Annotated in this window: 54 protein-coding genes and 1 tRNA gene (1 of these 55 running past the window's edge); 24 read left to right on the forward strand and 31 right to left on the reverse strand. The window is 68.5% G+C overall.

The features are described from left to right. Nucleotides 1-161: 161 nt before the first annotated feature. Complete coding sequence (locus FHP25_RS26935) at nt 162-1,610, forward strand: sensor histidine kinase (RefSeq protein WP_147850079.1); 1,449 nt, start codon at nt 162-164, stop codon at nt 1,608-1,610. Here the strand turns inward: FHP25_RS26935 and FHP25_RS26940 are convergent. Together FHP25_RS26940 and FHP25_RS26945 are read right to left on the reverse strand one after the other, a co-directional pair. Then, nucleotides 1,607-2,818 carry an MFS transporter gene (locus FHP25_RS26940; protein ID WP_147850080.1) on the reverse strand — a complete coding sequence of 404 codons (1,212 nt, stop codon included), beginning with the start codon at nt 2,816-2,818 and terminating at the stop codon, nt 1,607-1,609. The genes FHP25_RS26935 and FHP25_RS26940 overlap by 4 nt on opposite strands. A 33-nt stretch (nt 2,819-2,851) precedes the next feature. Further along, the gene (locus tag FHP25_RS26945) at nt 2,852-4,042 is read right to left on the reverse strand and encodes a class I SAM-dependent rRNA methyltransferase (protein ID WP_147850081.1); all 1,191 of its coding nucleotides are present in this window, start codon (nt 4,040-4,042) and stop codon (nt 2,852-2,854) included. A 27-nt stretch (nt 4,043-4,069) separates the two neighbouring features. Here FHP25_RS26945 and FHP25_RS40940 point away from each other — a divergent pair, with 27 nt between their 5' ends. After that, a complete protein-coding gene (locus tag FHP25_RS40940) occupies nt 4,070-4,390 on the forward strand; it encodes a hypothetical protein (protein ID WP_178133805.1) in 321 nt (106 codons plus the stop codon). A gap of 3 nt (nt 4,391-4,393) precedes the next feature. Here the strand turns inward: FHP25_RS40940 and FHP25_RS26955 are convergent, their stop codons facing one another. Next, on the reverse strand, nt 4,394-6,184 hold the full coding sequence (locus FHP25_RS26955; RefSeq protein ID WP_147850083.1) for a gamma-glutamyltransferase family protein: 1,791 nt from the start codon (nt 6,182-6,184) through the stop codon (nt 4,394-4,396). A gap of 115 nt (nt 6,185-6,299) precedes the next feature. On the opposite strand from FHP25_RS26955, the gene FHP25_RS26960 reads away from it, so the two are divergent. From FHP25_RS26960 to FHP25_RS26975, 4 genes are all read left to right on the forward strand, one after another. Continuing rightward, nucleotides 6,300-7,325 carry a P1 family peptidase gene (locus tag FHP25_RS26960; protein ID WP_147850084.1) on the forward strand — a complete coding sequence of 342 codons (1,026 nt, stop codon included), beginning with the start codon at nt 6,300-6,302 and terminating at the stop codon, nt 7,323-7,325. Between the two features lie 89 nt (nt 7,326-7,414). Continuing rightward, the gene (locus FHP25_RS26965) at nt 7,415-8,935 is read left to right on the forward strand and encodes an ABC transporter substrate-binding protein (protein WP_147850085.1); all 1,521 of its coding nucleotides are present in this window, start codon (nt 7,415-7,417) and stop codon (nt 8,933-8,935) included. Between the two features lie 44 nt (nt 8,936-8,979). Then, nucleotides 8,980-9,927: an ABC transporter permease gene (locus FHP25_RS26970; protein ID WP_147850086.1), complete on the forward strand. Its 948-nt coding sequence runs from the start codon at nt 8,980-8,982 to the stop codon at nt 9,925-9,927. Next, nucleotides 9,924-10,766, forward strand: a complete 843-nt coding sequence (locus FHP25_RS26975) for an ABC transporter permease (RefSeq protein WP_147850087.1) — start codon at nt 9,924-9,926, stop codon at nt 10,764-10,766. The genes FHP25_RS26970 and FHP25_RS26975 overlap by 4 nt, the downstream gene beginning before the upstream one ends. A 4-nt stretch (nt 10,767-10,770) precedes the next feature. Here the strand turns inward: FHP25_RS26975 and FHP25_RS26980 are convergent, their stop codons facing one another. From FHP25_RS26980 to FHP25_RS26995, 4 genes are all read right to left on the reverse strand, one after another. After that, nucleotides 10,771-11,658: a DMT family transporter gene (locus FHP25_RS26980; RefSeq protein WP_147850088.1), complete on the reverse strand. Its 888-nt coding sequence runs from the start codon at nt 11,656-11,658 to the stop codon at nt 10,771-10,773. A gap of 3 nt (nt 11,659-11,661) precedes the next feature. Further along, nucleotides 11,662-12,561, reverse strand: a complete 900-nt coding sequence (locus tag FHP25_RS26985; RefSeq protein WP_178133806.1) for a DMT family transporter — start codon at nt 12,559-12,561, stop codon at nt 11,662-11,664. Nucleotides 12,562-12,712: 151 nt separating this feature from the next. Beyond that, entirely contained in the window at nt 12,713-13,150 is a 438-nt protein-coding gene (locus FHP25_RS26990; protein ID WP_218578622.1) for a DUF4864 domain-containing protein, read from the reverse strand. Nucleotides 13,151-13,250: 100 nt separating this feature from the next. Beyond that, complete coding sequence (locus tag FHP25_RS26995) at nt 13,251-13,805, reverse strand: hypothetical protein (RefSeq protein WP_147850091.1); 555 nt, start codon at nt 13,803-13,805, stop codon at nt 13,251-13,253. Nucleotides 13,806-14,036: 231 nt separating this feature from the next. Between FHP25_RS26995 and FHP25_RS27000 the strand changes: the two genes are divergently transcribed. After that, nucleotides 14,037-14,113 (forward strand) — tRNA-Arg (locus FHP25_RS27000). Between the two features lie 340 nt (nt 14,114-14,453). On the opposite strand, the gene FHP25_RS27005 is transcribed toward FHP25_RS27000, so the two are convergent. Next, on the reverse strand, nt 14,454-16,178 hold the full coding sequence (locus FHP25_RS27005) for a cation:proton antiporter domain-containing protein (RefSeq protein ID WP_147850092.1): 1,725 nt from the start codon (nt 16,176-16,178) through the stop codon (nt 14,454-14,456). Between the two features lie 135 nt (nt 16,179-16,313). On the opposite strand from FHP25_RS27005, the gene FHP25_RS27010 reads away from it, so the two are divergent. Then, on the forward strand, nt 16,314-16,502 hold the full coding sequence (locus tag FHP25_RS27010) for a hypothetical protein (RefSeq protein ID WP_147850093.1): 189 nt from the start codon (nt 16,314-16,316) through the stop codon (nt 16,500-16,502). A 182-nt stretch (nt 16,503-16,684) separates the two neighbouring features. On the opposite strand, the gene FHP25_RS27015 is transcribed toward FHP25_RS27010, so the two are convergent. Further along, a complete protein-coding gene (locus tag FHP25_RS27015) occupies nt 16,685-16,996 on the reverse strand; it encodes a DUF1272 domain-containing protein (protein ID WP_147850094.1) in 312 nt (103 codons plus the stop codon). A 69-nt stretch (nt 16,997-17,065) separates the two neighbouring features. Then, complete coding sequence (locus FHP25_RS27020; RefSeq protein ID WP_147850095.1) at nt 17,066-17,704, reverse strand: class I SAM-dependent methyltransferase; 639 nt, start codon at nt 17,702-17,704, stop codon at nt 17,066-17,068. Nucleotides 17,705-17,758: 54 nt separating this feature from the next. On the opposite strand from FHP25_RS27020, the gene poxB reads away from it, so the two are divergent. Further along, on the forward strand, nt 17,759-19,489 hold the full coding sequence (gene poxB, locus FHP25_RS27025; RefSeq protein ID WP_147850096.1) for a ubiquinone-dependent pyruvate dehydrogenase: 1,731 nt from the start codon (nt 17,759-17,761) through the stop codon (nt 19,487-19,489). Nucleotides 19,490-19,500: 11 nt separating this feature from the next. Here poxB and FHP25_RS27030 read toward each other — a convergent pair whose 3' ends face one another. The 7 genes from FHP25_RS27030 to FHP25_RS27060 form a co-directional block, all read right to left on the reverse strand. Beyond that, nucleotides 19,501-20,394, reverse strand: a complete 894-nt coding sequence (locus FHP25_RS27030) for a DUF72 domain-containing protein (RefSeq protein WP_147850097.1) — start codon at nt 20,392-20,394, stop codon at nt 19,501-19,503. Between the two features lie 77 nt (nt 20,395-20,471). After that, a complete protein-coding gene (locus tag FHP25_RS27035; protein WP_147850098.1) occupies nt 20,472-21,410 on the reverse strand; it encodes a phosphatidate cytidylyltransferase in 939 nt (312 codons plus the stop codon). Continuing rightward, a complete protein-coding gene (locus FHP25_RS27040) occupies nt 21,407-22,042 on the reverse strand; it encodes a lysophospholipid acyltransferase family protein (RefSeq protein ID WP_147850099.1) in 636 nt (211 codons plus the stop codon). The genes FHP25_RS27035 and FHP25_RS27040 overlap by 4 nt, the downstream gene beginning before the upstream one ends. 4 nt (nt 22,043-22,046) lie before the next feature. After that, the gene (locus FHP25_RS27045) at nt 22,047-22,511 is read right to left on the reverse strand and encodes a hypothetical protein (protein WP_147850100.1); all 465 of its coding nucleotides are present in this window, start codon (nt 22,509-22,511) and stop codon (nt 22,047-22,049) included. Further along, nucleotides 22,508-23,866, reverse strand: coding sequence for a phosphatase PAP2/dual specificity phosphatase family protein (locus FHP25_RS27050; protein ID WP_147850101.1), 1,359 nt, complete (start codon nt 23,864-23,866; stop codon nt 22,508-22,510). Before FHP25_RS27050 ends, FHP25_RS27045 begins: the two co-directional genes overlap by 4 nt. A gap of 8 nt (nt 23,867-23,874) precedes the next feature. After that, nucleotides 23,875-25,629, reverse strand: coding sequence for a bifunctional alpha/beta hydrolase/class I SAM-dependent methyltransferase (locus tag FHP25_RS27055; protein ID WP_147850102.1), 1,755 nt, complete (start codon nt 25,627-25,629; stop codon nt 23,875-23,877). A 24-nt stretch (nt 25,630-25,653) separates the two neighbouring features. Beyond that, nucleotides 25,654-26,259 (reverse strand): CDP-alcohol phosphatidyltransferase family protein, encoded by a 606-nt coding sequence (locus FHP25_RS27060; RefSeq protein ID WP_147850159.1) that lies wholly within the window; start codon nt 26,257-26,259, stop codon nt 25,654-25,656. A gap of 296 nt (nt 26,260-26,555) precedes the next feature. Between FHP25_RS27060 and FHP25_RS27065 the strand changes: the two genes are divergently transcribed. Then, complete coding sequence (locus FHP25_RS27065; RefSeq protein ID WP_147850103.1) at nt 26,556-27,314, forward strand: SDR family NAD(P)-dependent oxidoreductase; 759 nt, start codon at nt 26,556-26,558, stop codon at nt 27,312-27,314. A gap of 47 nt (nt 27,315-27,361) precedes the next feature. Here the strand turns inward: FHP25_RS27065 and FHP25_RS27070 are convergent, their stop codons facing one another. The 6 genes from FHP25_RS27070 to FHP25_RS27095 all read right to left on the reverse strand — a co-directional run bounded on the left by FHP25_RS27070 (nt 27,362) and on the right by FHP25_RS27095 (nt 33,192). Then, nucleotides 27,362-27,838 carry a tetratricopeptide repeat protein gene (locus tag FHP25_RS27070; protein WP_147850104.1) on the reverse strand — a complete coding sequence of 159 codons (477 nt, stop codon included), beginning with the start codon at nt 27,836-27,838 and terminating at the stop codon, nt 27,362-27,364. 25 nt (nt 27,839-27,863) lie between these two features. Beyond that, nucleotides 27,864-29,534: an adenylate/guanylate cyclase domain-containing protein gene (locus FHP25_RS27075; RefSeq protein WP_147850105.1), complete on the reverse strand. Its 1,671-nt coding sequence runs from the start codon at nt 29,532-29,534 to the stop codon at nt 27,864-27,866. Between the two features lie 172 nt (nt 29,535-29,706). After that, on the reverse strand, nt 29,707-30,081 hold the full coding sequence (arsC, locus tag FHP25_RS27080) for an arsenate reductase (glutaredoxin) (protein WP_147850106.1): 375 nt from the start codon (nt 30,079-30,081) through the stop codon (nt 29,707-29,709). A gap of 59 nt (nt 30,082-30,140) precedes the next feature. Then, a complete protein-coding gene (locus FHP25_RS27085; protein WP_147850107.1) occupies nt 30,141-31,853 on the reverse strand; it encodes an adenylate/guanylate cyclase domain-containing protein in 1,713 nt (570 codons plus the stop codon). Then, a complete protein-coding gene (locus FHP25_RS27090) occupies nt 31,850-32,458 on the reverse strand; it encodes a regulatory protein RecX (RefSeq protein WP_147850108.1) in 609 nt (202 codons plus the stop codon). The genes FHP25_RS27085 and FHP25_RS27090 overlap by 4 nt, the downstream gene beginning before the upstream one ends. Before the next feature lie 83 nt (nt 32,459-32,541). Further along, nucleotides 32,542-33,192: an HAD-IA family hydrolase gene (locus tag FHP25_RS27095; RefSeq protein WP_147850109.1), complete on the reverse strand. Its 651-nt coding sequence runs from the start codon at nt 33,190-33,192 to the stop codon at nt 32,542-32,544. A gap of 308 nt (nt 33,193-33,500) precedes the next feature. On the opposite strand from FHP25_RS27095, the gene FHP25_RS27100 reads away from it, so the two are divergent. From FHP25_RS27100 to FHP25_RS27120, 6 genes are all read left to right on the forward strand, one after another. Next, nucleotides 33,501-34,145, forward strand: a complete 645-nt coding sequence (locus FHP25_RS27100) for a TetR/AcrR family transcriptional regulator (RefSeq protein ID WP_178133807.1) — start codon at nt 33,501-33,503, stop codon at nt 34,143-34,145. A gap of 148 nt (nt 34,146-34,293) precedes the next feature. Further along, nucleotides 34,294-34,959 carry a TetR/AcrR family transcriptional regulator gene (locus FHP25_RS27105; protein ID WP_147850111.1) on the forward strand — a complete coding sequence of 222 codons (666 nt, stop codon included), beginning with the start codon at nt 34,294-34,296 and terminating at the stop codon, nt 34,957-34,959. 562 nt (nt 34,960-35,521) lie between these two features. Beyond that, nucleotides 35,522-35,956 carry a hypothetical protein gene (locus FHP25_RS27110; RefSeq protein WP_178133808.1) on the forward strand — a complete coding sequence of 145 codons (435 nt, stop codon included), beginning with the start codon at nt 35,522-35,524 and terminating at the stop codon, nt 35,954-35,956. A gap of 26 nt (nt 35,957-35,982) precedes the next feature. Continuing rightward, complete coding sequence (locus FHP25_RS40945; protein WP_178133809.1) at nt 35,983-36,129, forward strand: DUF5989 family protein; 147 nt, start codon at nt 35,983-35,985, stop codon at nt 36,127-36,129. A gap of 21 nt (nt 36,130-36,150) precedes the next feature. Next, the gene (locus tag FHP25_RS27115; RefSeq protein ID WP_147850113.1) at nt 36,151-38,001 is read left to right on the forward strand and encodes a carbamoyltransferase family protein; all 1,851 of its coding nucleotides are present in this window, start codon (nt 36,151-36,153) and stop codon (nt 37,999-38,001) included. 282 nt (nt 38,002-38,283) lie between these two features. Next, nucleotides 38,284-39,261, forward strand: a complete 978-nt coding sequence (locus FHP25_RS27120; protein ID WP_147850114.1) for an NADPH:quinone oxidoreductase family protein — start codon at nt 38,284-38,286, stop codon at nt 39,259-39,261. Nucleotides 39,262-39,275: 14 nt separating this feature from the next. Here the strand turns inward: FHP25_RS27120 and FHP25_RS27125 are convergent, their stop codons facing one another. Both FHP25_RS27125 and FHP25_RS27130 read right to left on the reverse strand, forming a co-directional pair. Continuing rightward, a complete protein-coding gene (locus FHP25_RS27125) occupies nt 39,276-39,698 on the reverse strand; it encodes a hypothetical protein (RefSeq protein ID WP_147850115.1) in 423 nt (140 codons plus the stop codon). A 154-nt stretch (nt 39,699-39,852) separates the two neighbouring features. Beyond that, nucleotides 39,853-40,347, reverse strand: a complete 495-nt coding sequence (locus FHP25_RS27130) for an RcnB family protein (RefSeq protein WP_147850116.1) — start codon at nt 40,345-40,347, stop codon at nt 39,853-39,855. Nucleotides 40,348-40,520: 173 nt separating this feature from the next. Between FHP25_RS27130 and FHP25_RS27135 the strand changes: the two genes are divergently transcribed. Then, nucleotides 40,521-41,279 carry a glucose 1-dehydrogenase gene (locus FHP25_RS27135; protein ID WP_231712491.1) on the forward strand — a complete coding sequence of 253 codons (759 nt, stop codon included), beginning with the start codon at nt 40,521-40,523 and terminating at the stop codon, nt 41,277-41,279. Between the two features lie 15 nt (nt 41,280-41,294). Here the strand turns inward: FHP25_RS27135 and FHP25_RS27140 are convergent, their stop codons facing one another. After that, a complete protein-coding gene (locus FHP25_RS27140) occupies nt 41,295-41,717 on the reverse strand; it encodes an OmpA family protein (protein ID WP_147850118.1) in 423 nt (140 codons plus the stop codon). Between the two features lie 124 nt (nt 41,718-41,841). Further along, entirely contained in the window at nt 41,842-42,615 is a 774-nt protein-coding gene (locus FHP25_RS27145; protein WP_147850119.1) for an SDR family NAD(P)-dependent oxidoreductase, read from the reverse strand. Nucleotides 42,616-42,847: 232 nt separating this feature from the next. Between FHP25_RS27145 and FHP25_RS27150 the strand changes: the two genes are divergently transcribed. From FHP25_RS27150 to FHP25_RS27165, 4 genes are all read left to right on the forward strand, one after another. Beyond that, complete coding sequence (locus tag FHP25_RS27150) at nt 42,848-44,182, forward strand: adenylate/guanylate cyclase domain-containing protein (protein ID WP_178133810.1); 1,335 nt, start codon at nt 42,848-42,850, stop codon at nt 44,180-44,182. 17 nt (nt 44,183-44,199) lie between these two features. Then, a complete protein-coding gene (locus tag FHP25_RS27155; RefSeq protein WP_178133811.1) occupies nt 44,200-46,032 on the forward strand; it encodes a serine/threonine-protein kinase in 1,833 nt (610 codons plus the stop codon). A gap of 377 nt (nt 46,033-46,409) precedes the next feature. Continuing rightward, nucleotides 46,410-47,609 carry an MFS transporter gene (locus FHP25_RS27160; protein ID WP_178133812.1) on the forward strand — a complete coding sequence of 400 codons (1,200 nt, stop codon included), beginning with the start codon at nt 46,410-46,412 and terminating at the stop codon, nt 47,607-47,609. 6 nt (nt 47,610-47,615) lie between these two features. Then, nucleotides 47,616-48,461 (forward strand): dienelactone hydrolase family protein, encoded by an 846-nt coding sequence (locus FHP25_RS27165; protein WP_147850123.1) that lies wholly within the window; start codon nt 47,616-47,618, stop codon nt 48,459-48,461. Nucleotides 48,462-48,485: 24 nt separating this feature from the next. Here the strand turns inward: FHP25_RS27165 and FHP25_RS27170 are convergent, their stop codons facing one another. The 3 genes from FHP25_RS27170 to fsa all read right to left on the reverse strand — a co-directional run bounded on the left by FHP25_RS27170 (nt 48,486) and on the right by fsa (nt 51,002). Beyond that, nucleotides 48,486-49,406 (reverse strand): tyrosine recombinase XerC, encoded by a 921-nt coding sequence (locus tag FHP25_RS27170; protein WP_147850160.1) that lies wholly within the window; start codon nt 49,404-49,406, stop codon nt 48,486-48,488. A 194-nt stretch (nt 49,407-49,600) separates the two neighbouring features. Continuing rightward, nucleotides 49,601-50,314, reverse strand: a complete 714-nt coding sequence (locus FHP25_RS27175) for a DUF484 family protein (protein WP_147850124.1) — start codon at nt 50,312-50,314, stop codon at nt 49,601-49,603. A gap of 19 nt (nt 50,315-50,333) precedes the next feature. After that, on the reverse strand, nt 50,334-51,002 hold the full coding sequence (gene fsa / locus FHP25_RS27180; RefSeq protein WP_147850125.1) for a fructose-6-phosphate aldolase: 669 nt from the start codon (nt 51,000-51,002) through the stop codon (nt 50,334-50,336). Between the two features lie 138 nt (nt 51,003-51,140). Here fsa and FHP25_RS27185 point away from each other — a divergent pair, with 138 nt between their 5' ends. Beyond that, complete coding sequence (locus FHP25_RS27185) at nt 51,141-53,330, forward strand: primosomal protein N' (RefSeq protein ID WP_231712492.1); 2,190 nt, start codon at nt 51,141-51,143, stop codon at nt 53,328-53,330. Between the two features lie 17 nt (nt 53,331-53,347). Here the strand turns inward: FHP25_RS27185 and FHP25_RS27190 are convergent, their stop codons facing one another. Then, the gene (locus tag FHP25_RS27190) at nt 53,348-54,139 is read right to left on the reverse strand and encodes a class I SAM-dependent methyltransferase (RefSeq protein ID WP_147850126.1); all 792 of its coding nucleotides are present in this window, start codon (nt 54,137-54,139) and stop codon (nt 53,348-53,350) included. 366 nt (nt 54,140-54,505) lie between these two features. On the opposite strand from FHP25_RS27190, the gene FHP25_RS27195 reads away from it, so the two are divergent. Then, complete coding sequence (locus tag FHP25_RS27195; RefSeq protein WP_147850127.1) at nt 54,506-55,066, forward strand: F0F1 ATP synthase subunit delta; 561 nt, start codon at nt 54,506-54,508, stop codon at nt 55,064-55,066. After that, a protein-coding gene (gene atpA / locus FHP25_RS27200; RefSeq protein ID WP_147850128.1) for a F0F1 ATP synthase subunit alpha crosses the window boundary here: on the forward strand, nt 55,066-55,844 show its 5' portion. Its footprint extends 751 nt past the window's final position; 779 of the gene's 1,530 nt are visible here — the first part of the coding sequence; it begins with the start codon at nt 55,066-55,068; the stop codon falls past the right edge of the window. The genes FHP25_RS27195 and atpA overlap by 1 nt, the downstream gene beginning before the upstream one ends.

The raw sequence follows: 55,844 nt of genomic DNA on the forward strand, positions 1-55,844 counted from the left end.
CAAAAAATCGGTCTGACGATCAACTTGGCGGAAATTACTCATCACAACCACGCTGGCTCGAGCCAATATCAACCCTCGATAATGAATCTCATTCCAGCTCTCGGCTCAAGTCCGACAGGCTGCTAGGCGCGGTGCCCCGGGTCGGCTACTGTCCATCGCGCATGGCGAGCACCGACACCGCCCGTCCGACGCCGACCACCGCGCCGCGCCGGCGCTGGGGTGGGCTGGGATTCGGCCTCTCGTCGCGGATCCTGGCGCTGGTCGTCCTGGCCGTCATGACGGCCGAGGTGGCGCTGTTCCTGCCCTCGATCGCGCGGTTCCGCCTGACCTGGCTGGAGGAGCGTATCGAGGCGGGGACGCTCGCGACCCTGGCCCTGGACGCCACGCCCGACAACATGATCGACGAGCGTCTGACACGCACGCTGCTCAACCATGCGCGGGTCGATGCGGTCACAGTCATCGAACCCGGCAAGCCCAAGCGTGCCCTGATGCCGCCGGGCCTGCCGCAGGCGGCGGGCACCGTCGAGCTGGTCGATGCCAGCGTCATGGAGCTGATCTGGGATGCGCTGGAGGCCATGGCGCGGTCGGGCAGCTACGAGCTGCGCGTCGGCGGCCGCTCGAATCGCATGCCGGCCTTCCATGTCTATGTCTATCTCGACGAGCTGCCGATGCGGATCGGGATGTATGACTATGCCAAGCGCATCCTGATCCTGTCGATCATGATCGCCGGCTTCACCGCCGGGCTGCTGTATATCGCGCTGCGGTGGCTGATCGTGCGGCCGCTGCAGCACGTGTCGGCGGAGATGATCGCCTTCCGCCGCAATCCCGAGGATGAGGCCACCGCGCGGCCGCCGGTGCAGCGCGACGACGAGATCGGCATCGTCGAGCGCGAGTTCGAGAGCATGCAGCGCGAGCTGCGGGCGGCGCTGCAGCAGAAGACCCGGCTGGCGGAGCTGGGCGCCGCCATGAGCAAGATCAATCATGACCTGCGCAACATGCTGGCGACGACGCAGCTGCTGACCGACAAGCTGGCGCGCAGCAACGATCCCAAGGTGCGCGCGCTGGCGCCCGTGATGTTCGCCTCGATCGATCGCGCGGTGAAGCTGTGCGCCGACACGCTGGAATATGCCCGCGGCCGGCCGACGCCGAAGCGAACCGCATTCGAGCTTGCCGACCTGGTCGACGAGGTCGGAGTACAGCTTCTGGAGCAGGGCGAATCGGCCGACCCCAACCTGTTGCGCGACTGGTGCAACGACGTCGATCCGTCCCTGTCCGTGACCGCCGACCGCACGCTGTTGTTTCGCGCCATCTTCAATCTGGGGCGCAATGCCTTCGAGGCCGGCGCGCGCGGCGTCACCATACGCACCGAGCAGCAGGACGGGCTCGTCGTCGTCGATATGGCCGATGACGGGCCGGGCGTGCCGGCACATATCGAGCCCAGCCTGTTCCGGCCTTTCGCCGCCGGCGGCCGGCCGGGCGGCTCCGGCCTCGGCCTGGCCATCGCCCGCGAGCTGATCCGCGCGCATGGCGGGGAGGTCACGCTGGTGGCCAACGGCACTGCCGGCGCCACGTTCCGCTTCACGCTGCCGCTGAACCCGACCCGAACCTAGGCTCGCCTCGATGAGGCCGCGGTGATCCAGAAAGCCACGGCGATCACCGCCAGGCCGAAGAGCGTCCATACCACCAGGCGGTAGTTGCCGGTCGCCGCCCAGAGCAGCGCCATCAGGAACGGCCCGGCGGCCCGCGCCAGGATGCTGGGTGTCGCCAGCGCGCCGCTGATCGCGCCATAGGCGGCGGCGCCGAACAGCTCGGGCACGATGGTGCCGCGCACGATGGTCACGATGCCGTTGGGCAGCCCGTAGAGGATCGCGAACGCGATCAGCGACGTGCCGCTGGCCGGCAGCATCAGCACCGCCAGGGCGATCGGGTAGAGCACGAACGAGGCCGTGCCGATGACCCGGGTCGACACATAGCGCGACAACCACACGACCAGAAGGCGTCCCGCCACCTGCATCGGGCCGATAATGGCGTAGCCGCCCACGATGGTGGCCATCGGCAGGCCGCCCTCCAGCATCATGGGCACCAGATGGAAGACGACGGCGGTGAAGACCAGGCTCAGGGCCGTGAAGCACACGGCCAGTCCCCAGAAGGCAGGGCGGCGCAGCGCGGCACGCAGCGCCGCGCGATCCTGCGGGGCGTTGCGGGTCCGCTCGGCGGCGGCCACTGGCGGAATCAGGAACCAATGCAGCGCGGCGCAGACCAGGTTGCAGGCCGCCATCACCAGCAGGGCCTGGCGCCAGCCGATATGGTCGACCATGAGCTGGGTGATGGGGACGAACACGGTGCTGGCGAACCCGCCGACCAGGGTCAGCGCCGTGATGGCGCGGCGGAAGTCGCGTGGAAAGGTACGGGTCATGGCCGCGAAGGCTGGCTCATAGAGCGTGCCGGCCATCGCGATGCCGATCAGGGCCCATGTCGCGTAGAAGGCGTGGAGCGCTCCGATCCAGGACCATGCTACCAGCAGCAGCGCGCCGGCCAGCGACGCCGCGGTCATCAGGCCGCGGGCGCCGTTGCGGTCGATCCATACGCCGGCGGCGAAGGCGCAAAGGCCCGACGTCAGCAGGCCGATCGACAATGCGGCGTTGAGATCGGTCCGCGACCAGCCGAGCTCGCGTTCCATCGGCACGACGAGCACGGTGAAGCCGTAGTAGAGCGTGCCCCAGGATATGAGCTGCGCCACCGACATGCCCCACACCAGGGTCCAGGCACGCCGGCCACGCAGCTCGAGGCCGGGAGCCGGTGTCGGTCGCTCGTTCATGCCGGGCGCTGGATTCGAGGACGGCAGCGGTGCCTAGTCCAGCGCCAGCAGCAGCCCCTTCAGGTAAGCCGTCTCCGGCAGGCTGGGGTGCACGGGGTGGTCCATGCCGGCACCGGTTGCGCGCAGCACCCGGGCCTCGCGCCCGGCATCGTGCAGGCCGCGCTTGACCTGCTCGGCGAACAGCGGCGGGTCGACCAGGTGCGAGCACGAGGCCACGAAGAGCAGGCCGCTCTTGACCACGAGCGGCGCCGCCAGCCGGGTCATCTTGCGATAGCCCTGGGCGCCGGGCTTGAGATCCTTGCGGCTCTTCACGAAGGCCGGCGGATCGCAGATCACGATATCGAAGCGTTCGCGCAGCTTGTCGAGACGTGCCAGCTCATCGAATACCTCGGTGCGCGTGACGTGGCAGCGCGCGGCGACGCCGTTCAGCTCGGCCGATTGCCGCGCCAGGTCCAGGGCCGGCTGCGAGCGGTCCACGAGATGCACCTCGGCGGCGCCATTGACGGCGGCGAGCACGCCGAAGCCGCCGGCATAGGCATAGGTGTCCAACACCCGCGCGCCTCCGGCGAAGGCGGCGACCATGGCGCGGTTGTCGCGCTGGTCGAAGAACCACCCGGTCTTCTGGCCACCCGCCGGATCACAGACGAAGCGCGCGCTGTTCTCGATCAGGTCGATCGGGCCCGGCACCTCGCCTTTCACGATGCGGGTCTCGAGCTGCAGGCCCTCCAGCTTACGTGCCGGCGAATCGTTCTTGAGCAGCACGGCCGATGGCGCCACCACCGCATCGAGCGCCGCGAGGATATCGTCCGTCAGGCGGTCCACGCCGGCGGTGTTGGCTTGCATGACGCACACGTCGCCGTAGCGATCGACGATCAGTCCAGGCAGGCCGTCCGCCTCAGCGTGCACGAGCCGATAGTGCGGCACGCCGGCGTAGAGACGCGTGCGCAGCTGCAGCGCCGTTGCCAGGCGATCTTCGATCAGGCTGCGGTCCAGGCGTGCATCGCCGTTGCTGCACACGAGGCGCGCGGCGATCAGCGAGTGCGGGTTGAATGTCGCGACGCCCAGCGCATCGCCACCGGCAGCGCGCAGCACCACGGCTGAGCCCGGAGGCAGCGCCTTGGTCGCCGGCTCCATCAGGATCTCGTTGGAGAAGGCCCATGGATGGCCCTGCCGCAACCGGCGGTCTTCGCCGGCCCGCATCAGGACGCTGGGGTATTTTGACATGAACGACTCCGGCCTGAGGCCGCTCTATTGGCGCGCAGCAAACGCATCGAGGTTCTACTAGCGTGCCCTCATGCGGTTGTCGAAGGCGAAACAGTGCACATCACTGCGCCCTGTCGGCATGCCCGGCGCAGGAGATCGGATGACAGTGAAGATGTCGGCGTGATGATCTGGGGTGATGTCGAAGGTGCATGCAGCCGAGCATCAGTGGTTCCGCGCAGAAGCGCGATGGTTGCTCCTCGGCGCAGCAGCGGCGACGCTTACGGACTGATCGATATGGAACTCGCCGATCAGCGCGCCTGCGACCTGATGTGGAAGGGCAACGCCGGCGGCGCGGCGGTGGGTGCCTGATCCTCAATCACCCACGGCGACGCCGTCGCGACGCGGGTCGGCGCCGCCTTCATAGCCCATGAGCTTTCCCGCGCCATCGTAGCGCGCGCGGATGCCCTGCAGCCCGCCCTGGTGGGATACGATGCGCACCTCATGGCCGCGTGCACGCAGGCCGGCTGCCGTCGCCTCGGCGGTAGGGCCGGCCTCGACCTCGGTCACGCCGTTGAGATTGAGCAGGCGTGGCCCGGCGATCGCCGCCTGCATGGTCTGCGCGGGATCGTGCAGCAGCCGCAGTGTCGCCTGCGCCACGTCGCCGATGATGCGCGGACCGCCGGCCGAGCCGATCGCGAAGAGAAAGCGGCCGTCGCGGTCGAGCGCGATCAGCGGCGTCATCGACGAGCGTGGCCGCTTGCCGGGCTGCACGCGGTTGGCGACCGGCCGGCCGTCGACGGCCGGCAGCAGGCTGAAGTCGGTGAGCTCGTTGTTGAGCAGGAATCCGCCGACCATGCGCCGCGCCCCGAAGCTGGATTCGATGGTCGTGGTGAACGAAACGACGTTGCCCTCACGATCGACGATCGCCATGTGCGTGGTCCCGGCCTCGGGCTTCACCGGCGCCGCGACGGGCGGCAATGCCGGCGTGCCCGGCGGCTGCCCCGCATGCGCCTTGCCCAGCGAGCTGCAAGCGACGATGGCGGCGCGGCGGCCGTCGAGATATCCATCGTCGAGGAGCCCGTCCACCGGCACGGGAACGAAGGCCGGGTCGGCGACCCACCGGTCGCGATCGGCGAAGGCCAGGCGGCCAGCTTCGGCAAGCGCATGTCCCGGCTGCGGCGCGCGCGCGTCCTGGCAGTCGCTGCCGCCCGACGGCGCATCGTCGTAGCGCGGCACCAAGGCCAGGATCTGCAGCACAGCGATGGTGCCCGAGGTCGGCGGACCCATGCCGCAGATGGTCGCACCTGTCAGATCGGTGCCGGCGGCCACGGCGCGACACAGCGGTGTCCTTTCCAGCGGCCGGTAGGCGGCAAGATCCTCCGCCGTCATCGATCCCGGCCGCGGCTCGCGCTGGACGGCGGCGACGATGGCCTCGGCCAGCGCGCCGCGGTAAAGCGCGTCGGCGCCGTCGCTGGCCAGCAGGCGCAGGGTCGCGGCCAACGCCGGATTGCGCATGACCTCGCCCTCCCGGCGCGGCGAGCCGTCGTCATTGAAATAGAGCCCGCGCGCTTGCGGGTCGTTGCGCAGGGCCGGCTCGGTGGCAAGGGCACGCGCCAGCCGCGGCGGCACGGGGAAGCCGTCTTCCGCCAGCTTGATCGCCGGCGCGAAGAGGTCGTGCCACGCCAGCTTGCCGTGACGGCGATGCACCGCCTCGAGCATGCGCATCGCGCCCGGCACGCCCACCGACAGGCCCGAGACCACCGCCAGCGGAAAGGGCATCGGCTTGTCGCCGGCGAGGAACATGGTCGGCTCGGCGCCGGCCGGGGCGGTTTCGCGACCATCCCACGCGGTCACCTGCCGGCTGCGCGCCTCGTAGTGCATCAGGAAGCCGCCACCGCCGATGCCGGAGGCCTGCGGCTCGACCACGCTCAGCACCAGCTGCACGGCGATCGCAGCATCGACCGCCGAGCCGCCGGCACGCAATATGGCCAGCCCGGCGTCGCTAGCCATCGGGTTGGCGCTGGCGACCATGTGCGTCCGGGCGAGCGGCGCCGGCTCACGCGCCAGCGCCGGCAGCGCAACGCCCGCGACGACGGCGATAGCGAGAAGATATCGGCATCGGATCGTGGGCCGGCTGAACGCACCACTGTGGAACACGGTCATGGTCGCTCCTCGAGGGAAGCCGAAGCGTGCGCTGGCTGGGGGATGGACGCAACCAGCACCATGATTGACCCGGCGGCGAGCGGCTGGCAGCGTCCGGCCCCGACATGAGGCTCCCATGCTCCAACCTGGTCCACGCAATCTGATCACCGACGTCGACGGCATTCTGGTCGGCAATGCCGAGGACCACCGCGTGCGCAGCGGCACGACGGTGGTGTTGTGCGAGCAGCCTGCCTGCGCGTCGGTCGACGTGCGCGGCGGCGGGCCGGGCACGCGCGAGACCGACCTGCTCGACCCGTCATGCATGGTCAATACGGTCGATGCGGTGGCGTTGTCGGGCGGCTCCGCTTTCGGCCTGTCGGCGGCGGACGGCGTGATGAAATGGCTGCGCGAGCATGGTCGCGGCGTGCCGGTCGGCCCCATCGCGGTGCCGATCGTGCCGGCGGCCATCCTCTTCGACCTGTTGAACGGTGGTGACAAGGACTGGGCCTGGCCACCCTATCGCGAGCTGGGCCATGCCGCCGCGAATGCGGCGGCGGCGGATTTCGCCCTGGGCAACTCAGGCGCCGGATTGGGCGCGAAGGCCGGCAATCTGAAAGGCGGGCTGGGCAGCGCCTCGGCCGTTGATTCCACGACCGGCCTGCAGGTCGGCGCGCTGGTTGCGGTCAATGCGCGCGGCTTCACGACCATGGGCGACCTGCCCCAGTTCTGGGCCTGGGCCCTGGAGCAGGGCAGCGAGTTCGGCGGCTTGCCGCCGCCGCCGCGCGGCCTGGCGCTGCGCGTGTCGCATCGGCGCGGCGAGCTGTCGCATGAAGCCGAGCCCGCCGCCACCGATCCGCGCGGCAACACGACCATCGCCGTGGTCGCGACCAATGCCGGGCTCGACAAGGCGACGTGCCGGCGGCTGGCGGTGATGGCCCAGGACGGGCTCGCGCGCGCCATCCGGCCGGTGCATACGCCGCAGGATGGCGACTCGGTCTTCGCGCTGGCCACCGGCCGGCTCGGGCGGCCGCTCGATGCGATGGCGATCGGCGAGCTGGGCACGCTCGCCGCCGACTGCCTTGCCCGCGCCGTCGCGCGGGCAGTCTATCACGCCACGACGCTTGGCGCCGCGCATAGCTGGCGCGACACGTTCGGGCGTTAGGAAGCCAAACCATTGGCCATGCGTCGGCGGCTTGTTATGGTCCGCCTTCAGTATCGCCGCACGGGGGCGGCGTTGTCAGGGAGAGGCAGATGAGCGATTTCACCCGCCGGCAGCTGGGCGGACTTCTTGGCGGCGCGAGCGCCTTGGCGCTGCTGGGGGTGGCGCCGGGAGCGCGGGCGCAGGCGCCGGGACGGGCCAAGGACGGCGTGGTCGTGATCGGCATGTCGCTCGAGCCGCCGGTGCTCGACCCCAACCTCAACGCTGCCGCGGCGGTCCGCGAGATCACCTACCAGAACATCTACGAGAGCCTGACGCGGATCGACCGCAAAGGCTCGATCATCCCCGGCCTGGCCGAGAGCTGGACGGTCTCCGAGGACGGCACCCAGTTCGTCTTCAAGCTGCGCGCGGGCGTGAAGTACCATGACGGCGAGCCGTGCGAGGCGGCTGACGTCAAGTTCACCCTGGACCGCCTGTCGGCGCCCGACGCCACGGCGCCCGGCAAGTCGCTCTACACCACGATCAAGGAAGTCGAGGTGGTGGATCCGACCACGGTGCGCGTGACGCTGAAGGGCCCGGACGCCTTCTTCCTCTACAATGTCGGCATCGGCGACGCGGCCATCATGGGCCGCAAGAGCGCCGCCACCAACGGCACCAAGCCGATCGGCACCGGTCCGTTCATGTTCAAGGAGCGCAAGGAAGGCGACTCGGTGGTGCTGGTGAAGGCGCCGACCTATCGCGACCCCGGCGCCATCAAGCTCAACACGCTGATCTTCAAGTTCATCAAGGATTCGGCGGCGCAGCTCAACGCGCTGAAGGCCGGTGACGTCGACACCTTCCCCGGCTTCCAGTCGCCCGAGCAGGTGAACCAGATCAAGGCCGACCCGCGGTTTGCCGTCGTCGTCGGCTCGACCGAAGGCGAGACGATCCTGGCCACCAACAACGCCAAGAAGCCGATGAGCGAGCTGAAGGTGCGCCAAGCGATCGCGCATGCGATCAACCGCGACGACCTGATCGCCGCCGAGAACGGCTTCGCCCTGCCGATCGGCAGCCACTTCCCGCCGCACAACCCGGCCTATGTCGACCTGACGAAGACCTATCCGTTCGACATCGCCAAGGCAAAGAAGCTGCTGGCCGAAGCCGGCTATCCGAACGGCTTCGAGGCCAGCCTCAAGCTGCCGCCGGTGGGCTATGCCCAGCGCTCGGGCGAGATCATCGTCAGCCAGCTCGGCAAGATCGGCATCAAGCTTGCGATCACGCAGCTGCAATGGCCGCAATGGCTGCAGGAAGTGTTCAAGGACCGCAACTACGACTTCACCATCGTGGCCCACACCGAGGCCAACGACCTCGATCGCTATGCCCGCGACGGCTACTACTGGGGCTACGACTCCAAGGCCTTCAAGGACAACTGGGCGGCGGTCGTGAAGGAGGTCGATCCGGCCAAGCGGACCGAGCTGCTGAAGAAGGCGCAGAAGATCATCGCCGACGATGCCGTGAACGGCTTCCTGTACCAGCTCGGCAAGGTCGGCGTCTGGAACAAGAACCTGATCGGCATGTGGGAAGATTCGCCGACGCCATCGATCGACATGACGGGTGTGCACTGGAAGCTCTGAGGCTCGACACTTCTCCCCGCGCAGGCGGGGAGAAGGCCTGAACCATGCTTGATTTTCTTCTTCGCCGCCTGGCTGCCGCGCTGCTGACCCTGGCGCTGGCAAGCATCGTGGTGTTCCTGGTGCTGGAGGTCCTGCCCGGCGATCCGGCGCTGGTGATGCTGGGCACCGAGGCGCGGCCGGATACCCTGGCGGCGCTGCATGCCAAGCTGGGCCTCGATCGGCCGTTGCTCGAACGCTATGTCAGCTGGGTCGGCGGCTTGCTGAGCTTCGACCTGGGCAACAGCTACGCCTACGGCACGCCGGTCTCCAAGCTGATCCTCGACCGCGTCGTGGTCACGCTGCCGCTGGGCGCGCTGGCGCTGTCGTTTTCCGCCTGTGTCGCCATTCCGCTGGGGGTGTTCGCGGCGTCGCGGCGGGGACGGATGTCGGACTGGCTGGTGATGGGATTCGGGCAGGTCGGGATCTCGATCCCGAACTTCTGGTTCGGAATCCTGCTGGCGCTGTTCCTGGCGGTGACACTGAAGCTCTTCCCGGCCGGCGGCTTCCCGGGCTGGGGCACCGACCCGCTGGGCTCGCTGCATGCGCTCATCCTGCCGGCGTTGTCATTGAGCCTGCCTGAGATCGCGATCCTGTCGCGGGTCACGCGCTCGTCGATGCTCGACACGCTGCGCGAGGACTACGTCCGCACTGCCCGCGCCAAGGGCGTCGCCGAGCGCGACGTGCTGATGCGCCACGCCCTGCGCAACGCCCTGATCCCGATCGTCACCATCGCCGGCCTGATCGCGGGCTTCCTGCTGGCCGGCGCCATCATCGTCGAGACCGTCTTCTACCTGCCCGGCGTCGGCAAGCTGGTGTTCGATTCGATCAGCAATCGCGACCTGATCGTGATCAAGAACGTGGTGATCCTGCTGACCGCGCTGGTGCTGCTGGTCAATCTGCTCGTCGACATGGTCTACGTCATCCTCGACCCGCGCCCGAAGGTGAGCGTATGAGCGCCTTCTGGTCGCGCGCGCAGCGCCATGTCGGGTTCCTGATCGGCGCCACGCTGGTGTTGCTGGTGGCGCTGATGGCGCTGGTGTCCCTTTTCTGGACGCCGCATCCCTACGACGATCTGCGCATGGCGCTGAAGCTCAAGCCGCCGGACGGCACGTGGCTGCTGGGCACCGACCACCGTGGGCGCGACGTGCTGTCGCGCATCATGGTGGGCGCACAGACATCGATCACCGTCGGGTTGATCGCGGTGTCGATCGGCATGGCCCTGGGGGTGGGCCTGGGCGCCTGGGCGGCGGCCCGGCGCGGCTGGCTGGACGAGGTCGTGTCGCGGCTCAACGACCTGGTCTTCGCCTTTCCGGCCGTGCTGATGGCGATCCTGATCACGTCGGTGTTCGGCGCCAGCGCCACCAACGCCATCCTCGCCATCGGCATCTTCAACATCCCGGTGTTCGCGCGGGTCACGCGCGGCGCGGCGCTGATGATGTGGGGCCGCGATTTCGTGCGCGCGGCATCGGCGCTGGGGCTGGGGCCGCTCACGATCACCGTGCGCCATGTGCTGCCCAACATCGCCAGCGTCCTGCTGGTGCAGGCCACGATCCAGTTCGCCACTGCGATCCTGGCCGAGGCCGGGCTCAGCTACCTGGGGCTGGGCGCGCAGCCGCCGGTACCGTCATGGGGCCGCATGCTGTACGACGCGCAGACCTATCTCTATGACGCGCCAGGGTTGGCGATCTATCCCGGCCTCGCCATCGCGCTCACGGTGCTGGGCCTCAACATGATGGGCGACGGCTTGCGCGACCTGCTCGATCCCCGCCTGCGCCTGATGCGCGTCGGCTAGGAAATCAGGCGCGGCCGGCGCGCGACGGCGTCAGGGCCAGGAACAGGGCCGCGACAGCGCAGGCGAGCGCGCCGGCCTGCAGCGGACCGAACGGCTCGCCATGCGCGAGGATGCCGCCGGTCATCGCCACCACCGGCACCAGGATCGAGGACAGCGCGCCGACCTCGGCGGGCAGCAGGTCGACGATCCGGAACCAGATCAGCGTGCCGACCGCGGTCGGCACCAGCGACAGGAACGCCACGACGGCCACGACCTTGAGGCTGGGCAGGAACGGCCGCAGATCGGTGAAGAACAGCGCGCCGATGATGATCGGGACGGCGCCGATCACGAGCTGCCAGGCGGTCAGCGCCAGGGGATGCAGGCCGCCCCAGTCGGTGCGCTTGTTGATCAGCGTGCCGGCGGCCCAGCCGATGCCGGCCAGCAGGCTGAAGCCGATGCCCAGCGGCGCCCCGGCCAGGTGCGTCAGGTTGGGCCATGCCAGCAGCGCCACGGCGCCGGCCCCGAACAGCAGCGCCAGCCCGACGCGGCGGGTCAGCGGCTCGCGCAGGAAGGTGACGGAGATCAGGGCGGTCCACAGCGGCATGGTGTAGCCGAGCACGGCGGCCTGCCCCGACGGGATGTAGAGGATGGCTGCCGTGGCGGCCACGTACCACACCGAGATATTGCCCAGCGCCGCCGCCATCAGCGGTCGCCAGCGGCCCGGCGGCACCGCCATCGATATGCCCAGCAGGCGCACGACCAGCATCATCATCAGCCCGGCGCCGCTGACAGCGAAGGCCCGGAAGCTCCAGACCGACAGCTCGCTGAGCACGATGTTGAACATCGGCCAGCTGCCGCCCCACAACAGGGCGAGCAGCGGCAGCATCAGGACGGCGCGGCGCGACGCGGCCATGGCCTAGGCACGGGCCGCAACGGCCCGCGGCGGGATCAGCGCCAGCCAGAGGGCGGCGACCGTGCAGGCCAGCGCCGCGATCTGCAGCGGCCCCATCGGCTCGCCGAACAGCAGCACGCCGGCGATGACCGCCACGACCGGGACCGAGACCGACGACAGGCCGGCGACCTGGGCCGGCAGCAGGTGGACCAGCGTGAACCATGTCGCCGTGCCGATCGACATCGGTACCAGCGCGATATAGAGCGACACGGCGATGGTCAGCGCGCTGGTCTGCGGCCAAGCCCCGTCCAGCACGAAGAACCCGACCACGATCGGTGGCAGGCAGAGCAGCATCTGCCAGGCCGTGAGCGCCAGGCCCATGCCGCCCCAGTCGGTGCGCTTCACGATCACCGTGCCGACCGCCCAGGCCAGCCCGGCCACCAGCCCGGCAGCGAGCCCCAGCGGCGCATCGGCGTAGACCGCGAAATTCGGGACCATCAGCAGCACCACGGCCGTGACGCCCAGCACGATCGCGGCCAGCATGCGCAGCGTGAAGCGCTGGCCCAGGAAGATCGCCGACAACGGCGCCAGCCAGAGCGGCATGGTGTAGGCCAGGATCGACGCCTGGCCTGACGGCAGGTAGAGCACGGACAGCGCCGTGGCCACGTTCCACACCGTCAGGTTGCCGATCGAGGCCCCGAGCAGTGGCCACCACAGCCGGCGCGGCACGGCAAGCGACTCGCCGCGCAGCTTGGCGACGGCGAACAGGGCGGCGGCCGAGACGGCGACGACCAGCGTCCGGAAGCTCCACACCGACAGCTCGCTGAGCGCGACGCGGAACAAGGGCCAGTTGGTGCCCCACAGCAGGGTCAAGAGCACCAGCAGCGCGATCGCCCTGGTCGGCGGTGCGGTGCGATCTGTCATCGTGGTCGCGGGAATGAAGGCCTGTCGTGCGGCGGCGTTTTCTCGTCGGCAGGACCGTAGGGGCGCAGGGCGGCGGCGTCCATCGTGGCAGCCGCATGGCCACCATGCGTGTGGTCGCCTGCATCCATGCCCGCAGGCCGGGAGGAGAGGCCTACGCCGACCGCTCTTCCGGGGCGCCCAGCGAGCAGCCGGCAATGCGCCACGAGCCATCCGGCTGCTGTTCCATGATGTAGAAGGCGGTGACCGCGCCGCCGTCGGGGCCGACGATGTGCACCTTCTGCACGATCTGGCCGTCGACCACGGCGACGGCGCCGAAATGGTAGGCCTGGGGCCGGTAGACCGGGCGATAGCCGCCGCGCACCATCGCCATGAAGTTGTCCACGGTACCGAACATGTGCCGGATGGCGGGTGCCGCATAGGAAAAGGCGGCCTCGCCGTCGTCGCGCCGGAAGGCCGCGATCTGGCTGTCGATCACCGCCTGGATCGCGGCCCGATCGTCCTCGCCGGGCGGATCGGCCGCTTGGGCGACGGTGCCGGCAAGGCTCAACGCCAGCAGGACCCACAGGCTGAGCAGGTTATGGCGGATCACGGCGGCGCTCCTGTCGTCGGCGTCGGCCAGGGTACGCTGCCGGCGCTGCTTGCGGACGTGCGGCCGTGGGCCGGGTGGATCACATGGCGGTGAAGCCCGCTCAGCCGGCCGTCCGCACGGTGCCCAGGCGTCCGACCCTGACCGCATAGCCGAGATTGGCGAGACGGGGACGCTCGGCCGCCAGGAAGCTGTTCTGACGCGCGATCTCGCTGTTGATCTCGGCTGCCAGCCGGCCCTGCGCCATGCGGCCTGTGTCGGCGGTGGGCGCGCCGGCCCGTCCCGGAGCCGTGCTGGATACCGCCGGCCGCGCGACCTCCGTGGCAAGCGCATTGAGCCGGCCGAGATCGGCGGTGATCTTGTCGAGGTGGGTCTGGGCCTCGTTCCAGAGGGTCACCAGCTCAGGGTTGGTCGGGGTCGTGCCGGCCTGGAGCCGGTCGGTGATCAAGCCGATGGCGATGTTGTAGGCCTGGGTCTCGTGCCCGATCGAGGTGCGCAGCGCCTCGAGGCGACTGGATTGCGCTGCGGCCACGCCCGAAGGCGCCGGCGCGGCGCCGGTCCGCGTGGCGGCCGTCCGGCCCGCGGGGGCCGCGTCGCTGCAGGCTGCGAGCGCCAAGGCCGCCAGAAGGGTGGCGGCGAGAGAAATCCGGATCGCCATGAGCGTCGATGCCTCGGCGGGATGTCGGGCGGGGATTGACCGAAGACGGCGCGATGCTCAAAGGAAAAAAGGGCGGAATTGGCCCGCTAAGGGCCGGGCATCCGGCAATGGCGAAAAGTTGGAAGGTCCTGCCCCGGCAGGGCATCGAGCCGCTTGCGTCGGCCGGGCGATTTGAGTAGGTTCCGCGCCTCGCCCGGCACCCACAGGGTCTGCTGGCGTGGTTTGGCTCAGGCGCCCGTAGCTCAACTGGATAGAGCATCTGACTACGGATCAGAAGGTTAGGAGTTCGAATCTTCTCGGGCGCGCCAAACCCTTACGCGTTGAAAAATATAGAAGAATTTAGGACGGCGCGGGGCATCGTTGCCGGTTGGCCTGGGCAAGCGCCCCATCAACGACGCTGAAGCCGCGCCGCCAACCACCGCCTGCGGGGACGATCGCGAACGTCCATGCGTACAGTCTTCAGGTGACGACGAGACACGGCAATGCGCGCCCAGCGACTGACAATCACTTTCATATTTGCATTGATGCTGACATCGGGCTGGTTCGGTTTCCATCTGGCGGAGCGCAGCGCCGATCGGGCGCCTGATCCGTCGCCGCAACGGATCTTCGTGGTGCGGTGACGGCCTGACGCCGGACGGCGGGGCACGGCTAGGTCGCAACCGCAGCCTCCATGTCGGCCTTGTTCGCCTGCGCCCGCCTCGTGGCCAGCTCGCCGACATGGGCGCGCAGCTGCGGATGACGGCTCAGGAATGTCCGGAAGTCGCGCCTGTCGAGCGTGAGGAACCTGCAGAAGTCGACAGCCGTCACATCGGCCGATCGCCGTTCACCGCTCAGCAGCGCCATTTCGCCGAAGAACTCGCCTGGCGCCAGGCGGATCTCGCGGCTGCCGATGGTCACCTGAACCGCGCCTTCCGAGATGAAGTAGGCCGCATCCGGCCGATCGCCCTTGCGGATCACCCGGTCGCCCGGCGACGCCATGCGCGGCTGGAACAGCACCAGCAGCTCCTCGCGCGCTTCGTGATCAAGGTGTCCGAAGATCGGGAAGAGATCGACGAGGTTCTTCATCTGCAGGCTGCGTGCCGCCTCGCGGGCCTCGGTGCGGTCGCGCAGCGCGTTGAGCTGGGCCTGCAGCGCGGCCAGCCGCCGGGCGCCGTAGTTGCGGATCGTCGCGATCATGCTGAGCCGCGGCAGCACGACATCGACGACTGAAAAGCATAGCGGGTTGAGCGTGATCGACAGCAAGGCACCGGCGAGGATCAGGTCGAGGCCTTCCGGCGGCAGCAGCCCGGTGCTCTTGCCCAGCGCCGCCAGGATGAAGGAGAACTCGCCGATCTGCGCCAGGCTCGCGGAGACCGTCAGCGCCGTGGCGATCGGGTAGCCCAGCAGCGCGACGACGGCCAGCGCCGCCAGGGATTTTCCCAGCACGATGATCAGCAGCACCGCGATCACCGCCAGCGGCTCGCGCACCACGATCGACGGGTCGAACAACATGCCGACCGAGACGAAGAACAGGATGGCGAACGCGTCCTGCAGCGGCAGCGAGTTGGCGGCGGCTCGGTGGCTGAAATCGGACTCGGCAAGCACGACGCCGGCAAAGAACGCGCCGAGCGCGAAGGACACCCCGAACAGCGTCGCCGAACCGTAGGCGATTCCCATCGCGATCGCCAGGACGGACAGCGTGAAGAGCTCGCGCGAGCCGGTGCGCGCCACCTGCTTGAGCATCCAGGGCACGACCTTCGGGCCGAGAACCACGGCCAGGGCGACGAAGGCGGCCACCTTCAGCAGCGTCATGGCGAGCGTCATCACCACGCTGCCGCCGGCGGGGGCATGCGGGTCGGGGCGGCCACCCAGCAGCTCGGAGAGCGCGGGCAGCAGCACCAGCGCCACCACGGTCACCAAGTCCTCGACGATCAGCCAGCCGACGGCGATGCGCCCGTTGGGGTGTTCAAGGGCGTTGCGGTCCTCGAGCGCGCGCAGCAGCACGACGGTGCTGGCGACCGACAGGCTGAGACCGAACACGAGGCCGGCGCCCAGGCTCCAGCCCCAGGCCATGGCGAGCCCGGCGCCGAAGGCTGTCGCCAGCGCGATCTGGCCGATCGCGCCGGGGATGGCGATCCAGCGCACGGCCATGAGGTCAGCCATGGAAAAGTGCAGCCCGACACCGAACATCAGCAGGATGACACCCATCTCGGCAAGCTGTCCGGCCAGCGAGACATCGGCGACAAAGCCGGGCGTGAACGGGCCCACGGCAATGCCGGCAACCAGGTAACCAAGCAGTGGGGGGAGGCGGAGCCGATTGGCGATGAAGCCGAAGACGAACGCGAGCACGAACCCCATGGCGACGGTGGCGATCAGCGTGGCTTCGTGATGCATCGGCGTCTTTCGGAACTATGATGGAATGGACTGGGAAAGGCTGCACGCCTCGTGCTTCATTTTCATTAACAGCCTATGCAAGTTTCGGGCAATGCTTGATGTTGGCGGTGCAGCTGGGCTTCGATGGAGATTCCAATGAGCCGCAGGCCACATACCGGGGACAAGCTGAAGGGTTGGGACTGGGATCTCGACAAGGAGGCCATGCTTGCCGTGGAAGTCAGCGAGGACGGCGGCACGGTGATCGTCGGCGGCAGGGCATCCACCGTCGAAAGCTTCCTGGAGCTGCACCGCTGGTCGATCGGAGGATTCTGGGAAGTGAAGTGACCGGTGGTTGGGCGTTAACCGCGGACAGCGCACCGTCGCGTGATTCCTAGACCTGCTAAAGTGAGTCACGATTGTCATACCGAGCGCAGCGAGGGATCTCCCGCGAATGGCGCACCGTGCGCTCTGCCGCAGGAGATCCCTCGCTGCGCTCGGGATGACAGGTGTGTCACCAACCAGTGATTCTAGCGGTCTTCAGGCGCGATCTCCCGGATAAGCATTGCATGTGCCCTGACTTCGGCGAGGCTGAAGGCGAGATGCACCCGCTTGATCGAGGGTGGCCGCTTCGCTACTGAAAGACCCGGCCGCCATTCGGTCGCCGGACGGATCGGGCGTGGCTCGAACCCGCCGCCGCAATTCGGGCAGACGTTGTGCAGCGTGTTGTCGACGCAGTCGACGCAGAACGTGCACTCGTAGGAGCAGATGCGTGCCAGGGGTGATGCCGGCGGCAGGTCCCTGTCGCAGCATTCACAATTGGGCCGCAGATCCAGAGCCATGGCGGATAGCTTCCTGTTGAACGCCGCCAGGATAGCAATCCTGTCCTGCGCGAAAATGCCAAAGAGACCTCAAATCCTGCCACGGCGTAGGGTGGCCTTCGCCGCTGGCGCCGGGCATCGGCGCGCCGGCGTGATGCGCGCCGTGACGCCGAGCAGCGGCGGGGCGCCCGGCGCCGTGGAGCGCACCTCGGCGACGACAAAGCCGTTGGCCTCGAGAGCCAGGGCCAGCTTTCGGCTGATGGCATGGCGCTGCTTTGCGGCAGGCGGCTGGTACACCAGCGTCAGCGTGCCGTCCGCCGTGAGCGCATCGCCGATGACGGCGAGCTCGCGCGCCGCGTCGATCCAGAACAGGTTGACGTTCACGGCGAAAGCCTTGTTGAAGCTGGCGCTTTCGAAGCGCGCCGCGGCCAGCTCGGTCGCCTGGAATGCGGCCCTGCCGGATGCGATGTGATCCCGATTCCTGGCCTTGGCCGCAGCGATGGCCGTGGACGATCGGTCGATGGCCGTGATCGTGCCGTGCGTCAGCCGATCACAAATCAGCGAGACGGTCACGCCGGGACCGCAGCCGATCTCGAGAAGCCGGTCGGTCGGCGCGATATCGAGGCGTTCGGTCGCCCAGATGAGGCGTTGCGGGACCGTTCGCGCCAGCGCAGTCTTGCGATCTTTCGCGGCGGCGCCTCGTCGAGGCTTTGTCGATTGCGCGATCATCGGCCCGGATCATGCACCGGCCACGCTGCGGCGTCATCGTTCAGGAGCAGCACCATGACGACCGTCGCAGATCAGTTCGCCGAGACCCTCGCGGCCGCCGGCATCAAGCGCATCTACGGCATCGTCGGCGACAGCCTCAATGGCCTGACCGACGCGCTGCGCCGTCAAGGCAGGATCGACTGGATCCATGTCCGCCATGAGGAGGCGGCGGCGTTCGCGGCCGGGGCCGAGGCGCACCTCACGGGCGCGCTGGCCGTGTGTGCCGGCAGCTGCGGTCCGGGCAACCTGCATCTCATCAACGGCCTCTTCGACTGCCACCGCTCGCGGCTGCCGGTGCTGGCCATTGCGGCCCATATTCCGTCGGCCGAGATCGGCTCCGGATATTTCCAGGAGACACACCCGGAAACGCTGTTCAGGGAATGCAGCCACTACTGCGAGCTCGTCTCCAGCGCCGGCCAGATGCCGCGCAGCCTGCATATCGCGCTGCGCACGGCGATCGGTCAGCGGGGCGTGTCGGTGATCGTGATACCCGGCGACGTCGCGCTGCAGCCGGCAGCGCCGGCGGCGCCGCCGGCGACCATCGACCTCGCGCCGCCGCGGCCCGTGGTCGTGCCCAAGGCGAACGACATCCAGGCGCTTGCCGACCTGCTGAACGGCGCCGGCCGGGTGACGATCCTGGGCGGATCGGGATGTGCCGGCGCACACGAGCAGCTGCTGGCGCTGGGCGCACGGCTGAAGGCGCCGATGGTCCATGCCCTCAAGGGCAAGGAGCACGTGGAATGGGGCAATCCCTACGATGTCGGCATGACCGGGCTGATCGGCTTCTCGTCCGGCTACTACGCCATGAACGACTGCGACATGCTGTTGATGCTGGGCACGGACTTTCCCTATCGCCAGTTCTACCCGCAAGGCTCGGCGCGCATTGCGCAGGTCGACATCCGGCCCGAGCAGCTTGGCCGGCGGGCGCCGATCCATCTCGGGCTTGTCGGCGATGTCGGCACCACGCTCGACGCTCTGCTGCCGCGCCTGGAGGAGAAGCACGATCGCCGGCATCTCGACCAGGCCCTGGAGCACTATCGCCGGGCGCGGCGGGGCCTTGACGATCTGGCGGTGGGCACGCCCGGCAAGAAGCTGGTCCATCCGCAGCAGGTCGCCAAGGCGCTCAGCGATCTCGCGGCCGAGGATGCGGTGTTCACCTGCGATGTCGGCCTGCCGACCGTGTGGGCCGCCCGCTATCTGGCGATGAACGGCAAGAGGCGGCTGCTGGGCTCATTCTGGCACGGCTCGATGGCCAATGCGATGGCCCAGGCGCTGGGCGCGCAGGCCGCCTTTCCGCAGCGCCAGGTGATCTCCCTCAGCGGCGATGGCGGGTTCACCATGCTGATGGGCGATTTCCTCAGCCTGGCCCAGCTCGGCTTGCCGGTGAAGGTCGTGGTGTTCAACAACGGCGCGCTCGGCTTCATCGAGCTCGAGCAGAAGTCGACCGGGTTCCTCAACACCGGCACCGAGTTGAAGAATCCCGATTTCGCCAGCATGGCGGAGGCGGTGGGGATCCGCGGCATCCGGATCGAGGATGCTGCGGACGTCGAGCCCGGCATCAAGGCAGCGCTCGCCCATCCCGGTCCGGTGCTGGTCGATGCCGTGGTGAACCGCCAGGAGCTTGCGATCCCGCCCAAGGTCACCATGGACATGGCCAAGGGCTTCACCCTCTACATGGTCAAGGCCGTGATGAACGGCCGGGCCGATGACGTGCTCGACCTGGCGCGCAGCAATCTCTGGCGCTGAGCTGGCCGGGCTCAGCCGGCCCGTCGCGCGCGCGTCTTGCTTTTCGGCGGCGCCGGCGGCTTGGCGGTGGCGTTGCCCAGCGGCGGCAGGCGCTCGATCAGCGCCATCGCGGCGGCCGGCGCCTTGGGCTTGAAGCCGTTGATCATGTAGACGAAGACGTCGCGGGCAGCCGGCGCCTTCTTCTGCGGCTCGCCGATCAGGCCGAGATCGGCGGGCGTGCCGCCGCTCGACCAGGTCCGGGCCCGCTCGGCCCACAGGTCCAGCGCCTTGGCGGCATATCCGGTCTCGATATCTTCCGACGACCGCTGCAGCCGGGCATAGACGAACGGCGCCGTGACGTCGGGGATCTCGGGGAAGCTTTCCTTGTCCGTGAGGACCACGGCCACGTCGTAGGCGCGCAGCAGGGCGATGAACGCCGGCACGCGGAAGCTGTCGTGGCGGACCTCGACCACGTGGCGCACGGTGCGGCCGTCGATGCTGCGCGGCAGCAGCTTCAGGAAGGCCTCGAAGTCGTCAGGGTCGAACTGCTTGGAGGGCAGGAACTGCCAGTTGATCGGCCCCAGCTTCTCCTTCAGCTCCATCACGCCGCTGGCGAAGAAGCGCTCGATGGAGGACCCCGCCTCGGCCAGCACGCGACGGTTGGTCGTGAAGCGCGTGCCCTTCAGCGAGAACACGAAGCCGTCGGGTGTCTCTTCACGCCAGCGCGCGAAGCTTTCCGGCTTCTGCGATCTGTAGTAGGTGCCGTTGATCTCGATCGAGGTCAGGTGCTGGCTGGCGTACTCCAGCTCCCGCTTCTGCGGCAGGCCCTCCGGATAGAAGACGCCACGCCACGGCTCGAACGTCCAGCCGCCGATGCCGACCCGGACCGCTCCCGCGGCTTGCAGTTTGGTGCTCGCGCTCGGCATAGGCTCCGTCTTCCCGCAGCTGCGCAACGGGGCGCAGCGTCACCGGCTTGGGTCCGTCCGTCAACACGGATTCGTCGCTACGCCGTCCACCAGAAGCGCACGACGTGGAAGAAGATCGGGGCTGCGAAAATCACCGAGTCCAGCCGGTCGAGCATGCCGCCATGGCCCTCGATCATATGGCCCCAGTCCTTGACGCCAAGATCGCGCTTGATGGCCGACATCACCAGGCCACCGAAGAAGCCCATGAGGTTGATCAGCAGCGCGATGCCGAAGGCATGCAGCGGCGAGAAGGGCGTGATCCACCACAGCGCCGCGCCCAGCACCGAGGCGCTCAGCACGCCGCCGACAAACCCTTCCACGGTCTTGGACGGCGACAGCAGGGGCGCGATCTTGTGGCGGCCGAACAGCTTGCCCCAGACATATTGCAGCACGTCGCTCGACTGCACCACCAGCACCAGGAAGGCGATCAGCAGCAGCTGGCGGCCGTCATAGCCCGGGATGTCCAGCGTCATCAGCGCCGGCACGTGCGAGACGCAGAACACGCAGACCATCAACCCCCATTGCACCTCGGCGATGCGGGTCAGGAAGTTCTTGGTGTCGGCGCGCAGCGCGGCGACGATCGGCATCACCAGGAAGGCGTAGACCGGGATGAAGATCGAGTAGAGGCCGTACCAGTCGATGCCGATCAGCACATACTGCGCCGGCAGCACGATGAAGAAGGCGCCGGCGATGGCGATGTGGTCGCCGCGCCGCGTGCGCATCAGCGTCAGGAACTCGCGCAGCGCCAGGAACGAGGCCAGCGCGAACAGCACGATGACCCCGGTCTTGCCGAACACGAAGGCGACGGCGATCAGCGCCACCATCACCCACCACGCCTTGATGCGTGCGTTGAGGTTCGCGATACCCGGGCTCTCGCCCCGGGCGCGGCGGGCCAGGACGAAGCCCACAAGCGAGGCGATCACCAGCAGCCCGCCGATGCCCGCGAACAGGGCCAGTGTCTGCTCGTGCGTGGTCATGGCTCGGACTCTCCGTTCCCCTGCGGGCTGGCCAGCGCCAGCAGCGCGCCTCGGGCGCGCGCGATGAAGGCCGTCTTGTCCTCGTCCTGCGCCACCTTCAGCGGGGCGCCGAAGGTCAAGGTGCAGAGCAGGGGAATGGGCAGGATCTCGCCCTTGGGCAGCACGCGGCTGATATTGGCGATCCAAACCGGCACGCACTCGATGTCGGGCCGCGCCTTGGCCAGCCAGTACAGGCCGCTGCGGAATGGCAGCAGGATCTCGTCGCCGGTGTTGCGCGTGCCCTCGGGGAAGACGATCAGCGAGGCGCCGCCGTCCAGCGCCGCGCACATCAGTTCCTGCGCTTGCCGGGCGTCGCCGCCGCGCGGGATCGCCACGGCCCGGAACACCCGCTCGCCGATGAAGCGGCGCGATGCGGATTGCTGCCAGTAGTCGGCGCCGGCGACGGGCCGCGTCATGGCGCGCAGGCCTGGCGGCAACGACGTCCAGATCAGCACGAAGTCGCCATGGCTCGAATGGTTGGCGAAATAGATGCGCTGCACCGGCTCGGGCTGGCAGCCCAGCCAGTTGGTGCGCACGCCCGTCACCAGCCGCGCAAAGACCGTGATGACGCTGGCCGCGAGTCGTTCGATCATGCGATCAGCCCCTCACCACGACGAGAATCCAGCCGCTGACGCCGATGACGACGAGTTGCGCCACGGCCATCGTGGCCTGACGGCGCAGCAGCCCCATCGCCCCGCGCACGCGGGCGGCGACCGGACGTCCGGCCTTGTCCGCCGGCATCAGTCCAAGCGCGCCCATGGCCCCGTCGAAGCTGGCTGTTGTCATGCTGCCGCCTGCTTCGCCTCGCGCCAGCTGCTCAAAAATCCGCGCATCGAAGGCGACGCGCAGGGCAAGCCATAGCTCCGCCAGCCCAATGACGACCGCCAATGTCGCCGTCGCCAGCGCCGGCAGCGGTCGCGGATGCAGGAGCGCCAGGCTCGGCAGCGCCAGCACGCTGGCCACGGTGAGCGCCGCCGACAGGCGATGCACCGTCGCGCCCTGGGACAGCAGATGCGCGGCGACGGCGGCAGTCGCCCGGTCGTCCGCAGTGGGATCGCTCATGGCGCCTTGCCGGCGGCGAGGGGCGCGGAAGCGGCAGCCTCGCTCAGGGTGCGGGCAAGCGATGCAGCGTCGAGCGCGATACGGGGGCGGGCAGCGCGGATCATGGCCAGCGCCTGGGCAGTGTCGATGGCACGACCGCTGCGCACGAGCCAGGCCGCGATCGCCGCGGCGCTGCGGCCATAGCCCAGCGCGCAGGTGACGAGCACGGGTCCATCACGGCGCAGAGCCTCGATCGTGTCGGCCGCGCGCTGCAAGGTCGTTGCGTCGAGCGGCACAAGGTCCAGCGCCGGGCAGGCGCGGTAGGCCGGCATGCCGCGCGGGCCGGGCAGTTCGGCGCTGAGGTCGAGAATCGCCCGCACCGGCAGCGCCCTGGCCTGCCGTGTCGTGGGCACGCGACCGATCCAAACGCCGTCGGCGACATGGTCGGGGGCCGGGTGCCGGCGGGTCCACAGGCGCGAATTGATCCAGGCGCCGATCAGGTACGGCAGCAGCAATGCCCAGGCGGCCAGGCTCAGCTGGCCATCGGCGCCCTTCTGGAAGCCGTCGGCGCCGATGATGCCGTAGAAGGCGGCCACCATGCCCAGCGCCACCGCGGCCCACAGGAGCCACAGCCATGCCCCGCCCAGGCCGAACGCGAGGGCGGCGCAGAAACCGGCGCCGCCGGCGTAGATCGCCGCCAGCCGCCGCCGGGCCGGATCCGGCGTCCAGGCGAGCGACAGCAGCGGCGATCTGCGCCCGAGCGGCCACAGCCACAGCGTCAGGAAGCCCAGCAACGCCCCGGTCGGGATATCGATGAAATGGTGCTGGTAGGTCGTGAGCACCGAAAGCCCGATCGACACGAACCACAGGCGCAGAACCCAGCGCCACAACGGCGTGGCGTGGCGGGCATAGAATTCCAGCAGGATCACGGTCAGGGCGATGTGCAGCGACGGCGCCTGGTTGAACGGCTTGTCGAAGGCACCCAGCGAGGCGAACAGGAAACCGGCAGCGCCGGTGGTCTCCGGCCGGTCGAACGTGAAGCGCAACGGAAACAGCAGGAAGCAGGACACCGCGATCATCTGCGCGGTCAGCAGGCGGCGGACATGCGTGTCGAGCTCGGCCCTTGTGGCGCAGACGAACAGCGACAGGCCGTAGAAGGCGTTGATCGACCAATAGGGGAAGATGGTCCAGTCGACGAACGGGATGTGCCGTTCCCAGCCGAACACCACGCTGCCCACGTCGCTGCGCTGCGCCGCGAGCCAGTTGGCGAGCCCGTAGGTGGCGTAGAAGAAGACCGCCAGCATGGCCAGCCATGCCGTCGCCCGCTTCCAGGGCCGCCCCGGCTCATTCTCGAGGGGCGCCACTGCGTTGTGCATCGGCGCCATCACGTGCCCTCGATCCGCTGCGCCAGCGACACCGTGAAGATGCCCCATTCGTCGACGCGCTGGTCGAGCTTGCGGAAGCCGGCGGCGGCGACAAGCTGGTCCATCTCCTCCTGCGTGCGGCGGCGCATGACCCAGGCCGCGCCGCCGCGATGGCTGGTGAGCGCGCGCGCGATCAGCTCGAGCTGCGGATGCCAGGGCTGGCCGGTATAGACGAGGTAGCCGCCCGGCGGCACGGCTGCGGCCATGCCCTCCAGCGACCGTTTGACCAGGCCGTTGTCGGGGAACAACTCGTAGAGGCCGGACACGATGCCCAGGGTCGGGCGCGGCTCGACCCTGGCCAGATCGTCGCGGTCGAACGCGTCGCCTTTCACGAAGCGCGCAATGTCGATCAGGTCCTTCTCGACGATGAGGCGGCCACCGCTCTCGACATTCAAGTCGCTGTAGTCGCGCAGCAGGATCGAGTCGGGCCGGTCCCGGCCTTGCGCCTCCAGCGCCTCAAGGACGTAGCGTCCGTGGCCGGCGGCGATATCCATGATCCGCACCTTCTGGCCGCCGTCGCGCAGCCGCTTCATGGCGCTGCGGATCAGCTCCTCGACATGCAGCTTGCGCTGGCGGATGCCGCGCCAGCCGATCGAGTCGAGATAGGCCCGGTCGATCAGGCGGCCCACCGACCCGACGCCTTCGGCCGTGTTGCGATAGACGTAGTCGAGCGTCGAGCCTGAATCGAAGCCGGTCTTGTGGCCAAGGCCGATGCCGCGCGAGAACCAGCCGCCGATCTTCATCGAGGCGCGGGTCATCGCCCAGTACAGACCGCGCGCCGAGAAGAACGGCAGCGGCGTGGTGAGCGCATCGGCCTCGTCGCGGGTGTAGCCCCAGCGGTGCGCATCGAGCAGCGTCGGACGCTGCAGCGGCTCGGCAAAGCGTTCGTTGATGAAGCGCCTTGCATGCGCGACGGCGACCGGGCGTCCCAGCTCGCCCAGCGTGTCATGATAGAAGCCGGCCAGCACGTGGCGTTCCTTGTGCGGCGTGCCCAGCCGCTCATAGAACAGATGCTGCGGCGTGTGATGCACCACCCAGTCGGCGCCCGAGATCAGCAGCTGGGTCGGGATGGTGATGGCGCGCGCGTCGGCCACCACGCGGTCGGCGGCATCGTAGAGCCCGGTCAGGATGTTGACCGAGATGGCGCGCGTGATCAGCGGATCGGAGTCATAGGACGCGATGCGCTCGGGGTCATGGGTCAGGAACTTCGCCTTGACGTAGCTGTTGACGAACCGGCCGGGCTTGACGCGCTCCAGCACCGCCAGGCCATGCCGCGCGAACGGCACGTAGAGCTTCACCTTGAAGGCCGGTGACGCCAGCACCAGGCAGCGCACCTTGGGGGCATAGTCATGGGCCCAGGTTGCCACCAGCACGGCGCCGACGCTCTGCGCCACCACCGCCATGTCCTCGGACGCGATGCCGTAGGTGGCGGTGATGTGATCGACGAAGGTCTGCACATCGCGCACCGAGGTGCCGAAGCTGGGGCTGAAGCCGCGCACGCCGGGCGACCGTCCGTGGCCGCGCGCATCCCAGGCGAAGAAGGCGAAATCGGCCAGGTCGAGCTCCTCGACGAGGTGCGCCATCCGCCCGGAATGCTCATGCCCGCGATGGAACAGCACGACGGCGCCGCGCGGCGTGCCGGCCGCCGGCCAGTACCGGTAGAACAGCTCCACGCCGTCATGCGTGGTGAAGGTCTTCTCTTCGGCAGTGCGCATGCAAACCCCGTCGCCGCGTGGGCGTTATGAGCTGATCTCGGCCAGACCGCGGCGCACGCGGTTGACGATGTTCAGCGCGATCAGCGCCGCCACCAGCGGCAGCAGCCATGCCAGCCACCCCGGCAGGTCGCCGCCGATGCCGATCCATAGTCCGAGCGCGCCGAAGACGAACGCGCGGTCGCTCTTGCCCATCGGCCCGTCATAGCGTCGCGTCGCGCCGACCATGACGCCCAGCACGCCGGCAAGCTCGCTCAGCGTCGCCAGGAAGACGACCAACGCTGCGCTCGCCGGGGTGAAGGGTGCCATTGCCGCGACGGGCAGGTAGAGTGCGGCGTCGGAGATGACGTCGCAGAGCTCGTTGAGGTAGGCGCCCAGCGCGCTTTTCTGGTTGAACTCGCGCGCCAGCATGCCGTCCAGCGCATTGAGCGCCATGCGCAGGAAGAGCCACGCGGGCAGGAGCAGGAACGGCCAGCGGGCAGGGGCGCAGGCTGCCACGATGATGCCGACCCCCACCGACCCCGCCGCCGCCGCCAGCGTCACCTGGTTTGCCGTGACCCCGGCGCGTGCCAGGGAGCCGGCCAATGGCCGCAGCAATGCCTGGAAGCGTGGCTTGAGATCGTAGAGCGTGATCACGGGCAGCTCATCTTTCGTATTCGTGACGCAGGCGTCATTTATGAGTAATCACTCACTATCACGGACTTTGGAAGCCGTCAACCTGCGCTTTCAAGCGCGGTGCCGGCGGCGGTGTTAGCTACGGGCAAGGGGTTTCCGCACGATTGCGCGGCCGTATCCGGTTGGTTTCGTGGGTTGCTTGGATAGGCGATGACGCGCAGGCGATGTAGGACATGCTGATTCCTGTGCCTCCGGTCAGCGCATCGCGGACAACACCCACACCCTGCCACGAAGTCGAAGAAGGAACGAGCCCCATGCCCGATATCAGTCGCGTCTGCCTTGTCACCGGGGCGTCGTCCGGCATCGGTGCTGCCACCTGCCGGGCGCTGGCAGCGTCCGGTGTCGGCATCGCCGTCCATGGGCGCCGGAACCTGGACGGCGCCCGCCGGGTGGCGGGCGAGATCGAGGCCGCGGGCGGGGCGGCGCTGGTGGTGGAAGGTGACCTCTCGGTCGCCGATGTCGCCGCCGCGATCGTCGCGGCGACGACAGATCGCTTCGGGCGACTGGATGTGCTGGTCAGCAACGCCGGCTTCGCCGACCGGCGGCCGATCGGCGAGCTCGACCGGCCGGGATACGATGCGTCGATGGCGGCGATGCAGAACGCCTTCTTCGATCTGATCCTGGCGGCACGGCCCTGGCTGGAGAAGGCGCGCGACGGCCGTGTCGTGGCGGTGTCGTCGTTCGTGGCGCATGCCATGGGGTTCGGGCTGCCGGTGTTCCCGGCGACCGCGGCGGCCAAGGCAGGCATCGAGGCCATGGCCAAGGCCTTCGCCGTGCAAATGGCACCCTATGGCGTGAGCGTGAACTGCGTCGCCCCCGGCTTTGTCGAGAAGGATCCCGGAATGCACACGGCGCTGACGCCAGGCCGCAAGGCCGAATGGGAACGGGCAATACCCATCGGCCGTTTCGCCAAGCCGGCCGAGGTCGCCGCCGCTATCGCCTTCCTGTGCTCGCCGGTCGCGGGCTACATCACGGGCCAGGTCATCCACGTCGATGGCGGCGTCACGCTCTGACGCCGCTCGCCCGGCGGCGCCGGGGCACATCGCGCGGCGCCGACGCGTCACTTCGGCTTGATGCCCTTCTGGTGGGCGGCGATCGCATCCTTGAGCATGCGATGCTCCTTGCAGCCGAAGATGCAGAGCTGATCCAGGCGCGCAAGGTGCTGCCGCGCCTGCGCCACGTCATCGAGCATCAGGTAGGCCTCGCCGATATATTCGTGGGCGCCGATATGCTTGGGGTCGATCGTCAGGGCCTGCTGGTAGTATTGCAGCGAGCCTCGCGGATCGCCCGATTTGCGCGTCGCGAAGCCCAGCAGGTTGAAGGCGTTGGCATTCCGGGGGTCGCTGGCGACCGCGCGGCGCAACGCCTCGATCGCGCGCGGAAAATCGCCTTTCTCGACCGCGGCCTTGCCGATGTCGTAGTCCGCATTGGCGGCGGGCCTGGCGGCCGGCTCGGACTCGGTGCCGGCGGCGGCGACGGGCCTTGTGGCGGCGATGGCGAGCAGCGCGGCGAGCGCAGCGCAGACGGTACGACGCATGATGTCCCCCGAAAATGACGGTGGCTTATGACCATGATGCCGGCAGCCGGCTGGCGGTGGTCACGGCCCGCACGGCCATGCGCCGCTCCCGGCCGCGGACCTCGACGTCGTGGCGCTGCCAGCCCAGCAGGGTGACGCCACCGATGTCGAGCAGCTCCTGCGAGACGATCAGCTCGCAGCCCAGCTCCTTGGCGACATTCTCCAGCCGGCTCGCCGTGTTCACGGTGTCGCCGATGGCGGTGAGGCTGACCGCCCGGCCATGGCCCATCTCGCCGACGATGGCCGGGCCGGCGTGGATGCCAAGGCCGATGCGCAGCGGCCGATCGAGCTCGCCGGTCAGGGTGTCGTTGAGCAGCTCCAGAGCGATGGATATGCGCCGCGCGGCGTCCAGCGCCTGGCGGGCCGCGGTGGCGCTGTCGCTGCGCAGGCCGAACACGGCCATCACGCCGTCGCCGATGAACTTGTCGACATGCCCGCCGGCGGCCTGGACCGCATCGCCCATCGACCGGAAATAGCGGTTGAGGATGAACACGATGTCGAACGGCAGGCGCTTCTCGGAGATCGACGTGAAGTCGCGCAGATCGGCAAACAGCACCGCCACCACCCGCTCCGTGCCGTGGGCCGACATGTCGCCGCGCAGCACGTCTCGGGTATCGGCGGCCGGCGGCAGCATCGGCGTGACCGTGTAGATGCCCGGCGGCGGTCGCGTCTGGCATGCAAGCCGCACGCCCTGGGGGGCGCCGATCCGCTGCAGCACCCGGGCTTCCTCGGCGCTGGCTGGCGGCAGGCGCTCGCCATCGGGACCGGCGATGCGCACACGGCAGGTCGAGCAGCGGCCGCGGCCGCCGCATACCGAAGCGTGCGGGATGCCCACGACGCGGCTCATCTCCAGCAGGCTCAGCCCGGCAGGCAGCGAGACGAAACGCCCTTCGGGGTATTCGAGGCGCACCGAGCCCTTGCGGTGCTCCCACCAAGCGCGCAGCGGCCGGGCTGCGAGCACGAGGGCGATGAGGATGATCACCGTGGCGATCAGGATATCCGACAGCGCGCGCAGGCGGTCGATCGCGTCCTTGTCGGGCGGCGCGTTGAGGGCCCGCGCGAGCGCCATCAACCTGTCGGTGTCCTGGAAGATGTCGGCCGCCTCGCGCAGCGCCACGGCCACCCCGCAGACCGCAAGCGTCGGCACCATCAGCGCCGCAGCGTAGAACAGGGCGATGAACCGCCGGTACCAGGGCTTCAGGCGCAGCCAGAAGTGCAGGCCGATGCAGCCATGGATCCAGACGATCAGGATCAAGCCGAACTGCCGGGCGCCGTTCCACGGGTCGGCCACCATGGGCCACAGGACCCAGAAATAGGCCGTGGTGACGCCGTCGATCTCATGCGCGCCCCGCACCATGACGAAATGGCCCAGCCCGATCGGCAGGATGCACAGGCCGAGCGCCAGCTGGATCCACTCCCATCGCGACAGGCGCAGCCGTCGCCGCCTGAACACCGACCACAGCACCAGGCCGAAATGCGTCAGGATGGCGAGCGCCAGGATGCCCGTGCCCACGGGATTGCGCCAAACCGCGGCGAAGACCGTCAGGCCGGCATCGGCGGCGGCGATCGAGAACAGGCCAAGCGCGTGGTTCAGCAGATGTGTCGTCACGAAGACGAACAGCGTGATCCCGGAGATCAGGCGCAGGCGCTGCGGCATGGCGCGATCCTGGCCTGTCCTGCGGCATGTGGCGGCGCGATGACGCGCGCTGCCATGGCGGACCGGCCTGGGTGCAGAGAATACGGAGGCATTGTGCCGTGCTTGGCTTTCATTGTGTGCCTGTCGGGCCACGAAGCCTTAACACCACCGGCGGCATTGCCTTCCATCGGCCCTACATCTTGCCGATCACCTTCAGCACCGCCTCCGGCGGACGGCCGATGGCGGCCTTGTCGGCAGCGACGACCACGGGGCGCTGCAGAAGGACCGGATGCGCGGCGATCAGCTCGACAACGTCCTTGCGGGTCAGCGTCGCGGCCTTCTTGCCCGTCGCCTTGAACTCGGCCTCGCCGTCGCGCAGCAGGGCCCGCGGCTCGCCGCCCAGCAGGTCGAGCAGGGTCTCGATTTCCCGCCGGCTCGGCGGCTGCTTGAGGTACTCCCGGATCGCCGGCTCGACGCCATGCTCCTGCAGCAAAGCCAAGGTCTCACGCGATTTGCTGCAGCGTGGGTTGTGCCAGATCGTGATGGCTGTCTTTGCCGTGGCGGGCATCCGCCGTCTCCCCTCAAGCATCGTCGTGGCGGCAGAGTAGGATGGTGCCTGGCCGCGCGCTAGGCCGGCGCCGGGGTGACGACGGTTTTACCGCCGGCCGGGTCCGCGGCCCGCGACGGTGCCGCCGCCAGCGTCGCGGCGTCGGCGATGGCGTAGACGACGAGCTTGCCACGCCGCCCGCGCACGTCGATCTCGTGGCGTGGCACGTCGTCCAGCATCACGCCGGCCCGCTCGAGCAGGTCGTGCGAGACGACCAGCTCGCAGGCGAGTTCCTTGGTCATGCTCTCCAGGCGGCTCGCGGTGTTGACCATGTCGCCGATCGCCGTCAGCGACAGGGCCTGGCCATAACCCATTTCGCCGACGATCGCGGGTCCGGCATGCACACCGATGCCGATCCGCAGACGCAGGTCCAGGTCGGCGCTCAGCGTGTCGTTCAGGTCCTTCAGCGCCAGCGACATGCGGCGTGCCGCGTCGAGCGCCTGCTGTGCCGCCCGTTGCGGGTCGCCGTCGATGCCGAACAGGGCCATCACGCCGTCGCCGATGAACTTGTCGACATGGCCGCCGGCGCTCTCGATGGCGCCACCCATGGCGCGGAAATAGCGATTGACCACGAACACCACGTCGAACGGGAGCCGTCCCTCGGACAGCGCGGTGAAGCCGCGGATGTCGGCGAAGAGCACGGCGATGAAGCGTTCGCTGCCATGGCCCGACGAGCGTCGCCAGGCGTCGCTGGGGCCGACCGACGGGCTCATCAGCGGCGTGACGTGGTAATCTCCCGCCGGCGGATGGATCTGGCATGCCAGCCGCACGTTGGGCGGTGCGCCGATGCGGGCCAGCACCTTGGCCTCCACCGTGGTCGGCTCAGGCAGGCGGGCGCGATCCGGGCCGCCGATGCGCACGCGGCAGGTCGAGCAGCGGCCGCGGCCGCCGCAGACTCCGGGATGCGGGACCCCGGCGCCGCGGCTGATCTCCAGCAGCGACGGCCCGGCCGGCACCACGACGACGCGGTCGGCGCTGTACCTGATCCGCACGACGCCGTGGCGGCGCTCCCACAAGTCGCGCAGCGGACGGGCGGCCAGCGCCGCAACCAGGATGGCGCCGGCGATCATCTTCAGCAGGTTGCTGAGGCGGTAGAGCTCCTGGCTGACTTCAGCCGTGATGCCCAGCGCCTGCAGCATCTCCCGCAGGCGTTCCGGGTCGGCGGCAAGCTCGCTGACCTGGCGGGCGCCGGCCAATGTCCCCGCCAGCGCCAGGACCGGCAACGCGACGGCGAACCCGAACAGCGATGGCAGCCAGCGGCGATACGACGGCTTCAGGCGCAGCCAGGCATGGATGCCGATGCAGCCGTGGATCCAGACGATCAGCGCCAGCCCCATCTGCTGCAGCGCGCCGAGCCAGCTGTCGCCGACGGACAACAGCACCCAGAGGTAGTTGGGTGGAACGTCATGAAGCTCGGCGCTGCCGCGATTGGCCACGAAATGCGTGATCCCGACGGGCAGGATGGCCAGCCCGAGCACGAGCTGCAGCCACTCGGAGCGCACCAGCCGCAGGTGACGGCGGCGGACGAACGACCATAGCGCGAGGGCGACATGGGCCAGAAGCGCGCCGTACAGCACCACCGTGCCCGGCGGGCTGTGCCAGAACGCGGCGACAGCGGCCAGCACGTCATTGGCCAGACGCAACGGGCCCAGAAGCAGCACATGGTTCGACAGATGCAGCGCGGCGTAGCCGAACAGCACGAGCCCGCTGTACAGGCGGATCTGGCCGATCATGGCGGCGGGCCGTCGGCAAGCAGGGCATCGGGATCGTCGGCGTCGATGACCTGGCGAGCGATGTCCAAGGCGAAGCCGGCGCGGCCAAGGGCTGCGAGGTCGCGGCTGCGCCGCTCATCGCGATCGCCGGTGGTGCGAAATGGGCCCAGCCGTCGGCGGCGGGCGAATGCCAGGGCGGCGCGCAGGTCGAGCTCGTGGCCATCGGCCGCCAGCTCCTCGCGGGTCGTCTCCAGAGCCTGATCGACGCCATCGCGGTCGATGCCGGCGCGCTTCAGCTTCTCCCGGATGTGACGTGACGAGACGCCGCGCCGGTGCAGGCTGCCGGCCTTGCGTTCGGCATAGCGGGTGTCGTCGAGGACGCCGGCCTTGGTGTAGCGTGCGATGATGCCGTCGATCACGGCTTCGGCGGCAGCCACGATGGGCACCGCGGCGCGCTGCGCCGTGCGGACCCGGCGCATCAGCACGGCGCGCAGCTGTGACGACGAGGCGTCGAAGCGTGCGACGTAGGCGGCCGCCGCGGTTTCAAGGCGCTTCTGGGTGAGGGCCGCGACGTTCCGTCGCGGCGGTCGGCTCCGGGTGCCGTGGCTCTGCTCGGGTGCGGTCATCTGGTCGTTCCCGCCACCTCCATTCTCACCCAAGCACCGCCTCCCGACAAATATTCCACTGCCGCCCGGACGGCTCATGCACCTCAGCGCAAGGCCATGCCGGTTACGGCCTCGAGCTCGCCGATGGCTTGCGCCGAGCCGAGGACCTTGATGGTCCGCATGCCCAAAGCGCGTGCCGGCTTCAGGTTGATGCCCAGGTCGTCAAGGTAGACGCAGCGCTCAGGCGCCACGCCGAGCAGTTCGCAGGCGTGCCGGTAGATGCGCGGGTCCGGCTTGCGCATCCCCAGGATGCTCGACTCCACCACGTGCTCGAACAGGGTCATGATCTCGGCGATCTGCCGGGCGCGCTCGGGGTCGCGCGCCATGCCGGGGCCGGTGCCCGACTTCACATTGTTGGTGATGCATGCGACGCGATAGCGCGTGCGGACACGCCGCAAAGCCTCGACCATGTCCGGCCGGATGTCGCCGCTCAGCCGCGCCAGCACCTGCTGCCCGTCCAGCCGATGCCCCTGGGCCAGCGCCTCGGCTTCGAAGAGGGTGACGAACGCATCCGTGCTGATTTCACTTCTTTCCATCCGGGCCCAGGCATTGGTGTCCGGATTGCGCGCGTTGAGGAGGCGAATGAAATTTTCAGGAAGTCCGGCCTCGCGCTCATAGGCCGCGAAAGCATCGAACGGGCTGCTGAGGATGACTCCGCCGAAGTCCCACAAAACCGCCTGTAAACCGTCGTTCATATTTCACATTCCCTGCAAGTCTAATCCAGCTTGAACCATTTTCGCACCGGCGCTGCCTTGATAGGGCCACACCCTGTCCGTACACCAAAATACGACGAAAGCGGGCGATGCTTTCGCATGATCGACGGTGCGCAGCCGAAACGTCGGAAGCGACACGCGCACGGAGCGAGTTGACGGGGGACAAACTCGCCCGGTCGGCGCCATCGCGATCGAGCGGGTCCATGCAATCGTCGCTTTGTGTCCTGTTGCCCAGGTCGAAGTTCGGTCGGGGACGCGGGGCTGTTTACTCGTGGATGAAGAGGTTTGTGATGACGATACTGGCCCTTGCAGCCCCCGCCACCGCCCACGCTGGTGGCAATGCAGAAACCAGGATCGACGGCCGTAACCTGCGTGCCGAACATACGCGACGCAAGATTGTGGCTGCGACCCGCGCCCTGGTCGAGGAGACCTTCGCGTTGCCCAAGGTCGCTGAGATCGCCCTGCGGGCCGGTGTGTCCGTGCGGTCGGTGTTCCAGCATTTCCAGGAGGTCGATTCGTTGTTTCTCGTCGTGTTCGACGAGATTCTGGGCGAGGCCCAGAGCGAATGGGAGGCGGTCGAGCCGATCGGGCCGCTGGCCGGCCGGATCGAGGCCTTCGTGACGCGTCGCGCCGCAGCCTGCGAGCGGGTGCTGCCGGTGCGGTTTGCGGCAATTGCGGTTGAGGCTTCGTCACCCGGTATGGTGGAGCGGGCCAAGGTCGCGCGGGCGCTGACGCGGCAGAATATCGAGCGGGCCTTCCGCCCCGAGCTCGACCGCCTGCAGCCCAATGATCGCCGGCAGATGCTCGATGCGCTGCGGGCCGCCCTGGACTGGGACATGTGGATGACGATGCGCCGCTTCCACGGCCTGCCGGTCGAGGAAGCACAGGCTGTGTGGCACAAGATTATCACAGGCCTGATGGGCGCAGATGTGTGAAATAACGTGAGGTTGGCGGGTGATTAACGATTCCGGGCCGTGATGCGTGCGACGTGTTGAATCGTAATATTTCAAATGAATTTTTCCGTTGTGGGGAACGGGGGACCGACACACGGCCGCTCAACGGTCGGCAACCCGGAGTTGAAAGATGAGTGATGCAACGGTCGCCACGCCACGAGAAGGAGTCGCAACCGCCCCGCGGCCCAAGATCGATGGTCGTGTTCTGCGTGCCGCGCGGACGCGGGAGCGTATCATCAATGCGACGATCGACTTGATCCGCGGTGGGGAATCCACCCCGAGGGTCATCGATATCGCGCGCACGGCCGGCGTCTCGACTCGGTCGATCTTTCAGCATTTCGACGACACCGAGGCGCTCTTCGCTGCGGTTGCCCAGCAGGTGGTCGAGTCATTGACGCCGCTGGCCAAGCCGATCGATTCGGCGCTGCCGTGGGAAGAACGGCTGGATGCGCTGATGCGCATGCGGATCGAGGTCAACGAGGCGCTGCTGCCGTTCCGGCGCGCCGTTGCCCTGCATCAACCGCGGTCACCCAAGCTGGCTGCGGGGGTGACAGCCGGCCGTCTGTTCGCGCGCGAACGCACTGAAAGCGCGTTTGCGCCCGAGCTGATGCGGCTGTCGGAGGCGGAGCGCAAGCAGACGGTCGATGCCCTGCTGGCCGCGTCCGATTGGCAGATGTGGTTCGGCCTGCGCATGACCTATGGGCTGGACCTGGAGGCTGCGTCGGCGACCATGCGCCGGATGGTGGGCGCCATCTTGACACAGGCGACGGCGCGGAGCGTGTCGGCAGCCGCCTGACCATCGCATGCTGCCCGGGGGCGATGCGTCCCCGGGGCCGGGTCAACGACCGAACCGGTCCTCGATTTCGGCCCAGTCGCCAAAGCGGACCGACGCCTTGAAGTCCGAGAAGCTCACACTCTCGCCTTGAGGTGAAGGGGTGCCTGAACGCATGTCCACCAAGGCGCGCTGGTGTGGATGATGCGGGAGAGCAGCGACACCGGGTACGCCACCATCTGAAAACCGAGGCTGTAGAGGTCGGCTGGCGCCAGAAGCGGCGTAGCGCCGTCTTCCAGCATGCTGGCGGGCGGCGGCGTGTCTTTGAACGCTCTGCCTCCGACAGAGGCGCCTCCACGAAGACGTCGTCGGCCCCGGCTCCCAGACGGGCCATTGGCACAGATCCGGTCAGATGGTTGTCAGGCGCGATGCCGCGGCTGGTTGCATACGGCGCATCATCTGCTGCCGCGTCTGTTGTTGCGGCGGGGCGAGAAATCCGTTGGGCGTCGATTGACTTTCCCCGACGAATCCGTCACTTGGACCACACGGGCGCGCCGCCGAGGCGTGTGCTCATTGCGGTTTCGGCATGGCTAAGGCCTTAGAAACACACGAAAATTTCACGCGCGAAGAACACCTGCCAGGAGGTTCGGACCGATCGTTCGGGCTGGTCTTCGCGGCTGTCTTCATCATCGTGGCGGTCTGGTCCTGGTGGCATCATGGCACGTGGTGGCCATACGCGATCGGACTGGCGGCCCTTTTTGGCGTCGTCGCCATGGCGGCGCCCCGGGCGCTGGGACCTCTGAACTGGGTGTGGAAGCACCTGGGCCTGCTGATGAGCAAGGTCATGAATCCCATCATCCTGGCGATCATGTTCTACGGTGTGATGCTGCCGATCGGCCTGCTGATGCGCTGGCGCGGCAAGGATCTCCTCAGGTTGAAGCTCGACCGTGCGGCGCCGAGCTACTGGATCGAGCGGCAGCCCCCGGGGCCGTCACCCGAGACCATGCGCAACCAGTACTGAGCCGCACGGCCTAGGGAATACGAGCAATGTGGCTGATCAAGGAACTGTGGAGCTTCATGCGGGTGCGCAAGAAGTACTGGCTGCTGCCGATCATCGTGGTGATGGTGATGCTGGGTGCGCTGCTTGTGCTGACCAAGACCGCGATCGGCCCGTTCATCTACACGATCTTCTGACCATCCTCGGGAACGCCTCGCGTGCGCATTCTTGGCATATCGGCCCTCTACCACGACAGCGCCGCGGCCTTGCTGGTTGACGGCAAGCTGGTGGCGGCGGCGCAGGAGGAGCGGTTCAGCCGCAAGAAGCACGATGCCGGCTTCCCGCAGCAGGCCATCGACTTCTGCGTGCGGCATGCCGGCCTCGCCTTCAAGGACATCGACTATGTCGCCTTCTACGACAAGCCGTTCCTGAAGTTCGAGCGGCTGCTGGAGACCTACCTGGCGTTCGCGCCGCGCGGCTTCACCTCGTTCCGCATGGCCATCCCGGTCTGGCTGAAGGAGAAGCTGCTTCAGAAGACGCTGCTGCGCGACGAGATGAAGCGCTGGATTCCCGACTTCGACTGGCACAACAAGCTGCTGTTCGGCGAGCACCATCAGAGCCACGCCGCGAGCGCCTTCTTTCCGTCGCCGTTCGAGAGGGCAGCCGTGCTGACGATGGATGGCGTCGGCGAATGGGCCACCACGTCGCTGGCCATGGGTGAAGGCAGCGAGCTGCAGATGGTGCGGGAAATCCACTTCCCGCATTCGCTGGGCCTGCTCTACTCGGCGTTCACCTACTACACCGGCTTCAAGGTCAACTCCGGCGAGTACAAGGTGATGGGGCTGGCGCCCTATGGCGAGCCGCGGTTCAAGTCCACCATCCTCGACAAGCTGGTCGACCTGAAGGATGACGGCTCGTTTCGCCTGAACCTCGAGTATTTCGACTACTGCACCGGGCTGCGCATGACGAACGAGAAGTTCGACGCGTTGTTCGGGGGCAAGCCGCGCAAGGCCGAGGAACGGCTGACCCAGCGCGAGATGGATCTGGCGGCGTCGATCCAGGCGGTGACCGAAGAGGTCGTGCTGCGCCTGACCCGGTCGGTTGCGCAGCAGACCGGCGCCAGGAACCTCTGCCTGGCCGGTGGCGTGGCGCTCAATTGCGTCGCCAACGGCAAGGTGCTGCGCGAGAAGGTGTTCGACAACATCTGGGTGCAGCCGGCGGCCGGCGACGCCGGCGGCGCGGTCGGCGCGGCTTACGCCGCCTATCACGGCTTCTGCCGCCAGCCGCGCCGCGTCAACGGGCACCTCAATGCGCCCCAGATCGACAGCATGGACGGCAGCTATCTGGGGCCGGAATACGCTCAGCCGGACATCGAGGCACGCCTGCAGACGGCGGGCGCGAGGTTCGAGACGTTGCCTTATGACGGCATGATCGAGACGACGGCGCAGGCGCTGGCCGACGAGAAGGCGGTCGGCTGGTTCCAGGGGCGCATGGAGTTCGGGCCGCGCGCGCTGGGCGGCCGTTCGATCCTGGGCGATCCGCGTTCGCCCTCGATGCAGAAGACGTTGAACCTGAAGGTGAAGTACCGCGAATCGTTCCGGCCGTTCGCGCCGTCGGTTCTGCGCGAGGATGTGTCCGACTGGTTCGACATCGACGCCGACAGCCCCTACATGCTGATGGTGGCGCCGGTGGTCGAGCGTCGCCGGCGGACGATGACGGCGGACGAGCAGGCGCTGTTCGGCATCGACAAGCTGAACGTGCCGCGCTCCGATATTCCCGCGGTCACGCATGTCGACTACTCGGCCCGCATCCAGACCGTGCATCGCCAGACCAACCCGGCCTACTACGACCTGATCTCGGCCTTCAAGGCCAAGACCGGCTGTCCGGTGGTCGTGAACACCAGCTTCAACGTGCGCGGCGAGCCGATCGTATGCACGCCGGAAGACGCTTTCCGCTGCTTCATGGGCTCCGAGATCGAGGTGCTGGTGGTCGGCAACTGCGTGCTGCTCAAGGAAGCGCAGAACCCGTCATTGAAGCGCGACTACAAAGGCGCCTTCGAGCTCGACTAGTGCTGGGAATCGCAGGTCGCTGATACATCCGTCATCCCGAGCGCAGCAAGGGATCTCCCGCGTGGGACGCACAGCACGCCAATCGCAGGAGATCCCTCGCTTCGCTCGGGATGACAGTCACGACTCACCTTCTACCGATAGCTGATACTAGCAACTGTCATCCCTCCCGGCGCTCCGGATGACAGCGGGGATCGTTTCGCCCTGCATATGATCCTGGGGGATATGTCTCGACGCTGCTGACCCTGCCCGATAGCGTCGGATCAGATATCGGACGGGAAATCCATGCGTGCGGTTCTGTGCGAAACTCTGGGCGATCCTTCGGTGCTGAGGATCGCGGAACTGCCGGTGCCTGAGCCGAAGGCTGGCGAGATCCTGATTCGGGTGCATGCGGCGTCGCTGAATTTTCCCGATGTGCTGATGGTGGCTGGCGGCTATCAGCACAAGCCGGCGCTGCCGTTCATTCCGGGCATGGAAGCCGCCGGTGAGATCGCGGCCCTGGGCCCTGGCGTCACCGGCTGGACCGTGGGCGACGGCGTGATCTTCGGCAAGCGCCCGGGCTGCTTTGCCGAATATGCGGTCGTTGCAGCCGACAGCCAGCCGATGAAGGTGCCGGTCGGCTGGTCGTTCGCCGAGGCGTCGGCATTCCGGGTCGCGGCGACGACGGCCTACAACGGCCTGATCCACCGCGCCGGGCTGAAGCGGCGCGAGGTCCTGCTGGTCCACGGCGCCACCGGCGGCGTCGGCATGGCGGCGGTCCAGCTCGGCAAGCACCTGGGGGCGCAGGTCATCGCCACCGGCGGTGACGATGCGAGGCTGGAGGTCGTGCGCGCCCAGGGCGCCGACTTCGTCATCAACTATCGCAGCACCGACTTCGTGCCGCTGGTGAAAGATCTCAGCGACGGCCGCGGCGCCGACGTGATCTACGATCCGGTCGGCGGCGAGACGTTCGAACGCTCGCTACGCTGCGCTGCTTTCGGGGGCCGGCTGCTGGTGATCGGCTTCACGTCCGGCGGCCCCTCGACGCTCAAGAGCAACCATATCCTGATCAAGTGCCTGTCGGTGATCGGCGTGCGCGCCGGCGAGCATGCGCGACACTACAAGCCCTTCGCCGACGACTATGCGCGCGAGTTTCCCCGGCTGGCGGCGCAGGGCGTGATGCGTCCGCATATCTCGCATCGATTTCCGCTCGAGCGGGTCGCCGACGCGATGCGCGTTGTCCTGGAGCGCAAGGTCGTCGGCAAGGCCGTGCTGGAGATCTGACCGGCGCCTGTCGATCAGGCGCGCGGCGTCGCCGGTGTCCGCGGACCGCAGCGGCCAGTGGCCGGATTCTTGACTTTGCCGGCGGGGCAGCTCGTCGCCACTGGCGTCTTGCCATTGACGCGCGGTTTAGCGGCGGTGGCCGGCTTACGCTGCGGCGCCGGCTTGTGGGCGGCGGTCGGCTTGCCGTTGCGGGTGCCCGGGGGCGTGACCTTGCCGGCTGTGGACCGGGGCGGGGTGGCCTTGGGCGCCACGGCCGGCGGCGTCGGCGGTGCAGCTTCCGGCTCCGGGTCGGGAGGCACGGCAGCGAGCTGGATGGGCGATACGACGGGAGCACTTTGCTCCACGGCCGGCGGCGTGACGACAGCCTGCGCCGGCGGCGCCGGCGTGTCGGCAGGGGAAATAACCATCAGCGTCGCGAGAAACGCGCCGAGATTCATGACTGACCTCCATCGGGGGGCAGGAGGGCCTTGCAGGGTCGGGCGGTGGTTCGTGCCAGCCGCGTCTCGACGCCGGCACTATCGGCCGTTTCGTGTGCTGCGGCAAGACTGAACCACAACTATTTGTGTTGTATGAGACTTGCGGAACCAGTCTTTATGGGCCGCCGAGGTCGCGGACGGCGTCGACGATCATGCGCGAGCCGATGGCCATCAGCAGCACGTCGCCGGCGACGCGGATGTACTGATAGCCGGCCGGCGGCGGCAGCAGCCGGGCCAGAAGATCCGACGGCAGCGGATAGTAGGGCAGGCCGCCGGGCAACGGCTGGCGCAGGGCCCATGCCTTGGCCTGCCCTGGTGGCAGGCAACCATTGTTCTTCTTGGCGAGGCCAGGCGGGCAGCGGCCGGCCGCAAACTGCTGGCCGAAATACTGGCGGATGGTCACCTGGTCGCGGGGCGAGATGACGATGGTCACCGTCGGCGCGCCGGGAGCGGTCGAGAACGGCCGGCTCGCGGCGGGTGCTGCGGGACCGCCGCCGCGCTTGTTCTGGCCTGGCGGGCCGTCCGGCTTCTCTGCGTTCGCAGCAGCGCCGGCCAACGCCGTCAGGCAGGTGGCGGCGGCGATCACGGCACGGCGCAGGCGGGTGGACATGCGGACCTCGTTTTTGACTCGGGATCAGCGAAGCCTGTGATGATGGCGGCGCCAAGGCGAACGTATCGACATTGCTGATCTGCGCTGATCTGCGCCGCGCCGGCATCATGCGGCTTGTATGAGCCGGCCGGCGCTCGCTAGCGTGCAGTGTCGAACGATCATGGGAGGACGTGGTGGCCGGACGTGTGGCAGGCAAGGTGGTTCTGGTGACAGGCGGCGGCTCGGGCATCGGCCGAGCCACGGCGACGCTGCTGGCCAACGAGGGCGCGACCGTCGTGGTCACCGATGTCGATCGCGCCGGCGGGCTGCAGACCGTGCAGCAGATCGGCGGCGCGGCGAGCTTCCTGCCGCATGACGTGTCCAAGGACGAGGAATGGCAGCGCGTGATCGCCGAGGTGCTGGCCAAGCATGGCCGGCTGAATGGACTGGTCAACAACGCCGGCATAAGCGGGCCCTTTCCCAGCACCTTCGAAAGCGAGGACGTGGCGCAGTGGCGGCGCATCTTTGCCGTCAATGTCGACGGTGTCTTCCTGGGCTGCAAGCACGGCGTGCCGGCGATCCGCGATTCCGGTGGCGGCTCGATCGTGAACCTGTCGTCCCTGGCGGCCCTGCTCGGCACGCCGGAGCTTTCGGCTTACGGCGCCAGCAAGGGCGCGGTGCGGCAGTTCACCAAGACCGTCGCTATCGAGTGCGCGCGCAAGGGCTACAAGGTGCGCTGCAATTCTGTGCATCCCGGCATCATTCTCACGTCGATGGGCGAGTCGCTCTTCAAGACCGAGGCGCTGCGCGAGCGCGCCCGCCAGCGCGTGCCGCTGCGTGAGCTGGGCCGGCCGGAGGATATCGGCTACGGCATCCTGTTCCTGATCTCCGACGAGTCGCGCTACATGACCGGCGCTGAGCTGGTCATCGACGCCGGTATGTCGGCGATCTGAATCGGGATCAGGGCGTCAGCGGCCGTAGCGGATCTCGACCTTGCGCTCGGTCGAGGTCTCCTTGCCGAGCAGCCGCTTGGGATCGGCGATCCGGCGGATGACGATCTTCTCGCGCGGATAGCCGCTGGCGACCAGCTCGTTCGTCACCGCTTCGGCGCGGGCGCGTGCCAGCTCGAGGTCGCGCTCCTTGCCAAGCCAGGCGTCGGCGAAGGCTTCAAGGCACAGCAGGTTCGCCTTCTGTGCGATGGCCTTGCGCGCGATGTCGGAGAGCGCCTTCTGCGCGCGCGGCGTCAGCAGCGACTGGCCGCGATCGAACTGCACGATGATGACGCCGCCGGGTGTCTGGCCGCCGGTGCAGCGGTCGTCCTGCGCCGCTGCGGTGATCGACCCCAGCATGAACAGCGCGCTGGCCAGCAGCGCGGCGGTCGGCGTGCGCAATGACTGCCCCCAAAGCCCGTCGGACGCTTGATCCGTCGCTGATCGTGCCGGCTTTGATGGTCAGCGCCAACGCCTTTTTGGCCTGGCGCCCTGGAGCAGAACGCTCCAGGGCAGGGCCGTGCGGCTAGAACAGGGTGTAGCCGCCATCGATGACGATGGACTGTCCCGTCGTGTACTTGGTGGCGTCACTGGCCAGATACACGGCCACCGGGCCGAAATCCTGCTCCACGCCCCAGCGCCGCACCGGGATGCGCGGCTTGACGTTGCCGGCGAACTTCTCGTTGTTGAAGGCGTTGGCCGTCATCGCCGTCTCGATCCAGCCCGGCAGGATCGAATTGGCCGTGATCTTGTAGCGCGCCAGCTCGACGGCCAGCGCCCGCACCATGGACACGACGCCGCCCTTGCTGGCGGCATAGTGCTCGTTGCGCGCCGCGCCCTCGATCGCCGCCGTGCTGGCCATCGCCACCAGGGAGCCGCCCTCGCCACGCTCGACCATGTGGCGCGCGGCGGCACGGAAGGTGAAGAACACGCCGTCGAGGTTGACCGACAGCACGCGCCGCCATTCGTCGGCCGTGATCTCCATGAACGATTTGCTGCCGCGGCCCGAGACGCCTGAATTGGCGACGCAGTTGTCCACCTTGCCCATGACCTTCAAGGTTTCGGCGAAAGCCGCCTCGACGGCCGCTTCGCTGGCAACGTCGACGATCTGCGCATGCACCTTGCCGCCGTGGCGCTTCAGCTTCTCGATCGCGGCCGCGTTCTTGGTTGCGTTGGTGCCCCAGATGCAGACCCCGGCTCCCGCCTCGGCAAGCGCATCGGCCATGCCGAAGCCGATGCCGCCATTGCCGCCGGTGATCAGCGACACCTTGCCCGTCAGGTCGAAGCCCTTGTACGCCATAGCCACACTCCTCCATGTCGATAGGCGCGGCAGCAAATCCGACCCTCCAGGCGCCGTCAATCGCCTTGCCGCGCATCGGCAGCGGCCGGCACCGCTCTGCGGAGCGCCGCATTCTGTGGTGCGCCATGACTGCCCGTAGTATTGTGGGCATACAAACGGTTGGCGCGTTGGCAACAGGGGGAATGTCGCCTTCATGAATGGTTCGCCGGTCAAACGGCGCCTCGCTGCGATCATGTCCATCGATGTCGTGAGCTACTCGGCGATGATGGGCGCGGACGAGGAAGGCACGCTGCGCCTGCTGCGCACCCATCGCACGGCGGTCGATTCGTCGATTCGCCGCCACGGCGGGCGCATCGCCAATACGGCCGGCGACAGCGTGCTGGCCGAGTTCACCAGCCCCGTGGAGGCTGTGCGGTGTGCGCTCGACGTCCAGGCCGGCGTCGATGCCCGCAATGCCGGCATGCCGCCCGACCGGCGCATGCTGCTCCGGGTCGGTGTCCATCTCGATGACGTGATCGTGCAGGACAACGGCGACCTGCTGGGCGAAGGCGTCAACATCGCGGCGCGCCTGCAGTCCGCCGCCGACCCCGGCGGGGTTATGGTTTCGGGCGAGGTGGCCGGCCAGGCGCGCGCCAAGCTGCCGGAGTACGGCTTCGAGCGGCTGGGCCTGCCGGTGATGAAGAACATCGTGCGCACGGTCGAGGCATTTCGTGTCGTGTCGGGTGCCCGCGCCCGACAGATCGCCCGGGCCGATGTTTCGGCGACGCCGGGGACGCCGCGGGCGCACGTGGAAGGGAAGAAGTCGGGGCGCGGGCTGGTCATTGCCGCCGCCGTTATCGCCGGGCTGCTCGCGGGCGCTGCCGTGGCCTGGGGCATCTTCGCTATCGCCGTGCCGAGCGACAAGCCTAAGGCCGGCCCCGCCGACGCCGACCAGGCGGCCCGCCGCAAGGCAGCTGACGCCGACGCGGCGAGCCGCAAGGCGGCCGAAGCCGATGCGGCGCGGCAGCAGGCCGCAGCCGCGGAAGCTGCTCGTCGCAAGGAAGAGCAGGAGGCAGCCCAGCGGCGGCATACGCGCGCCAGCCTGACACGCAGCTTGGCCTGGGCCGATATCGAATGCTCGCGCTCGCGGATACTGGCCAGCGCGGGCATGAGCTGCGCGGCTTCCGCCGAGTACGACGGCGTCGATGGCCGCGGCACGTTCCGGCGCTGGGCCGCGGGCAGCCATGGACCGTCGGCGGCGACCTACGTGGTGCTGGTCGACGCGGTGGACGCAGGCTCCGTCCACATGCCGCTCAGGCGCGACGACGAAAGCGAGTTCCTGCTGGAGATCAGCAGCTTCACCCGCAACAATGCCCACGACTGGTCGGCCTTGAACGCGCAGGGCGACGGCTTCTATGCCACGTTCAAGGCTGCAGATGGCCGCGCCTGCTTTGCCTTCGCAAAGCCCGGCCCGGCCCGGGCCGATGGCCTTGCCTGGGTCATGCGCGGCTATCATTGTCCTGGCGGCAACGCGGCGCTCTCAACGGACCGGATCGCATCGGTGATCGGTACGTTGAAGGTGCGCTGAGCCGCGGGGAGCGAGGTGTGAGCGCCGGGCACAGCGACAGCGCCGGCGCGCCGCCGCGATGGCACGCGTCAGCGGCGCCGGCCGGCCCGCCGCCGTTCGCGCAGACGGCGGGCGTGTTCCCGGCGATGACGCCGCTGCAGCCGGGTGTCGTGCTCAACAATACGCACCGCATCGACCAGATGCTGGGCCGCGGCGGCATGGGCGAGGTCTATCGCGGCACGAACGTGCACACCGGCGATCAGGTCGCGATCAAGGTCATCCGCCCTGAGCTGGTCGACGATGCCAACATGCGGGACCTGTTCCTGCGCGAGGCCATGGCCTTGCGCAAGATCCGCCATCCCGCCGTCGTCTCCTACGAGGGGGCCAGCGCCGATTCCGCCGGACGGCTCTATCTGGTGATGGACTTTGTCGCAGGGCCGTCGCTGGCGCAGCTCGTGGCGCGCCAGCCGCTGAGCCCGGCACAGGTGCGGGCGCTGCGGCGGCGCGTGGCCGAAGGCTTGCAGGCAGCCCATGACCAGAACGTGGTCCATCGCGACCTGTCGCCGGACAACATCATCCTGCGCGACGGCGATCTGAGCCAGGCCACGATCATCGATTTCGGCATCGCGCGACGCACCGACATCGGCAAGACCAGCGTCATCGGCCAGAGCTTCGCCGGCAAGATCGAATACGCGGCGCCCGAGCAGTTCGGCATGTTCACGGGCAAGGCGGACGCCCGCTCGGACGTCTACACGCTCGGCTTGGTCCTGGTGGCCTGCAGCCTGGGCCGTCCGCTCGACATGGGCACCTCCGCGATGGCGGCGATCGAGGCCCGCATGAAGGTGCCCGACCTGTCGCAGGTGTCGCCGGAGCTGCGACCCAGCCTGGCCCGCATGCTCGAGCCCGATCCGGCCCGGCGGCCGCAGTCGATGCGCGACGTGCTGGCGCTGGATGCCCTCGATGCCGCTGCCGGTGGCCGGCACCGCCGGCGCGGGCCCGGCCTGGCGGTGCTGGTCGGCGGATTGGCGCTGGCGGTTATGGTCGGAGCGGCTTTTGTCTTCGCCGATCCGGTGGCGATGGTGCGATCCCTGTTCGCGTCGGACACCCGTGCCGGGGAGGGCCAAGCTTGGCGGGCTGCCATGCAGGCCGATACGGAGACGGCCTATCGCGCTTTCCTGGAGCGCTATCCCGACGGCCAGCATGCTGCTGAGGCGCGCCAGCGGCTGGCCGCCGCCGAGCGGGTCGCCGCCGGCCGGCAGGAAGAGGACGAGCTCTGGCGTCGCGCCCAGGCGGCGACCACGGTCGCGCCCGTGCGAGACTACCTGCAGCGCTATCCCTCGGGGCGCTACGCCGAGGCGGCACGGCGCAAGCTCGCGGACCTCCAGAAGCCGGACGCGGGTCCGCCGGCTGCGATGACGTGGTCGTCTGTGCCTTGCGCGTCGATACCGCTGTGGGTGCCGGCGGGCTTCACGTGCCAAGTCTCCGGCGACCATACGCTGCCCGGTTCGGCAGGGCGCTACCGCAGCTACATGGCCGACACGGCTGCCGGTGGCTGGCAGACGCAGATCTGGATGAGCCAGGCGCTGGGCGAGCAAGGGGTGGTGGTCACGGCACCGGCCGACCGTGCCTTGCCCCAGCTCAACGCCACGACGCGCGCCGGCACCGACTGGTCGACGGTCCTCACCTATGGCGGTGCCGAGTTCATGACCTTCCGCAACGGTACCGCCAGCTGCGTGGCATTCCGCAAGCCGGGCACGCGACGGGGGCAGGACTACGTCGAGATGTTTGCCGCCATGCAGTGCGCGCCGCCGGGGCAGCCGCTGTATCCCAATGACATCCGGACGACCATCGACGGCGTGCGTCTGAAATAGGGCGCCAGAGGGTGATTGCACCGTTGCGTGAAAACAACAAGAGCCATGCAACGATGCCTTTGCCTGCCCTGCCGAAGCATGGTATGTCAGCCTGTCTGTCCGATGTTATGCCTCTCGTGGTTGTACCCTGATACTGCCGTTCGCTGAACCTGCGGATTTGCTTCGTGGGCGCTTGAGCGTGTGACCGGACGACGGAGTCGGACGAGACAGGGTGACGATAGTCCAGTCGTTGGGATCGAAAAACAAGCAGGAGCATGCATCAATTCGCGCGACGCAGGCGCACGATTCACGGATGGCTTACGGGGGAGGGGAAGTGTTGCGGGATTCGCGACGGCGGCATCGATGCAGCCATCGACTCGCGTTCTAGTTGTCGAGTGATGGACCAACGTCTCCTGATTGCCGCCATCTGCGTTGCCCAGACACTGTCGATGCTGGGCGCCAATGGCTATACGACCTTATTGCCTTTGTTCCGCAGCGAATGGCAGCTGACCAACGCCCAGGCCGGCTGGATCGCCGGGAGCCAGTATTTCGGATTCATGCTGGCGGTGCCGGTCCTGTCGGCGCTGACGGACCGGTTCGATCCGCGCCGGGTGGTGCTCGCCGGGTCGGCGCTGGTCGTGGTCACCTCCTATGCCTTCGCGTACTGGGCCGAGGGCTTCACCAGCGCCTTGCTCATCCGCGGCTTCTACGGCGCCGGCTTCGCTGCCACCTACATGCCGGGTCTGCGGGCCCTGGTCGAGGCGATCGACGATCCCAAGCTCAAGGCACGGGCCACGACCTGGTACCTTGTGTCGTTCAGCACCGGGGTCGCGCTGTCGATTCTCGTCGCCGGGCAGATCGCGCCGGTCTTCGGCTGGCGCCTGGCGTTCGGCTTCGTGGCCGCGATGGCGGCGCTCGCCTTCGCAATGAATTTCCTGTTCGTGCCCGGCCGGCGCAAGCCGCCGATTGTGGTTCCGACGCTGCGCGACCTGTTCGATTACCGGCCGGTCCTGCGGCACAAGCCGGCGATGGCCTATATCATCGGCCAGTGCGGCCACACCTGGGAGGCCCTGGCGCTGGTGTCGTGGATGGTGGCCTACCTTGCCTATATCGCCGAGAGCGGTAGCGGTGCATCGGCGTGGCTGAAGCCCACCGACGTGGCCACACTGGCCGCGTTCGCGGCGATTCCGGCATCGCTGCTGGGCGGCGAGCTGGCGGCGCGGATCGGCCGCCGCCGGCTGGTGCTGATCGGCATGGCGATCTCGTGCCTGGGGACGTTGTGCCTGCCCTGGGTCGGTGGCGGCCTGGGCTACAACGCGGTCGCGGTGTTTCTCGTCGTGCTGATGGGGTTGGCCTATATCGATTCCCCGGCGATGACGGCGAGCCTGGTCGCCAACGCGCCCGAGGGCCGTGCCGGTGCCGCCATGGGGCTGCATACGTCCCTGGGGTTCGCTGGCGGCTTTCTCGGCCCCTGGATCGTGGGGGTCATGCTTGACGCGGTCGGCCATCAATCGACCCAGCATTGGGCGCTGGCTTTTGCCACCGTCGCGGTGGCCGGCATGATGGGCTGGCTGCCGGTGCTGCGCTGGGGCCGCTGAGCCCGCATGAGCGGCGCGGCACGATCGCTGCTCCACCTGCTTGTCGCGCTGCTCCTTGGGCTTGGCGGGACGGCGGCGCAGGCGCAGCAGGCCGTCCGCCTGCCCAGCGCCGACGGCAAGCCGCCGACCGCATTGGCGGCGACGCTGTTCAAGCCGGCATCGGTGCAAGGTCGGGCCCCGGCGGTGGCGTTGTTCCATGGCTGCGGCGGCGTCGGCATGAATGTCACCCGCATGGCGCAACGCCTGGCCGGTCAGGGTATCGCGGCGCTGGTCGTCGACAGCTTCGGCCCACGGCGCATCACCGACGCCTGCACCCGCAACTGGCCCACGGTCGCCCAGGCTGCTGACCGCACCCGCGATATCGACACCGCGGTCGCCTGGCTGAGGACGCAGCCATTCGTCGCCGCCGATCGCATCGCGGTAATGGGCTATTCCTATGGCGGCGGTGTCGTGCTGATGCGCTCGCTGCGGCGCGAGCTGGCCGTGCGTGCCGTGATCGCGGTCTACCCGGATTGCGCGCTGCCCGATAGCGACGCGGCGGCATTGGTGGCGCGGCAGCCTACCTTCCTGGCCCTGGCCGAGAAGGATGACTGGACGCCCGTGCGCCAGTGCGAGGCGATGCTGTCGCGCCTCGGCCCGAGCCGCGACCAGGCGGAAAGCCGCATCTACGCCGGAGCCTATCACAGCTTCGACGCCGTCGGCCTGCGGCTGACCTGGCTGGCGGCGGCCGGCAACCGCAGCAAGCCGAACGATTGTTGCGGCGCCCACTACGGCTACGATGCATCGGCCTATGCGCTGTTCCTCAAGGACCTCGATGCATTCATCGCCCGCCATCTCAGGAACAGCCCCTGATCGGACGTGTCTTCGGCGTGAAGGCTACCCCCGGCTGCGCGCCCGCGGGTGCGCCGTGCGGTAGATGGCCGCCAGCCGCGCCGCGTCGACGTCGGTGTAGCGTTGCGTGGTCGACAGCGATGCGTGCCCCAGCAGTTCCTGGATCGTGCGCAGGTCGCCGCCGGCGCCGAGCAGGTGCGTGGCGAAGGAGTGGCGCAGGGCGTGCGGCGTGGTGCTTTCGGGCAGGCCGAGCTGCAGCCGCAGGCGGCGCACCGCGCGCTGCACGACGCCGGGGTCGAGCGACGCGCCGCGCGCGCCGATGAAGAAGCGGTCATGCGGCGCGGCGGCGGCCATGAACGGGCAGGTGGCCCGATAGGCGGCCAGCGCGGTGGTCACGGCGGGCAGCAGGGGCACGATGCGCTGCTTGCCGCCTTTGCCGGTGATCGCTATCGCGGTCGCCCGCGAGCGCAGCAGCCCCTCCACCGTCCGTTTGTCCAGCGACAACGCCTCGGCGATGCGCAGGCCGGCGCCGTAGAGCAAGGTCAGGATCGCAGTGTCGCGCCGGGCGATCCATTCTATTGCCGCATCGGCATCGACCTCAGCCAGAAGGTCGCGGGTGTCGCCGATCGACAGCGCCTTGGGCACCGACTTCGGCAGCTTTGGCGTGCGCACCAGTGTGATGGCGGCATTCACGGCCAGGCCGCGCCGGTCGAGGAAGCGGAAGAAGCTGCGCACCGACGACAGGGCCCGTGCCGTCGACGTGCGGGCGAGTTTGTCGCGTGCTCGCCGCGCCAGCCAGGCACGGAAATCGGTCTGGCGCAGGCCGGCCAGGGCGTCGAGATCGGGTGGCCCGCCGCGGTGTCCTGCGACGAAGGCGATGAAGTCGTGCATGTCGCGCCGATAGGCGGCCACCGTCTTGTCGCCGGCGCGCCGCTCCGCCCCCATCCATTCGATCCAGGACACCATGGCGGCGGCGACGTCGTCGCCTGCCGCCAGCGGCGGCGGCAGGGCTGGGGCAAGCTGCTTCTCGCCGCGCAAGCGCGTCGCTGCCGCTCGTGGCGGGGATGAGGGGCTTCGCGATCTCGATATCGAAACCATCGCTGCCAACAGACCTCGAACGATCCGGCGCTGCTGCGCTCAACGCGGAGACGACAAGCGCGTCACTCCGGCAGGTCGAGCCAGGCGCGGATCGTGTTCTCCAGCACGCGGGTGAGGAAGAACAGCAGCTCGGTCGACTGGTTGGGGCCGAAGGTGCTGCCCTGGCGCGAGCCGAAGGCGATCACCCCGTCGGGCGAGCCGCTGGAGACGCGCAGGCGCACCAGCACATCGGATCGCACATGGCGCGCCACCGGCCCGAAGAACGCCTCCTCGCCGATGATGTCGCCGCGCAGCCGGGCGCTCTCGCCCGGTCCCAAAGCGGCGTCGATGGCGCCGGGTGCCAGGACGTAGACGCCGCGCACCGGCACGCGCCGCGGCGCATCCTCGGTGCCTTCGATGGCCAGCGCGATGAAATCGACATCCAGCAGGCCGGGCAGCTCATGCGTGACCGTGTGGATCAGCTTCTCGAAGCTGGTTGCCTGGATGACGCTCAGCACCGCGACATGGACGCGGTTCTGCGTGATCTGGTTGGCGCGCCCGGCGCTGATCAGCTCCTGCTGAACGGCGCGCAGCTTGTCGATATTGGCGCGCAGGCGCTTGACCATGGCCGCCTGCATGTCGACGACGCCGGCGCCGCTCTGCCGTGGTGGGATCTGCAGCGTGTCGAGCACCGCGGGGTGCTGCGCCAGGAAGTCGGGATGCGCCTTCAGGTAGGCTGCGACATCGTCGGCCGACAGCGCGGGCGTGCCGTCATCGCTGGTGTCGGTGTCGGCCACGTGCGTGCCCGCGCTGCGATCAGAGGATCGACTGGCCGGTCTTGGCCCAGTCGTCCAGGAAGGCCTTCAGGCCATTGTCCGTCAGCGGGTGCTTGAAGAGCTGCTTGAGGATGTTGGGCGGCAGGGTCGCGACGTGGGCGCCGAGCTTGGCCGCGGCCACGACATGCTGGGGATGGCGCACCGACGCCACCAGCACCTCGGTGCGGAACGATGCGTACTGGCGGTAGATCTGCACCACATCGGCGATCAGGGCCATGCCGTCCTCGCCGATGTCGTCGAGCCGGCCGACGAAGGGCGAGACGAACGTGGCGCCAGCCTTGGCGGCGAGGATGGCCTGCGCCGCCGAGAAGCACAGCGTGACATTGACCATGATGCCTTCGGACGACAGCGCCTTGCAGCAGCGCAGGCCATCGGGCGTCAGCGGCACCTTGACGGCGATGTTGTCCTTGGCGTGCTTGCCCAGGGCGTGCAGCTTCTTGCCTTCCTTGAGCATGGTCTCGAAATCAGTCGCGGTGACCTCGGCGCTCACCGGGCCGGGCACCAGTTCGGCGATCTCGCGGATCACATCGAGCATCGGCCGACCGGATTTCGCGATCAGCGATGGGTTGGTCGTGACGCCGTCGAGCAATCCGCTGGCTGCCAAGGTGCGGATTTCCGCAACGTCCGCCGTGTCGACGAAAAATTTCATGTGCGGCCCTCGCCGTTCCCCACGCGTGCGCCGCCCGATATGTTGCCGTGGATGACCATGCAGCGACGCGACGCCCCTTCTAGCGAATGGCCTGCGGACCGGCAAGGCGACGGGCCGGCTGCGGCTGACGCGCCTGCGGTGCGTGTGGATCATGACGCCACGGTGGCGGTTCTGTTGCCGCTGCCCCTGGGCGAGGCCTACGACTACCGGGTTCCGTCCTCGATGGCGCTGGCGCCGGGCGATTTTGTCGCCGTGCCGCTGGGCAAGCGCACCCTGGCGGGCGTGGTGTGGGGCAAGGCGCGCGGCGATGTCGATCCGGGCAAGCTGCGCGATGTCGAGCGCATCCTGCCGGCGCCACCGATGAGCGACCCCATGCGGCGGTTCGTCGCCTGGGTCGCGGCCTATACATTGAGCCCGCCGGGTGCGGTGCTGCGCATGGCGATGAGCGTCACCGATGCGCTGGAGGCGCCGCGCACGGAGACGGTGTACCGGCTTGCGCCAGCCGCGACGCCGCTGGCGCTCGCAGGCGTGAAGCTCACGCCGGCACGCCGTCGCGTGCTCGACTTCCTGCGCGAGGCCCCGGCGTTGCCGCTGGTCGACGTCGCGCGTCAGGCCGGCGTCGGCGCGGCCGTGGTCAAGGCGCTGGTCGATGCCGGCTGGGTCGAGGCGGTGCAGCGCCGGCAGGCGCGCGCGGCTGCGCCGGCGGCGCCGGCGTTCAGGCCGACGCTATCGGAGGCGCAGGCGGCTGCCGCCGCCGATCTCGTCGACAAGGTGAACGCGGGCGGCTTCTCGACCACGCTGCTCGACGGCGTGCCGGGCGCCGGCAAGACCGAGGTGTATTTCGAGCCCATCGCCGCCGCGCTGGCGCAGGGCCGCCAGGCGCTGGTGCTGCTGCCCGAGATCGCGCTGTCGACGCAGTGGCTGGATCGCTTTGCCCGGCGCTTCGGCATGCGGCCGGCCGAATGGCATTCGGATCTCACCAGCACCGAGCGCCGCCGCACATGGCGCGACGTGGCGGAGAAGCGTGCCGGCGTCGTCGTCGGCGCGCGCTCGGCGCTGTTCCTGCCCTTCGCCGACCTCGCCGTCATCGTGGTCGACGAGGAGCATGACGGCGCCTTCAAGCAGGAGGACGGCACGCTCTACAATGCACGCGACATGGCCGTCGTGCGGGCCCGCCTGAGCGATGTGCCGATCGTGCTGGCGTCGGCGACGCCGTCCCTGGAGACCGTCGCCAACGCGCGTGCCGGTCGCTATGGCGCGCTGCATCTGCCCGACCGCCATGGCGGCGCGCAGCTGCCCGGCGTCGCGGTCGTCGACCTGCGCCGCCAGGCCCCGGCGCGCGGCCGCTGGCTGGCGCCGGCCGTGGTGACGGCCGTGAACGAGACGCTGGCGCGCGGCGAGCAGGTGCTGCTGTTCCTCAACCGCCGCGGCTACGCCCCGCTCACCTTGTGCCGCACCTGCGGCCATCGGCTGCAATGTCCACATTGCAGCGCCTGGCTGGTCGAGCATCGGTTTCGCGGCCGCCTGATCTGCCACCATTGCGGCTACGGCGCGCCGCTGCCGGCGGCGTGCCCATCCTGCGAGGACAAGGATTCGTTCGTGCCGTGCGGGCCCGGCGTCGAACGGCTCGCCGAGGAAGCGCTGGCGCTTTTTCCCGACAAGCGCATCGAGATCTTCGCCAGCGACACCGTGGGCAGCCGCCGTGCGGCGCAGGCCATGGTCGAGCGCATCGCTGCGGGCGAGATCGACCTCGTGATCGGCACGCAGATGGCGGCCAAGGGCTATCACTTCCCGCTGCTGACGCTGGTCGTGGTCGTCGATGCCGATCTCGGCCTGGCCGGTGGCGATCTGCGCGCAGCGGAGCGCACCTTCCAGCTTCTCTACCAGGTTGCCGGCCGTGCCGGCCGGGCCGAGAAGCCGGGCCGGGCGCTGCTGCAGACGCATATCCCCGACCATCCCGTGATCCAGGCGTTGGCCAGCGGCGAGCGCGACCAGTTCAATGCGGCCGAGATGGCGGCCCGCGAAAGCGCCGGCTGGCCGCCCTTCGGCCGCCTGGTGGCGATCATCGTCTCGGGAACTGACGAGGCGGCGACCGACGACGCTGCCCGGGCGCTGGCACGGGCGGCGCCGGTCATGGACGGCATCAAGGTGCTGGGTCCGGCGCCGGCGCCGTTATCGTTGCTGCGCGGCCGATTCCGGCGCCGGCTGCTGCTGCGCAGCCAGCGCGGCCTGAAGGTTCAGGGCATCGTCGCCGATTGGCTGGCGCAGGTCACGGTGCCGCCGTCCGTCCGGGTGCAGGTCGATATCGACCCGTACTCGTTCATGTGATGACCATGGGCAGCGGGCTAGGCGTCCTTGTGCTTCATGTAGATGCCGACGCTCCAATATGTGTCGGCCCGGGCGGCAGGGTCGCCGCCGATCACCCAGGCTTCCTCCGGAACGCCGCGGGGGTAGCGCAGATTCTGCCACAGGCGCCTGGAAGGGCCCAAGGCCCCGAAGGCTTGGCGCAGTTCCTCGGCCTCGTAGCGCGACAGCCAGTCGACCGAAAGGATCTCCATGTTGTTGGCCTCGGCCAGGGCGCGAAGCTCATCGACGGTGTAGCCCATGCGCACATGATCGCCGTCCTGGGTCGGCGACACGCGGTCGAAGCCGGGGATCAGCTTGCCCATGCGCGCCACAAAAGGCGTGCTGGGGGTCGATATGAGCAGCCGGCCATGAGGCGCCACCTGCGAGCATAGCTTGGCGAACATCGAGCGGTCATCGATCAGATGCTCCAGAACCTCCAGGCAGCTCACAAGGTCGAAGCGTCCGAAATCCCATGGCTTGTCGAGGTCGACAGTGCGGAACGCATGGCGGATCGGGAAGTTCTGGAAGCGCCGGTCCTGGCCTTCGACATTGCCGTCCACCCCCATGTAGGACGCGACCTTGTCGGCAGCCGGGGCCAGCCAGAGCAGCGTTGCGCTGCTGCCGCAGCCGACATCGAGAATGGATACGCGCGGCTGTGGCGCTTCCCGCACGTAGTGCATGAGGTAATCCGCCCGGTCCAGTATGGTCGCATCCCGCGTCAGGCGGAAATACCCCAGGCCGCATAGCGTCAGCAGAGCGTTGTCGAGCGTTTGAATCAAGGCGCTGGTCATTCGCACGATCCCTGTTGCGCCTTGTCAGACCAGAATGATCTGTCCGCCGTCAACGTTGCCGGCACGATAAATCGGCAGGCCGGTGCCGTAAATTATTTCTCATCAGTTTTATGTCAGATTGTCGTCAGCGATGCCGCTCGTTTTTGTCGGACCCAATCCGAGCCCGAAACAGTGCCGGTGCCCTTTCGCGCCGGTGGTGGGTTGCTTGCATCACACAAACGCGTGTGCTAGCTACCGCCCGCGGTTTTCGGGGGCGGCCCCTTCGGGGTCCATTCTTTGGGAAAACGCACGTTATTCCAAGGGGTTCACACCCCATGATTCCAAGGGGTTCACACCCCATGATCCGGCCCTTGGGGACACCTGATCGTGTCGACTGAAGCACCCGGCCCGGCTAGCCTCGCCGGGCGTTATGCCAGCGCGCTGTTCGAGCTTGCGGACGGCCAGAAACAACTCGATGCCGTCGCTGCCGACCTCGCCACGCTGCGTCGGATGATGGACGAGAGCGCCGATCTGCGGCGCCTGGTCGCCAGCCCGGTCATCGGGCGGGACGCCCAGGGCAGGGCCATGTCCGCCTTGCTCGAAACGGCCGGCGCCAGCAACCTGGTGCGTCGTTTTGTGGGCGTGGTCTGCCAGAACGGACGCTTGCGCGATCTGCCCAGCATGATCGCGGCTTTTCTGGCCGAGCTGGCCCGTCGGCGTGGTGAGACGGCCGCCGATGTGATCTCGGCGACTCCGCTGAGCGAAACGCAGCTGCAGTCACTGTCCGAGACCTTGCGGCGCCTTGTCGGCAGCAAGATCACTGTCAATGCGCGCGTTGATGCCGATCTCCTGGGCGGTTTGATCGTCAAGGTTGGCTCGCGCATGTTCGATTCGTCGATACGCACCAAGCTGCAGCGCCTGCGGCTGGCCATGAAGGGAGTGGGGTGATGGATATCCGCGCGGCCGAGATTTCGGCCATCCTCCGCAAGCAGATCGAGAACTTCGGGGTCGATGCGGAAGTCGCCGAGGTTGGCTCGGTGCTGTCGGTCGGCGACGGCATCGCGCGCGTGCACGGGCTGGACAACGTCCAGGCCGGCGAGATGGTCGAGTTCCCGGGCGGCATCAAGGGCATGGCCCTGAACCTGGAAACCGACAATGTCGGCGTCGTGATCTTCGGCGATGACCGCACCATCAAGGAAGGCGACACGGTCAAGCGCACCGGCACCATCGTCGACGTGCCGGTGGGCAAGGGCCTGCTGGGTCGCGTGGTCAATGGCCTGGGCGAGCCGATCGACGGCAAGGGTCCCATCCAGTCCACCGAGCGCCGCCTGGTCGAGCTCAAGGCGCCGGGCATCATTCCGCGCCGCTCGGTGCACGAGCCGATGCAGACCGGCCTGAAGGCGATCGACTCGCTGGTGCCGGTGGGCCGAGGCCAGCGCGAGCTCATCATCGGTGACCGCCAGACCGGCAAGACCGCCGTCGCCATCGATACCTTCATCAACCAGAAGCCGATCAACGCCGGCAACGACGAGTCCAAGAAGCTGTACTGCGTCTACGTCGCCGTCGGCCAGAAGCGCTCGACGGTGGCTCAGATCGTCAAGACGCTGGAAGACGCCGGCGCCATGGAATACTCGATCGTCGTCGCCGCCACGGCGTCCGATCCGGCGCCGCTGCAGTTCCTGGCGCCCTACGCCGGCTGCGCCATGGGCGAGTACTTCCGCGACAA

It is taken from the genome of Vineibacter terrae (genome assembly GCF_008039615.1).
Classification (GTDB): Bacteria; Pseudomonadota; Alphaproteobacteria; order Reyranellales; family Reyranellaceae; genus Vineibacter; species Vineibacter terrae.

Coding starts and splice junctions, on each gene's coding strand:
- FHP25_RS27145 (WP_147850119.1), bottom strand. CDS start 42,615: ATGGCGTACAAGGGCTTCGACCTGACGGGCAAGGTGTCGCTGATCACC.
- FHP25_RS27020 (WP_147850095.1), bottom strand. CDS start 17,704: ATGATCGCGCAATCGACAAAGCCTCGACGAGGCGCCGCCGCGAAAGAT.
- FHP25_RS27075 (WP_147850105.1), bottom strand. CDS start 29,534: ATGCCGCAGCGCCTGCGCCTGATCTCCGGGATCACGCTGTTCGTCTTC.
- FHP25_RS27055 (WP_147850102.1), bottom strand. CDS start 25,629: ATGCGCACTGCCGAAGAGAAGACCTTCACCACGCATGACGGCGTGGAG.
- FHP25_RS27090 (WP_147850108.1), bottom strand. CDS start 32,458: ATGACCGCACCCGAGCAGAGCCACGGCACCCGGAGCCGACCGCCGCGA.
- FHP25_RS27010 (WP_147850093.1), top strand. CDS start 16,314: ATGAGCCGCAGGCCACATACCGGGGACAAGCTGAAGGGTTGGGACTGG.
- FHP25_RS27035 (WP_147850098.1), bottom strand. CDS start 21,410: ATGACCACGCACGAGCAGACACTGGCCCTGTTCGCGGGCATCGGCGGG.
- FHP25_RS26970 (WP_147850086.1), top strand. CDS start 8,980: ATGCTTGATTTTCTTCTTCGCCGCCTGGCTGCCGCGCTGCTGACCCTG.
- FHP25_RS27030 (WP_147850097.1), bottom strand. CDS start 20,394: ATGCCGAGCGCGAGCACCAAACTGCAAGCCGCGGGAGCGGTCCGGGTC.
- FHP25_RS27005 (WP_147850092.1), bottom strand. CDS start 16,178: ATGCATCACGAAGCCACGCTGATCGCCACCGTCGCCATGGGGTTCGTG.
- FHP25_RS27085 (WP_147850107.1), bottom strand. CDS start 31,853: ATGATCGGCCAGATCCGCCTGTACAGCGGGCTCGTGCTGTTCGGCTAC.
- FHP25_RS27050 (WP_147850101.1), bottom strand. CDS start 23,866: ATGCACAACGCAGTGGCGCCCCTCGAGAATGAGCCGGGGCGGCCCTGG.
- FHP25_RS27170 (WP_147850160.1), bottom strand. CDS start 49,406: ATGGTGTCCTGGATCGAATGGATGGGGGCGGAGCGGCGCGCCGGCGAC.
- FHP25_RS27070 (WP_147850104.1), bottom strand. CDS start 27,838: ATGCGTCGTACCGTCTGCGCTGCGCTCGCCGCGCTGCTCGCCATCGCC.
- FHP25_RS26995 (WP_147850091.1), bottom strand. CDS start 13,805: ATGGCGATCCGGATTTCTCTCGCCGCCACCCTTCTGGCGGCCTTGGCG.
- FHP25_RS27045 (WP_147850100.1), bottom strand. CDS start 22,511: ATGAGCGATCCCACTGCGGACGACCGGGCGACTGCCGCCGTCGCCGCG.
- FHP25_RS27190 (WP_147850126.1), bottom strand. CDS start 54,139: ATGACCAGCGCCTTGATTCAAACGCTCGACAACGCTCTGCTGACGCTA.
- poxB (WP_147850096.1), top strand. CDS start 17,759: ATGACGACCGTCGCAGATCAGTTCGCCGAGACCCTCGCGGCCGCCGGC.
- FHP25_RS27165 (WP_147850123.1), top strand. CDS start 47,616: ATGAGCGGCGCGGCACGATCGCTGCTCCACCTGCTTGTCGCGCTGCTC.
- FHP25_RS26955 (WP_147850083.1), bottom strand. CDS start 6,184: ATGACCGTGTTCCACAGTGGTGCGTTCAGCCGGCCCACGATCCGATGC.
- FHP25_RS27040 (WP_147850099.1), bottom strand. CDS start 22,042: ATGATCGAACGACTCGCGGCCAGCGTCATCACGGTCTTTGCGCGGCTG.
- FHP25_RS27130 (WP_147850116.1), bottom strand. CDS start 40,347: ATGTCCACCCGCCTGCGCCGTGCCGTGATCGCCGCCGCCACCTGCCTG.
- FHP25_RS27125 (WP_147850115.1), bottom strand. CDS start 39,698: ATGAATCTCGGCGCGTTTCTCGCGACGCTGATGGTTATTTCCCCTGCC.
- FHP25_RS26935 (WP_147850079.1), top strand. CDS start 162: ATGGCGAGCACCGACACCGCCCGTCCGACGCCGACCACCGCGCCGCGC.
- FHP25_RS26960 (WP_147850084.1), top strand. CDS start 6,300: ATGCTCCAACCTGGTCCACGCAATCTGATCACCGACGTCGACGGCATT.
- FHP25_RS26940 (WP_147850080.1), bottom strand. CDS start 2,818: ATGAACGAGCGACCGACACCGGCTCCCGGCCTCGAGCTGCGTGGCCGG.
- FHP25_RS26945 (WP_147850081.1), bottom strand. CDS start 4,042: ATGTCAAAATACCCCAGCGTCCTGATGCGGGCCGGCGAAGACCGCCGG.
- FHP25_RS27065 (WP_147850103.1), top strand. CDS start 26,556: ATGCCCGATATCAGTCGCGTCTGCCTTGTCACCGGGGCGTCGTCCGGC.
- FHP25_RS27015 (WP_147850094.1), bottom strand. CDS start 16,996: ATGGCTCTGGATCTGCGGCCCAATTGTGAATGCTGCGACAGGGACCTG.
- FHP25_RS26975 (WP_147850087.1), top strand. CDS start 9,924: ATGAGCGCCTTCTGGTCGCGCGCGCAGCGCCATGTCGGGTTCCTGATC.
- arsC (WP_147850106.1), bottom strand. CDS start 30,081: ATGCCCGCCACGGCAAAGACAGCCATCACGATCTGGCACAACCCACGC.
- FHP25_RS27110 (WP_178133808.1), top strand. CDS start 35,522: ATGGCTAAGGCCTTAGAAACACACGAAAATTTCACGCGCGAAGAACAC.
- FHP25_RS27100 (WP_178133807.1), top strand. CDS start 33,501: ATGACGATACTGGCCCTTGCAGCCCCCGCCACCGCCCACGCTGGTGGC.
- FHP25_RS27120 (WP_147850114.1), top strand. CDS start 38,284: ATGCGTGCGGTTCTGTGCGAAACTCTGGGCGATCCTTCGGTGCTGAGG.
- FHP25_RS26980 (WP_147850088.1), bottom strand. CDS start 11,658: ATGGCCGCGTCGCGCCGCGCCGTCCTGATGCTGCCGCTGCTCGCCCTG.
- FHP25_RS27160 (WP_178133812.1), top strand. CDS start 46,410: ATGGACCAACGTCTCCTGATTGCCGCCATCTGCGTTGCCCAGACACTG.
- FHP25_RS26965 (WP_147850085.1), top strand. CDS start 7,415: ATGAGCGATTTCACCCGCCGGCAGCTGGGCGGACTTCTTGGCGGCGCG.
- FHP25_RS27150 (WP_178133810.1), top strand. CDS start 42,848: ATGTCCATCGATGTCGTGAGCTACTCGGCGATGATGGGCGCGGACGAG.
- FHP25_RS26985 (WP_178133806.1), bottom strand. CDS start 12,561: ATGACAGATCGCACCGCACCGCCGACCAGGGCGATCGCGCTGCTGGTG.
- FHP25_RS27105 (WP_147850111.1), top strand. CDS start 34,294: ATGAGTGATGCAACGGTCGCCACGCCACGAGAAGGAGTCGCAACCGCC.
- FHP25_RS40945 (WP_178133809.1), top strand. CDS start 35,983: ATGTGGCTGATCAAGGAACTGTGGAGCTTCATGCGGGTGCGCAAGAAG.
- FHP25_RS27095 (WP_147850109.1), bottom strand. CDS start 33,192: ATGAACGACGGTTTACAGGCGGTTTTGTGGGACTTCGGCGGAGTCATC.
- fsa (WP_147850125.1), bottom strand. CDS start 51,002: ATGAAATTTTTCGTCGACACGGCGGACGTTGCGGAAATCCGCACCTTG.